Here is a 56,768-nt window from a genome sequence, read left to right as displayed (position 1 = left end):
GCGGGCTTCGATCCGCGTCGCGCACACCATTGGATCGCCTTCGGGTTCGGCTCGGGGCTGGCGCCGCGCGCACCCGGCACCTTCGGTACCCTGGCGGCGATCCCGCTCTATCTGCTGTTCGCCGGGCTGTCCTGGCCCTTCTATCTCGGCTTGCTGGTGCTCGCCACCGGCATCGGTATCTGGGCCTGTGGGCGCACCGCGCGCGAGTTGGGGCTGCATGATCCCTCGGCGATCGTGTGGGACGAGTTCGTCGGTTTCTGGCTGACGATGGCGGTCGCCCCCGCCGGCTGGGGCTGGATCCTCGCCGGGTTCCTGTTGTTCCGGCTGTTCGATATCTGGAAGCCCTGGCCGGTGCGCCTCGCCGATCGTCACGTCGAGGGCGGGCTCGGCATCATGCTCGACGACCTGATCGCCGGTGCCATGGCCGCGCTGGTGCTCCTCGGCGCGGTCTGGTTGCTCTGATCGGAAGGGGGGGGATGAGACTGGGCGCGCCGTCCTGCTGGCGCGTGCGGCGGACTCAGTGGGCGTGGGTCTCGGCGGTGGTGTGACGGTCGATGCGCGGCGGATAGGCCGGCGGCGCACAGAAGGCGATGCCGATCATCCAGCGCTGGGCATCGTGTCCGGCCTCGACCCAGACCACCGAGCCGGTCACCTGCAGCGGCTCGATCGTATCCTCGAGCGCCATCTCCAGCAGCAGTCGCGAGCGGATGGCGAAGCGCTCGCCGGCGCTGATGCACATCCCCCCCTCGCCGATGTCGTGGCCGTTGACGTGATAGATGTGCTGACGTCGCTCGATCCGTTCTCCGGAAAGCGGGATCAGCCGCGCCTCACCGGTCCATTCGCGGCGCTCGTAGCGGCGGCGTTCGGCATCATCGCGATTTGCGTACATGGTGTTTTCATCCTCCCGGGGCTGCCTGTTTAATTCGCTGTTTTTCTTGTTTTTATCCAGTATAGACGCTGCTGCGTCCGGTGCTGCCGGGTGAGTGGGCCGTAGATGGCGAAAACGGGAGGGATGCGGGGCGGGAGATGAGGGGCGTCCGGGCGTTGCGCCCGGACGATCGGAGCAGTGGTGGCGCGTCCCTGCGCCTCGACGCCCACCGCCCGCGTGCGCGGGCGGTGAGTGGGACCTCAGTGGCTCGCGGCCCCCTCGGCGCCGATCCCGGTCTCGCAGCGGATGCGCTGGGCACGATAGGCGCTGCGCTCGCGCTGGGCCTGCTCGGAGTTGTCGAGCAGCGAGACCAGCCAGATGAAGAAGAAGGCCATCGGGATGGAGACGATCGCCGGGTTGTCGAGCCCGATCAGGCCGACCGGCACCGGGGTGCCGTCGGGGCCGGGCGCGGTGTGACCGAGCACATCGCCCCACACCGCCTTCGACAGCACCGTCAGCACCACCGCGCTGAGCAGACCGGCGAGACCGCCGGCCAGTGCTCCGCGGGTGGTCATCCGCCCCCAGAAGATCGAGGCGGCCAGCACCGGGAAGTTGGCGCTGGCAGCGATCGCGAAGGCCAGGCCGACCATGAAGGCGACGTTCTGGCTCTCGAAGGCGATGCCGAGTGCGATGGCGACCAGTCCCAGCCCGAAGGTGGCGAAACGCGAGATGCGGATCTCGGTGGCTTCGTTGCCGCGACCGCGCGCGATCACGCTGGCATAGAGGTCGTGGGAGATGGCCGAGGCGCCGGCCAGGGTCAGCCCGGCGACCACGGCGAGGATGGTGGCGAAGGCCACCGCCGAGATGAAGCCGAGGAAGAGGTTGCCGCCGACGGCCTCGGCCAGCCGGATCGCGACCATGTTGGAGCCGCCCTCGACCCCGCTGACCAGGCGCTCGCTGAGTACCGCACCCTCGGCGCTCAGTGCCTCGGGCTTGAAGAACTCGGGGTGCTGGGCGAGCAGCACGATCGAGGCGAAGCCGATGATGAAGGTGAGGATGTAGAAGTAGCCGATGAAGCCGGTGGCGTAGAACACCGACTTGCGCGCCTCCTTGGCATCCGGGACGGTGAAGAAGCGCATCAGGATGTGCGGCAGGCCGGCGGTGCCGAACATCAGCGCCAGCCCCAGCGAGATGGCGTTGATCGGATCCTGCACCAGCGAGCCCGGTCCCATGATGTCGAGACCGTTGGGGTGGATCTCGGTGGCCTGGCGGAACATCTCCTCGGGGGAGAAGCCGAAGGCCGAGAGCGCGGCGAAGGCCATGAAGGTGGCGCCGGAGAGCAGCAGCACCGCCTTGATGATCTGCACCCAGGTGGTGGCGGTCATGCCGCCGAAGATGACGTAGACCATCATCAGCACGCCGACGGCGACCACCGCCATCCAGTACTCGAGACCGAACAGCAACTGGATCAGCTTGCCGGCGCCGACCATCTGCGCGATCAGATAGAAGGCGACCACGACCAACGAGGAGAGCGCGGCCATGGTGCGGATCTGGGTCTGGCCGAAGCGGTAGGAGGCGACGTCGGCGAAGGTGAACTTGCCGAGGTTACGGATCTGCTCGGCGAGCAGGAACATGATCACCGGCCAGCCGACGAGGAAGCCGATCGAGTAGATCAGGCCGTCGTAGCCGGAGGCGAAGACCAGCCCGGAGATGCCGAGGAAGGAGGCCGCCGACATGTAGTCGCCGGCGATCGCCAGACCGTTCTGGAAGCCGGTGATGCCGCCGCCGGCGGTATAGAAGTCCTTGGCGCTGCGGGTGCGGCGCGCCGCCCAGTAGGTGATGCCGAGGGTGCCGACGACGAAGGCGACGAACATGCTGATGGCGGTGACGTTGACCGCCTGTTTCTCCACCGCGCCGCTCATTGCCGGGGCGGCGGCGAGACCGAAGGGGATGAGCAGGGCGGCGAGTACGCCCCAGGGTGCGAAGCGTCTCATCGTGCCTCCTCCTGGATCTCTTTGGTCAGGCGGTCGAAGTGACCGTTGGCGCGCACCACGTAGATGCCGGTGAGCAGGAAGGCGCTGAGGATGATGACCACACCGAGCGGCATGCCGATGGTCATGATCGCGCCCTCGGCGACCGGGATCGCCAGGAGTTCAGGGGCGAAGGCGATGGTGAGGATGAAGCCGTAATAGATGCCCAGCATCAGCAGGGTCAGCACCCAGGCGAAGCGCTTGCGTGATCTGACCAGCTGTTGATAGCGCGGATTCGCCTCGATAGCGTCGATCGATTCTCGTTGCATGGGTTTATCCGAAACACGATGAGTGGGGTCTGTGCCTCGACTCGGCGCCGCGCGCCGCTGCCTGCGGCCCCAGACCAGTGCCGCTCGGCGCTCGATGTCTGTGTTTCGGGTCCAGCTCAGCGGGGACGCGGTGCGCTTGTCGCTTTCCGCACAAAACAAAAGGAAAGACCGATTCTCTTGGTCATTCCTCGCCGATGTCAACAAAAAGTTGATGCGTTATCTCAATCGGGTGGATTGTGAAACTGCACCGGCGCACACAGCATCAAAGGTGGACGAGACGTGTCTTCCGTGCCCGGTCGATGGCGAGCATGGCGGTTACCGATGGCGATGGCGCATGTGTCTTGGGGAACGTTCGGCGCATGGTGCAGTCTCTAGGCAACACCGCATGGACCCGGGGCCGGTCTCGGGGCGAGAATGGTAGGGTCGGGTTTGATGTCAGGGCGGGTTGCGCCCGACACGCCCGGTTGTCTGTCCGCAATCACTCGAGGTGGGCGCGGGCCTCTCGCTCGTCGGGTAGCGCATCGGCGTGGCCCGGGCCGCGGTACGACGAATTTCGGGACGCTGTCCCCCGTACCGCCATGGGGGCTGCGTCCTTGTCAGACTTTCAGTCAGTAAGGAGTCAAGTGATGGACCTGAATCTATCCGGCCTCAGGGCCGCGATCCGTCGACGAGCCAAGAATTTAATGGAACTCTACAACCCGCGCATCTGGCGCGAACGGGGCCTCTGGTGGACCAGCGGAGTATTTCTGGTCACCTATCTGTTGGTGGTACTGGTGCTCGGCATCGTCTGGTCGCGCTCGCCCGGCGAGTTCGATGTGCGCGAGAGCGCACTGGAGATGGTCGGGGGCGACGAGGCCCGACTGGTCCCGGGCACCCTGACCACGGCCACCGCCATCCGCATCGTCGAGACCCTGCTCGACAAGCCCGGTGGCTATCTCTCCAATGATGTGATGCCGCCCGGGGTCTATCTCGACAATATCCCCAGTTGGGAGTTCGGTGCCCTGACCGAGGTGCGCGACCTCGTCGACTCGCTGCGCAATCACCTCAGCCGTGCCCAGTCGCAGTCGATCGAGGACGTCGACCTGCAGATCGCCCAGCCGCAGTTCAACTACAACGCCAACTCCTGGATCCTGCCCTCGAGCGAGTCCGAGTACCGCAAGGGTGCCGATGCGCTCTATCGTTATCTTGAGCGACTCTCCGACGAGCGCGCTCAGGATGGTCAGTTCTTTGCCCGCGCCGACAACCTGACGATGTATCTGGGGCTGGTGGAGAAGCGTCTGGGGAGTCTGGCGCAGCGTCTGTCCTATGCCGTGGGGCAGCGTCAGCTCAACACCGACCTGGCTGGCGACCCAAGCGCGCGTCAGTCGACGGCGGTCCCCGAGGAGCGGGTGCAGAAGACGCCGTGGAACCAGATCGACGACGTCTTCTTCGAGGCGCGTGGTTACACCTGGGCGTTGCTCCACACCCTCCAGGCAATCGAGGGTGATTTCAAGTCGGTGCTCGAGAACAAGAACGCGCTGGTCTCGCTGCGCCAGATCATCCGCAAGCTCGAGGAGACGCAGAGCCCGATCTGGAGCCCGCTGATCCTCAACGGTACCGGCTTCGGCCCGATGGCCAATCACTCGCTGGTGATGGCCTCCTACATCTCACGGGCCAACGCGGCGATCATCGAGCTGCGCACGCTGCTCGAGATGGGCTGAACGGGGCGGGCGGCACGATCGCCGCCCGTTCGTCATCCTACCTGGCCGGGGGCGTTCAGCCCTCGGCCTGCTCTTCCTTCTCAGCGGACGCTGCCGCCTCGACGTCGCTCGGTGCGGTGGTGGCGCGGTGGCTCGCCGCGCAGGCGGCCACGCACTCTTCGCGCTGGATACGGCAGATGCGCAGGTCCGCGCCAAGACAGACGTCGGGCTTCAGGCAGCCGGCGCCGCGATTGGCGACACAGGTCTCGTAGTCTTCCCCGATCATGCGAATATGGGTCTGGCACTCGGTCTCGCGGATCTGCTGGCGCTGCTCGCAATGCGTGCTGGCGATCTCGCAGCGTGCCAGGCAGGTCTGTGACTGCGGGTCCTGGGCCTTGAAGTCACTGCTGGTCTCGGGGGTGGCGCAACCGCCCAGGCTCAGTGCGAGCAGGGCGGCGGCGAGGACGGGGGCGAATGCAAGCGGCATCGGCGGGACTCTCCTTCGAAAATGGGCGAAGACTAGCATAGAAGCCCCGGGCTGAACGCCGCTCGGCGATACCCGGGGCTGAGGGTGGCGATTCAGCCGCGCAGGTCGCGCAACTGCGCGAGGATACGCTGCTCGAGCCAATAGATCGGGCGCCAGGGATGGCTGCCGGAGACGAAGCCGACATGGCCGCCGTGGCGGCTGAGCTCCAGGGTGACGCCGGGGCCGAGTTCGTGTGCCATCGGGACCGTGGACGGATACATGAAGGGGTCGTCGGCGGCGTGGATGATCAGCGTCGGGGTGGTGATCCCGCGCAGATAGCCGCGACAGCTCGAGCGGCTGTAGTAGTCGAAGACACCGGCAAAGCCGTTGAGCGGTGCGGTGATCTGGTCGTCGAAGTCGTTGAAGTCGCCGATCCGCTCGAGGTCGACCGCCAGCGGCAGGGGGCGGTCGGCGAACTTGCGTCGCAGGTTGGCCTTGAGCCGGTCGAGCAGATAGCGACGATAGACCCTCGAGAGCCCACGATTGAAACGCAGCATGCCGTCGCGCAGCACGAAGGGGACGGAGACGGCGATCGCTGCGCCGACCCGCGCGGTGTCGCGCTCGCCGAGATACTTGAGCAACAGGTTGGCGCCGAGCGAGAAGCCGACCGCCGCAAGCGGCTCGCCCTCGGGGTCGGCGGCGAGCTGCTCGAGCACCTCGGCGAGGTCCTCCGAGGCCCCCGAGTGATAGGAGCGATCGAGCCGATTGGGTGCCTCCGAGCAGCCGCGCAGGTGCATGAACACCGGCTGGAAGCCGGCGCCCTCGAGGGCGTGGATCAGTGAGCCGGCGTAGTGCGACTCGAGGTTGCCCTCGAGCCCGTGGATCAATACCACCCGCGGACCGACGGGGCGACCGATGGCGAGATCGATGAAGTCGCCATCGCTGAGCTCGATGCGTCTCGGGGTCAGGTCGAGCGGCGGGCGTCGGCGCATCAGCGCCGGCCAGACGGTCTGCAGATGGGCGCCGGGCAACCACCAGGCGGGACGGAAGTCGCTAGCGACGAGACGTGCCATCGTTGGGGGAATCCTTGTGAGCGGGGAACGGCGGGCGGTCTGCGCGGTGCGGGGACGTCCGGTCGGGGCAGGGCGCCGACGCATTGAGGGCGGGCCCGCTTCTCCCCTATACTGCAATCCAAGCATGATGACGGAATCCCGTCTCGATTGGAACCATCGCCTCCGGATCCAAGCACGATCTCCAGCCGTCGTGCGCGGGTCTGCACCCAGGAAACCAAATCCGATGCGGAAAACCCTTCCGACCCTGATCACGGCTCTTCTGTGCGGGATCGCGCCGCTGAGCCAGGCCGAGGATCTGCTGCAGATCTATGACATGGCCGCGCAGAGCGCGCCCACCCTGCGCGAGGCCGAACAGCGTCTGTTCGCCTCCCGCGAAGCCCGCCCCCAGGCCCAGGCACTGCTGCTGCCGAACCTGAGCGTGCAGGGCGACATCGACTATCAGAGCGTCGACAGCAGCGGTACCAGCACCTTCGGCAGCTTCGACCGCTATGACAAGTACGGCACCCAGGGGCTGCAGGCGGTGGTCAACCAGACCGTCTACGACCGCGCCAGCTGGATGACCCTGAAGCAATCCGATCATGTCATCGCCCAGGCCGAGGCCGAGTTCCGCGACTCCCAGCTCGAACTCATGGTCCAGACCACCGAGGCCTATTTCAACGTGCTGCGCGCCGCCGACGCGGTGACCGTGCAGGAGGCGCTGCTGCGCGCCAACGAGCGCCAGCTCGAGCAGTCGCGCCAGCGCTTCGAGGTCGGTCTGGTGGCGATCACCGACGTCAACGAGAGTCAGGCCGCCTATGACCGCTCACGCGCCGACCTGATCACCGCGCGCAACGATCTCGACAACGCCTGGGAGGCGCTGCGCACCATCGTCGGCCCGATCCAGGTACCGCTGGCGCGCCTCGGCGACCGCCTGCCGCTCTCGCCGCCCGAACCCAACGAGATCGACGTCTGGGCCAAGACCGCGCTGCGCAGCAACTACGGCATCATCGCCGCGAGCGAGGCGGCCAACGCCGCGCGCAAGGGCATCGAGATCGAGCGCTCCGGCCACTACCCCTCGGTCAACCTCCAGGCCGGCTACGACATCTCGCGCTCCGATGCGACCTTCGACACCGACTCCGACACCGGCTTCGTCGGTCTGAGCGTCAACATCCCGGTGTTCCAGGGTGGGGCGGTGAGTTCGCGTACCCGTGAGGCCGGCTACAACTTCCGCGCCGCTCAGGATCGACTCGACCAGACCCGTCGTCAGGTCAGCCAGCAGGTCAAGGACGCCTATCGCGGCATCCTCTCGAGCATCGAGGACGTCAAGGCCCGTCAGGCCTCGATCGTCTCGGCGCGCTCGGCGCTGGAATCGACCCAGGCCGGGCTCGAGGTCGGCACCCGCACCCAGGTCGACGTGCTCAACGCCCAGCGCAACCTGTTCCAGGCCGAGTTCGAGTACCTGAGCGCGCGCTACAACTACATCGTCAATGGGGTCAAGCTCCACCAGGCCACCAGTACCCTGAGTCGCGAGGTGCTAGCCAAGGGCAATGCCTGGCTCGATCCCAACGACATGGTGGCGCCGCCGACCTATTGATCCGTCGGGCCGCGCCGGTGTGCTCGGCGTGGCTCGATCCGTTGTCCTGAATCCTTCTCGTTGCCTGGATCCCGATCATGTCTGGAAGCAGTCTCGGTAAACTGTTCGTCGTCTCCGGTTTCGGCGAGAGCCACGGGCCGGCCATCGGCGGCATGGTCGACGGCTGCCCGCCCGGGCTGGCGCTGTGCGCGGCCGATCTGCAGCGCGACCTCGATCGGCGCAAGCCGGGGCAGTCGCGCCACACCACCCAGCGGCGCGAGTCCGACACCGTCGAGATCCTCTCCGGGGTGTTCGAGGGGCGTACCACGGGGGCACCGATCGGGCTGCTGATCCGTAACGAGGACCAGCGCTCCAAGGACTACTCCGAGATCGCCACCCGCTATCGTCCCGGCCACGCCGACTACTGCTACGACCAGAAGTACGGTCATCGCGACTATCGCGGCGGCGGTCGTTCCTCGGCGCGCGAGACGGCGGTGCGGGTCGCCGCCGGGGCGATCGCCAAGAAGTATCTGGCCGAGCAGGTCGGGGTGCGGATCCGCGGTCATCTCTCCCAGCTCGGCCCGATCCGTCCGCGCGGCTTCGACTGGGCGGCGGTCGAGTCCAACCCCTTCTTCTGGCCGTGTCGCGAGAGCGTGCCCGAGCTCGAGCGCTTCATGGACGAGCTGCGCAAGTCCGGCGATTCGATCGGGGCGGCGCTCACCGTGGTCGCCGAGGGGATGCCCACCGGGCTCGGCGAGCCGATCTACGACCGGCTCGACGCCGACATCGCCCACGCGATGATGGGGATCAACGCGGTCAAGGGGGTCGAGATCGGTGACGGCTTCGCCTGTGTCGAGCAGCGCGGCAGTGAGCATCGCGACGAGATGACCCCGGAGGGCTTCCTCTCCAACCATGCCGGCGGGGTACTCGGCGGCATCTCCTCGGGCCAGGACCTGGTGGTCCGTATCGCGCTCAAGCCGACCTCGAGCATCCGCATCCCCGGGCGCTCGATCGATCGTGACGGCAACCCCGTCGAGGTGGTCACCAAGGGGCGTCACGACCCCTGCGTGGGGATCCGCGCCACGCCGATCGCCGAGGCGGTGTTGGCAATCGTGTTGATGGATCATCTGCTGCGCCACCGCGCCCAGAACGCCACCACCCAGGCGCCGATCCCACCGATCGCCGCGCGCGCCCCCGGCGCCTGAGTCCGCGTGCGCGCCCCCGTGGCGCCGCGCGCCCCCGTCATGCCCTACTGGCGTCTCTCCGGCTACTACTTCTTCTATTTCGCCTCGCTCGGGGCGTTGGTGCCCTATTGGGGGCTCTATCTGCAGGATCGCGGCTTCGATGCCCTGGCCATCGGCCAGTTGATGGCGATCCTCTACGCCACCAAGGTCGTCGCCCCGCTGGTCTGGGGTCAGCTTGCCGACCGCAGCGGCCGGCGGATGCCCTTGGTGCGGCTCGCCGCGCTGCTCTCGGTCGTGCTCTTCGGGCTGATCTTCTTCGGCGAGGGGTTCTGGGCCACGGCGCTGGCGATGGCGCTGTTCAGCTTTTTCTGGAACGCCTCGTTGCCGCAGCTCGAGGCGGTGACCTTCAATCATCTCCGCCGTCGGCCGACGCGCTATGCGCTGGTGCGGGTGTGGGGTTCGGTCGGCTTCGTGCTGGTGGTGGTGGCGCTGGGGATGGCGCTGCACGTGCAGTCGTTCGCGATCCTGCCCTGGTGGGTGCTGGCGCTGCTCCTTGGGATCTGGTTGACCAGTCTGGTGATCCCCGACAGTGCGCCAGTGCATGCCAAGGGCACCGAGCCCCGGATCGGGGCCTTGTTGCGCCGGCCCGCGGTGCTTGCCTTCTTCGCCGCCTGTCTGCTGATGCAGCTCGCCCATGGCATCTATTACGCCTTCTACTCGATCCATCTCGAGGCCAACGGCTACGGTACCGACGCCGTCGGCGGGCTGTGGGCGTTGGGGGTGGTGGCCGAGGTGGCGATCTTTCTGGTGATGCACCGCCTGCTCGAGCGCTTCGGGGCGCGTCGGGTGCTGCTCTGGAGTCTGGCCCTGGCGGTGGTGCGCTGGCTGGTGATCGGCGCCTGGGTCGAGCTGCTGTGGCTGCAGGTGCTCGCCCAGTTGCTCCATGCCGCGACCTTTGCCACCTTCCATGCCGCGGCGATCCATTGGGTCCACCATGCCTTTCCGGGGCGCACCCAGGGGCGCGGGCAGGCGCTCTACAGCGCGCTGAGCTTCGGCGCCGGCGGCGCCGCCGGCAGCCTGATCGGTGGGTTGTTGTGGGAGGACGCCGGTGCGCTGGTGACCTTCGGCGGCGCGGCGCTGGCCTCGGCGGTGGCCTGGGTGCTGGCCTGGGGCTGGGTCGATCGTCCTGCGCCGGCGGCGGTGCGGCACGCCTGAGGCGGTCGGGGCGAGCGCCCGTGCTATGCTCGCGGTGCCTGTGACGCCGCGGCTGCGTCACCTCTTCAGCTGTCCCTTCCGGCAGCATTCGCAACCGGGGCTGCGTATTCCGTCATGGTCGTTCTCAATGCTCCGTATCACACCCTGCCCGGGCACCGTCACCCGCCGGGGGCGACCGTGGAGGACGCCGGGGTCAACTTCTCGGTGTTCAGTCGTCATGCCACCGGTGCCGAGCTGCTGCTCTATACCGGTGCCGACAGCGCCGAGCCCTTCCAGGTCATCCGTCTCGACCCCGAGGTCAACCACACCTTCTTCTCCTGGCACGTGCTGGTGGTCGATCTGCCGCCGGGGACCCACTACACCTGGCGCATGGACGGTCCCTTCGATCCGCAGGGCAACGGCTGGCGCTTCGACACGGAGGTCGAGCTGGTCGACCCCTGGGCGCGCGCGGTCAACGTCTGTGACTGGGACCGCTGGCGCCGTCAGGACGAGGGCGTGCGCCCCCACGACTCGCCGCGCGGTGTGGTGCTGGCCGAGGAGTACGACTGGGAGGGCGACACCCCGCTGCGCCGAGCCTGGGAGGAGACCATCATCTACGAGCTGCACGTCGGCGGCTTCACCCGACATCCCAGTGCCGGGGTCGCGCACCCGGGGACCTTCCTCGGGCTGATCGAGAAGATCCCCTATCTGCGCGCGCTCGGCATCAGCCATGTCGAGTTGATGCCGGTGATGGCCTTCGACGAGCAGGACGTGCCGCCGGCGGTGTGGCGAGCGGGGCTGCGCAATTACTGGGGCTACAGCAGCTACGGCTTCTTCTCGCCACACCCGGGCTATTGCGTCGACCCCGAGGCCGGCTGCCACCGGCGCGAGTTCCGTGATCTGGTCAAGGCGCTGCACCGCGCCGGCATCGGCGTCATCCTCGATGTGGTCTTCAACCACACCAGCGAGGGCGGGGCGGGGGGGCCGACCCTGACCTTCAAGGGCTTCGGCAACGAGACCTTCTACTGTCTCGACGTGCTCGATCGGCGCATCTATCTCGATTTCACCGGTTGTGGCAATACCGTCAACGCCAATCACCCGCTGGTGGCGCGCTATATCATCGACGCGCTCGAGTACTGGGTGCGCGAGATGCACGTCGACGGCTTTCGCTTCGACCTGGCCAGCGCCATGGCGCGCGACGCCGACGGTCAGCCGTTGGCCAACCCGCCGGTGTTGTGGGGGATCGAGCTCTCCGACACCCTGGCCACCAGCCGGATCATCGCCGAGGCCTGGGACGCCGCCGGGCTCTATCAGGTCGGCAGCTTTCCGGGCTATCGCTGGATGGAGTGGAACGGTCGCTATCGTGACGTGATCCGTCGTTTCGTGCGCGGCGATCCCGGGCTGGTGGCCGAGGTCGCCACCCGGCTCGCCGGCAGCAGTGATCTCTACCAGGCCAACCTCCGCCATCCGCTCAACAGCGTCAACTTCGTCACCTGTCACGACGGTTTCACCCTCTGGGATCTGGTTTCCTATAACCGCAAGCGCAACCTCGCCAACGCCGAGGACAACCGCGACGGCACCGACGACGATCTGAGCTGGAACTGCGGCATCGAGGGCGAGACCGAAGATCCCGAGGTGCTGGCGCTGCGTCGGCGTCAGGCCAAGAACCTGCTTGCGCTGCTGCTGCTCAGTCAGGGGGTGCCGATGCTGCTCGCCGGCGACGAGGTGCTGCGTACCCAGGGCGGCAACAACAACGCCTGGTGTCAGGACAACGCCGAGAACTGGTTCGATTGGTCGCTGGTCGAGCGCAACGCCAGCATGTTGGGTTTCGTGCGCGGCCTGATCGCGCTGCGCCAGCGTCATCCGAGCCTGCGCCGGCGGCGCTTTCTCAGCGGTCGGGCGCGCGCTGGCGGGGGGCTGCCCGACATCCGCTGGCACGGACTCGAACCCGATCAACCCCCCTGGGATGACCCCGAGGCGCGGGTGCTCGCCTTTACCCTGGCGCCGTTGCACAAGACCGAGGCGGTGCTCCATGTCGCCATCAACATGGAGCCCTGTGCCCGCCGCTTCACCCTGCCGCAGCTCCCGGGCGTTGCCTGGTTCCGTGCGCTCGATACCGCCAGGGCCTCACCGACCGACCTGATCGAGCCCGACCTCCAGCCGCCGCACCCGGCCTCGGTGCTGCTGGTGCGCGGCCGTAGCCTGGTGGTGCTCGAGGGGCGGGCCGAGTAGGGCGCGTCGATCGTCAGCCTCCAGCGGCCAGCTTTCAGCCTCCAGGGGCGAGGGCTGGCTGGCGGCGGCTGACGGCTGGTGGCTCTTGCCTGTCTCGCGCTCTTTGCGCCATTGCGGTTCAATCCTCCTGGCCGCTGGCCGCTGGCCGCTGGCCGCTGGCCGCTGGCCGCTGGCCGCTGGCCGCTGGCCGCTGGCCGCTATCCCGCGCTTTACCCGTCCCGCCCCATTGTTTAATGTGGGATTGCTGTAGCCCGTGGATGTCACGGGACCCGTCGACCCGCTGTTCAGATCCGGATGACCGTCACCAATATCGCCCACGCGCTCGGGCTCCACATGCATCAGCCCCCGGGCAATCTGCGCCTGCTGATCGAGGTCAGCCCGTGGGAGGCTGAGCAGATCATCCGTTGTTACGAACGGGTCGTGCGCTATGCCGAGCACTTCCGCGATGTCGCGGTGTTGCATGTCGGTTTCTCCGGGGTGCTGCTCGAGCAGCTGCTCGATCCCGAGGTGGTCGCGCGCTATCGCGCCATCGTCGACATCCCGGCGATGCTCGAGCGATATCGCCGGGCGGCCAACATCGAGCTGGTGGGGACGGGGTATTCGCATCCGATCTTCCCGTTGATCGCGCGCGCCGACTGGTCCGAGCAATTGACGCGTGGGCGGGCACTGATTGAGCGTGCCTTCGGTCGTGCGCCGCGTGGGTTCTGGCCGCCGGAGCTGGCCTTCACCATGGAGATGACCCCGGCGCTGGTGAAGGCTGGTTACGACTATGTGGTGGTCGACGGTGGCCATGTGCGCCCGGCAGATGGCATGAGCGACGTGCTGCGCCCCTATCTGGCCTGTCATGATGGCGCCTGCATCCGTGTGGTGCCGCGCGATCGCGCCCTCTCCGGCGCGCAGCAATCGGGACTGGAGCCCGATGGTTTCGAGCGCGAGGTCTGTGTCCGCGCCGCCCGCTCGCCGCGTCCCCGCGAGCCGCGTTTGCTCACCACCTGGTGCGACGGTGAGAATGGTGCCTGGCTGCGTCAGACCCAGGAGCAGGCTGGCTTCTTCGGTCATTTCTTCGCGCCGCAGATGACGCGCTGGCGCGCCGGCGAGAGCATGATCCGTCCGGTCTCGCTCGGACGCTATCTCGATGCCTTTCATCCACGTGTCCACGCGCGGGTCCAGACCGGTTGCTGGAACACCGACGCCGATGTCGGCGCCGCGCTCTCGCGCTGGACCGGTAGTCGGGCGCAGCGTGCGGCGGTGACCGAGCTGGTGCGACTGAGCGAGCGGTATTGGAGTCTGTTGCGCGAATATCGCGAGGATGACGATGATGGCCACCTGACGCGCGCCCGGCAGTTGATCCTCGAGGCCGAGACCAGCTGCTATCTGTACTGGGGCGAGTCCTGGCTGCCGTATCTGCATCAGCGCCTGGAGGCTGCTGCATCGGCCTTGGCCGAGTTCGCGGGAGAGAGCGGCTCGGCGCCGCCTCCGATATGCTGCGCGGTCGACTTGACGTCGGCCGACGCCGAGGCCTGATGGGGCTGATTTGAAGAGGAGCGCAGAGCGATCGATATCCACCAAGACTTCAGCGCGGACGAGGTCAGTGCGCGTCCCGGCGATGCCGCCGATGCGGTGATGGTCGATCCATCGCTGATGTCGTATCCGGTGTCGCTGGATTTCCCTGCGCCCCGGCGTGGCAGTGAGGTGGCCCTGTTCGAGCGCGCCGCCGGTGGTATCGGGGCGAGCTGGTGTCTCGCCTCGACCGATGTGGCACGCGCCGCCGCGCTCTTTGGTCCTGGAGGGGCGAGTCCGGTGGTGCGGTTGCTGCGTGCGGATCCGGGTGCCGGCGATCGGCTGGTGGCGGAGCGGGTGGTGCGGGCACGGGTGAGCGGTGGCGCGCATGGGCTGATGGGACTCGTGGAGAGACCGCCGAGCGGTGATTATTGCGCCGAGCTCGGGCTCTCCGACGGCGCCGAGGGCTGGGTGATGATCGCCCGCTCCGAGCCCTTCGCGCATGGACTCGGGCTCGAGGTCGATGTCGAGCGGGTGCGCCGCGGTGTCGTGGCGCGAGGCGATGTCGCCGCCTCGGTGTCGATCGCCGCGCCTGCTCCTGCCGATGCGCCGCGGCCGGAGGAGGCGCGACTGGTCGGTCAGGCCCCGCCGAGATTGGAGTACGCACAGCCCTCGCCGCGCGCCGAGGATGTCGTGGTCGAGGCGCGGTTGTGCGTCTCGGGCTGGGCGCCGCCGGGGCGCGAGATCGATCTCTTCGGTCAGCCTTATCGGGTGGGGCCCGGTGGGCGCTTCCAGTTCGAGTGTCGGGTCGAGGACCCTGAGCTGCTGCGTGCGATCCTGGCGCAGCATCCGCCAGCGCTGGCGTCGCGCACCGAGGAGGACTGAGCGATGCGCGTGGTCATGGTCGGCGCCGAGTGTGCGCCCTTTGCCAAGGTCGGTGGGCTCGGTGACTTCATCCAGGGGCTGGCGCGCGCCCTGGCCGCGACCGGTGTCGAGGTCCAGGTGCTGCTGCCCTATTATCGCGGGCTGCTGCCGGAGCCTTTCGTCTCGCGGCTCGAGCCGCTCGACGTCGCAGTATCGATCCCGCTCGACGGCGCCGCGCTCGAGTGCACCTGCTGGCGTCTGCGCGCCGAGGGACTCGACTGTGTCCTGATCGATCCGGCGGGTGACTGGTTCCGCCGCCCGCACGTCTACGGTGAGCCCGACGACGGGCTGCGCTTCGCGCTGTTCGCGCGCGCGGCCGATGCGCTGCTGCGCCGCCCCGAATGGCGGCCCGACATCATCCATTGTCACGACTGGCAGAGTGCGCTGCTACCGGCGCTGCAATGGGCCGTGACGGATGCCGGCGAGCCCCCGGTCCGGGTCTGTCTCACCCTGCACAACCTCGCCCATCAGGGGCTGATCGAGCCGGCGGTGTTGGCCCGTCTCGGGGTCGATGTCGGGACGCTGCTCGGTCCGGGGCCGCTCGACGATCCCGCCGCGCTGGGGCGGGCCAATCTGTTGCGTGGCGCCATCCACTGTGCCGACTTCGTCAATACCGTCTCGCCGCGCTATGCCTGGGAGGTCCTGCACACCGGGCAGGGCATGGGGCTGCAGGGGGTGCTGCAGGCCCATGTCGACAAGTTCGGCGGCATCCTCAACGGCATCGACGACGCGCTCTGGGATCCGCGGACCGATCCGCTGATCCCCGTCCACTATGGCCCCGACAGCCTGTCGCTCAAGGCCCGCAACGGCGAGGCGTTACGCCGGCGTCTGGGGTTGCGCGCGCGCGCCGCGCCGATCCTCGCCGTGGTCAGTCGGCTCGACGCGCAGAAGGGTGTCGAGCTGATCCTCGGCGGGATCGACAGCGCGCTCGCGCTCGGCTGTCAGGTGGTGCTGCTCGGCGCCGCACCGGATGCGGCGGTGGCCGCGCGCTTCGCCGCCAAGCGCGAGGCGCTGGCCGACTGTCCAGATGCCCATCTCGAACTCGCCTTCGACGAGGGGCTGGCCCATCTCATCTATGCCGGTGCCGACATGATCCTGGTGCCGAGCCGCTATGAGCCCTGCGGGCTGACCCAGCTGATCGCGATGCGCTACGGCACCGTCCCCCTGGTGCGTCGGGTCGGCGGTCTGGCCGATACCGTGGTCGACGCCAACCACAGCGATCGCCCGGTGGGTGAGCGCAACGGTTATCTGTTCGAGGCGCAGACGACCGAGGCGGTGCATGCCGTCCTGGGTCGCGCCGCTTGGCTGTGGCGCCATCACCCGGATCACTTCGATCGTCTCCGGGACAACGGGATGCGTGCCGATCACGGTTGGCGGCGCCCGGCGGCGCGTTATCTCGACCTCTATCGCGGGCTGCTCGGCGCGTGATCCCGATGTCTGGCGCGGCGTGCGTGCCGCGCCAGGTTCGGGACGTGAGAGATGGTTCCGGGACCTTCCTGACGTCTGTGGCTTCAGCCTCCCCGGGGAGTGGGGTGCGTCGATTTCCGGGTGTCATGGTCGTCTCGGGAAACTAGCAATTATCGAACCATGAAATGTCTTGCGAATTGAAATGAAAGCCGATTCAGCGGCTTGTCTGTCCATTAAAAACATCTGTCCAATTTTATTGACATCACAAGGCGTCAAGCTAATATGACACCTGGGATCCCCAAGGGGTTCTGAGGAATTTCAAGGTCTGGCTGATTGCCAGGCCATTCGGTTCTCGATCACCGAACTCTCAATTCGCAATCCGCCGAGGAGGAGAATCATGCAGGTATTCGACTACAAGCCGATGGAACAGGATTACCGGATCTGGTTGGTCGTCAATCCCTCAACCTGGCTGATTCCGATCCTTGCCGCGGTGCTGGTCGTCGCGCTCGCGGTCCACGTTTATGCCTTCTCGCTCCCGGATCAGGGTTGGGCGGCGCCCGAGGCGGCTGCCGCGCCCGAAGAGGTCGTGGTCGTCGAGGAGGTGATCATCGTCGAGGAGCCGGCCGCAGTCGAAGAGGCTGCGCCTGCCGCCGAAGAGGCCGCGCCGGTCGAGGACGCTGCCCCTGCCGAGGAGGCCGCACCGGCTGAAGAGGCCGCTCCGGCCATGCCCGAGACCGCTTGATCCGTCTCCGTCGTGACGGCGAGCCGTTCGTCGTCGCGGCACACCCGCCGCGGCCCCGGTCGCGGTAACCCATGACCCATCTTGGAGGATGACCCCAATGAGTCTTTCCGGACTGACCGATCAGCAGGCGAAGGAATTCCACGAGCAGTTCAAGGTGACCTACACCGCGTTCGTCGGGCTTGCTGCGCTCGCCCATCTGTTCGTCATCGCGGCCAATCCCTGGTTCTGATCTCACGCCCACCGGCGTCCCTGACCATCACTCAAAGAGAGAGTTGTCATGAGCGATATCGCAAAGCCGAAAAACCCCGATGACGATTGGAAGATCTGGCTCGTCGTCAATCCTGCCACCTGGCTGATGCCGATCCTGTTCTCCGTGCTGGTCATCGCGCTTGCGGTGCACGCGGTGGTGTTCTCGATCGGTCTGGGCTGGTAACGGCCACCGATCCGGTGTCGCCGAGCGGTCTCTGACGGCCGTCGGTGAACCAGATCAACGGGGATGCGTTCGCGCATCCCCGTTTTTCATTGGCTCATGCCTCGCTCCCGGTCTCGGTCGGCGTCTGTTCGAGCAGGCGCTCGATGTGGACCCGCACCGCCGGGATCATCCGCGCGACCTCGGGCGAGAGCCGGTAGCTGGCGTAGTCGAGCGAGGCGGCGCCGACCGAGAGCAGCCAGGCCCTCGGGCGGTGGTCATAGAGGGCCTCGCACCAGGCGAGCAGTTCGCGCGGATCGAGGAAGTGGGCCATGCTCGATCCGCCGGTGCGGCTCGGGTCGAGACGTTGACAACGGATCTCGCCGGGCGCGGTATCGAGCGCGGCGTCGAGGAAGATCACCCGGTCGCAGTCGAGCAGCTCCGGGATCAGGTCGGCGGTGAGGATATGACGGGCATGGATCCGCAGGCGCGGGTCGCTCGTCTCCGCCCCGAGTTGTTCGGCGAGCAGCGGGCCGAAGGCGTCGTCGCCGTGGATCGGGCTGCCGTAGCCGAGGATCAGGACTGGCATGTGCGCTCCAGGCGGTCGAGCAGCCGCTCGCGCTGATCGCGCAGCTCGATGACCAGTGGCATCTGACCGACGGCGTGCGAGGCGCAGGACAGACAGGGATCGTAGCAGCGGATCACCGCCTCGACCCGGTTGAGCATGCCCTCGTTCAAGCTGTTGCCGTCGACATAGGCTGCGGCGACCTGACGGATGCTCTGGTTCATCGCCAGGTTGTTGTGACCGGTGGCGATCACCAGATCGACCCAGGTGATCAGCCCCGTCTCATCGATACGGTAGTGGTGCATCAGGGTGCCGCGCGGGGCCTCGGCGACACCGATCCCTTCGTCGCGATTGCTGCGCGCGCGGGCACGCACCCGGGTGTCGAGGATCTCGGGGTGTCTGAGCAGTCGCTCCATCATCTCCAGGGCATAGATGATCTCGACCAGCCGCGCGTAGTGATAGTGGAAGCTGCTGCTCACCGGTCCGGACTCCTGCAGCATGCGGAACTCGGCGAGGGCGACGTCGGCATAGGGGGTGCCGCAGGCGTCGGCGTTGTTGAGCCGCGCCAGCGGGCCGACGCGATAGATCCCCTGCGGATAGCCGTGCGGCTTGTAGTAGGGGAACTTCATGTAGCTGAAGTCCTCGACCGCCTCGCCGATCAGCCGGGGGTATTCGTGCGGCGGCACCTGATCCTCGAGGATCCGACCCTCGGCGTCCTTCACCCGCAACAGCCCGTCGTAGTGCTCGAGCCGTCCCTCGGGGCTGACCAGGCTGAGAAACAGGGTGGGGAAGTTGCCAAAGCGCGCCGCCTCGTCGCGAAAACGCGGCAGCAGCCCCTTGTAGAGGTCGTAGGTGCGCTTGGCAATCTCCAGCCCCTCGGGGAGCAGGCCGAGGATGGCGTCGCGTTGCTCGGCGCCGAGCGGCTCGCTCACCCCGCCGGGCACCACCCAGGTCGGGTGGATCTTCTTGCCGCCCAGGGTCTCGATGATCTGCTGACCGATCTGGCGCAGCCGGATGCCGTCGCGCGCGAGTTCGGGGTGCTGGCGCATCACCCCGAAGATGTTGCGGCTGGCCGGGTCGGCGTCCCAGCCGAGCAGCAGGTCGGGCGAGGAGAGATGGAAGAAGGAGAGCGCGTGCGATTGCGCCAGCTGGGCAAGGTTCATCACCCGGCGCAGCCGCTCGGCCGCCGGCGGGATGCTCACCGAGAGCAGATGATCGCAGGCCTTGTTGGAGGCGAGCAGGTGACTGACCGGGCAGATCCCGCAGGTGCGCGCGGTGAGCGCCGGCATCTCGCGATAGGGCCGACCCTCGCAGAACTTCTCGAAGCCGCGGAACTGGGTGAGATGGAAGCGGGCGTCGGCGACCTCGCCCTGGTCGTCGAGCTGGAGGCTGATCCGGGCGTGTCCCTCGATGCGGGTGACCGGCTCGATGGTGATGGTGCGGCTCATGGTGTCCTCTTGCTCGTGGCGTGCCGGCTCAGGTGCCCGTCTCGCGCCCCTGCTCGTTGGCGAGCGCCCGGGTGGTGATCTCGTGGTAGAGATGGATCATCGAGGCAATGATGCCGCCGAGCTCGGGGTGATCGCGCCAGCGTGGCTGCAGCGACCGGGCGTCGGCGAAGACCTCCTCGAGAAAGCTCAGGTCGAAGGTGTCGAGCGCCTCGCCACGCTCGACCTTGGCCTTGATGTCGAGCGCGCGCGGCAGGCGCTGGGTGCGCAGTCGCTCGAGCAGGGCGACGATCACGCCTTGTTCGGTCTCGGGGTCGGACATGGCCGGTGGTCTCCTGGGGTTGGTCAGGCGCCGAAGCGGGTGAAGGCGCTGGGGTCGGGGTCGCGCCCCTCGAGCAGGGCGACGAGCACCTGCCAGATCGCCTCGGCACTCGGGGGGCAGCCGGGGACGAAGACGTCGACGGCGACCTCGCCGTGGATCGGCACCACGCGCTGGCGCAGCGCCGGCACCCCGCGCTCGGGCAGCTGTGGCTGCAGGGTGACGTTCTCGCGATAGGCGCGGGCGAGCACCTGCTCGAGCGGGAAGTGGTTGCGCATCGCCGGCACGTTGCCGTTGACCGCGCAGTCGCCGAGGCTCACCAGCACCCGGCAGTGCGCACGGAAGCGGCGGGCGAGCGCGAGGTCGTCGGCGTTGCTGATCGAGCCCTCGAGGATGCCGACGTCGACCCGTTCGGGCAGCACCTTGGCATCGACCAGCGGGCTGTAGACGATATCGATGCGCTCGCTGAGCTCGATCAGCCGCTGGTCCATGTCGAGCAGCGACATGTGACAGCCCGAGCAGCCGTCGAGCCAGGCGGTGGCGACCTTGAGTTTGGGGGTGGCGCTCATCGTGGATGCCTCCGGCGCGCGAGGATCGGCAGGAAGTGCTGGTCCTTGACCATCTCGCCGACCGAGGTGCCCTGCTTGACCAGCGCTCCGGTGGGACAGACCTGGACGCACTTGCCGCAGCTGGTACAGGTCTCGCTCTCGGCCCAGGGCTGAGCCATGTCGGTGATCACCCGACAGTCGCTGCCCCGACCCATCACGTCCCAGGTGTGGGCGCCCTCGATCTCGTCGCACACCCGCACGCAGCGGGTGCAGAGGATGCAGCGGTCGTGATCGACCCGGAACATCTCGTGCGAGCTGTCGACCGGGTAGGAGACGGCGCGTCTGGGCATGCGCATGTGGTCGACCCCGCAGCGTTGCGCCAGAGTCTGCAGCTCGCAGTGACCGTTGGAGACGCACACCGAGCAGACATGGGCGCGCTCGGCGAACAGCAGCTCGACCAGGGTGCGGCGGTAGCGGCGCAGCCGCTCGGTGTCGGTGTGCACCTCCATGCCCTCGACCACCCGCGTCGAGCAGGCGGCGGCCAGGCGTGGTTGGCCGACGATCTCGACCATGCACAAGCGGCACCCGCCCCAGGCCGAGAGCCCCTCGAGGTAGCAGAGGCTGGGGATCGGGATGCGGTGCTCGCGACAGACCTCGATCAGGGTCTCGTCCTCGCGGGCGGAGAGGTCCTGGTCGTCGACCCTGAAGGTGACGACACGGACCTTGGGCTGGCTGGCTGGACCTGGCATGCTCCCTCCCGTGCCTTCAGTCGACGAGTCGCGACTCGTACTCGTCGCGGAAATAGCGTAGCGTGCTCAGCACCGGATTGGGCGCGGTCTGACCGAGCCCGCACAGGCTGGTGGCCTGCACCACCTCGCACAGCTCCTCGAGCAGCGCCAGCTCGGCGCGCCCGGCCTCGGCGGCGGCGATGCGTTCGAGCAGGGCGTGCATCTGCTGGGTGCCGGTGCGACAGGGCACGCACTTGCCGCACGACTCGGTCATGCAGAACTCCATGAAGTAGCGCGCGACATCGACCATGCTCGAGCGCTCGTCCATCACGATCATCCCCCCCGACCCCATGATGGTGCCCAGGCCCTTGAGGCTGTCGTAGTCGACCGGGGTGTCGAGATGGGCGCGGGGGATGCAGCCGCCCGAGGGGCCGCCGGTCTGTACCGCCTTGACCCGACCGCCGCCGGGGATGCCGCCGCCGATGACCTCGATGATGTGCGCCAGGCGGGTGCCCATGGGCACCTCGATCAGCCCGGTGTTGACGATGGTGCCGGCGAGCGCGAAGACCTTGGTGCCCTTGGAGCCCTCGGTGCCGAGGGCGGCGAACCAGTCGCCGCCCTCGCGCACGATGGGGGCGATGTTGGCGAAGGTCTCGACGTTGTTGATCAGCGTCGGACAGCCCCACAGCCCGGCCTCGGCGGGGTAGGGCGGGCGTGGCCGTGGCTGGCCGCGCAGCCCCTGGATCGAGGCCATCAGCGCGGTCTCCTCGCCGCAGACGAAGGCGCCGGCGCCGAGACGGAGCTCGATCTCGAAGCCGAACTGGGTGTCGGCGATCTGGCTGCCGAGGAAGCCGGCGCGCTTGGCCTTGCGGATGGCGTTGGTGAGCCGCTCGACGGCCAGCGGGTACTCGGCGCGGACATAGACATAGCCCTTGCTCGCGCCGACGGCATAGCCGGCGATGGCCATGCCCTCGATCACCCGATGGGGGTCTGACTCGAGCACCGCGCGATCCATGAAGGCGCCGGGGTCGCCCTCGTCGGCGTTGCACACGACATATTTCTGCCCGCCCGGCATCTTCGCCACCGTCGACCACTTCAGTCCGGTCGGGTAGCCGCCGCCGCCGCGACCGCGCAGGCCGCTGCTGGTGACCTCGCGGAGCACCTCGGCCGGGGTCAGCTCGGTGAGCGCGCGCACCAGGGCGCTGTAGCCGCCGACGGCGATGGCGTCGTCGAGGCTGTCGGGGTCGATCCGGCCCGAGTGTTCGAGCACGATGCGATGCTGGGCGGTGAAGAAGGGCTGGTCGGTGGGGCAGTGCAGCCGCTCGATGGGCTCAGGGTTGCCGAGGTTGTCGAGGATCGCCGGGGCGTCGGTGGGGGCGACGTCGCGATAGAGGCGCGAGGCGTTCAGCGTGTCGCCGGGTGCGGCCACCGCGACCAGCGGACCGGCCGAGCACAGCCCCATGCACCCGACCCCCTTGACCCGACAGCTCTGGGTCTGCGGCTCGACCCCGGCACGCAGCGCATCGAGCACCTGGCCGGAGCCCGAGGACTGACAGCTCGCGGCCATGCACACCCGGATCTCGTGTTCGGTCTCCGCGTCGCGGGCGCGGATGGTGGCGGCCTGTTCGGCGAGGTCGTCCAGATGCATCGCTCTGTCGCGGGGAGCCCGGCTGTGGCCGGGTGGGATAGCACGGCTCGTTGGCAAGCCCCGGTCCCGCTCTCCTCTTGAGGTTGGCTATCTCGGTGGCTGACTGGTCGGTGGCGCCTGACGGTGCCCGCCGCCCCCTGTGCTGAGGCCGCCGCCTCAGGCCGGCGCGCGGGCGCGTGGTGGCGGCGCTGGTGCGGTCTTCGCGTGTTCGAGCTGATCGAGCCGTTCGAGCAGTGCTTCCGGGGCGAGCTTGCCGACGACCTCGCCGTCGACCACCGCCGCCGGGGCCAGTCCGCAGGCGCCGACACAGCGCGCGGTGAGCACCGAGAGCGCGCCGTCGGCGGTGGTCTCGCCGGGCTCGACCTGGTGGTGCGCGCGCAGCGCATCGACCAGCACGCCCGCCCCCTTGATATAGCAGGCGGTGCCGGTGCACACCACACAGGTGTGACGTCCCTTGGGCTTGAGTCGGAACAGATGATAGAAGGTGGCGACACCGAAGACCTTGCTCAACGGGACGTCGAGCGAGGCGGCGACGAACCTGAGCGCGGTCTCGTCGAGAAAGCCGAAGGCGTCCTGGACGCTGTGCAGGGTCTCGATCAGGGCGTGATCGGCATAGCCGTTGCGGCGCATGGTGGCGTTGACCAGCTTCCAGCGGGTGTCGTCACTGGGCAGCGGCGGTTTGGGTCGATGCAGGCTCATGTCCCCTCCGTCCGTCTGGCGACGGTGCGTGGATTCGAGCGCGTTCGGTGTCTGTCCCCGGATGATCGCACCCGGATGCGCGTGCCGCTCCTCGCTTTCGGACGGGGTCGGCTCCCGGCTATACTCGCGCCAGTGCAAGTCCTGCTGCGCATCCAGACAAAGGAGACTATGGACGAAACGCTCGCATCCCGCAAACGGGCCCGCGGCATCTATCTGCTGCCCAACCTGTTCACCACTGCCGCGCTGTTCGCGGGCTTCTATGCCGTGCTCTCGGCCACCCATGGGCGTTTCGAAGCCGCTGCGCTGGCGGTGCTCGCGGCCATGGTGCTCGATGGTTTCGACGGGCGCATCGCGCGACTGACCCATACCCAGACCGATTTCGGCGCCGAGTACGACAGCCTCTCGGACATGGTCGCCTTCGGCGTCGCCCCGGCGCTGGTCGCCTATCACTGGGCGCTCTCCGGGCTGGGCAAGGTCGGCTGGCTCGCCGCCTTCGTCTATACCGCCGCCGCCGCGCTGCGGCTGGCGCGTTTCAATACCCAGGTCGGGATCGCCGACAAGCGCTACTTCCAGGGGCTGGCGAGTCCGGCGGCGGCCTCGATCATCGCCACTGGTGTGTGGCTGGGCACCGACCTGGGGGTCGATGGGGCGAGTCTGTCATGGCTCGCCGCGCTGCTCACCGCCGGGGCCGGCCTGTTGATGGTGAGCAATTTCCGCTATCAGAGCTTCAAGCAGGTCAATCTGCAGGGGCGCGTGCCCTTCCTGCTCGCCGTGGTCATCATGCTCAGCTTCGCGGTGGTCTACATCAACCCGCCGCTGGTGCTGTTTGTGATGTCGGTCAGCTATGCGCTCTCGGGTCCGGCATGGACCCAGATCCGTCTGCGTCAGCGTCGCGCGCGGCGGCGCCAGTGAGCGCCCGGGGGTAACCGCGGTGTCGGGACAACTCGTCTCCCTGGTGCTCGGCAGCGGTGGCGCGCGCGGGCTGGTCCACATCGGCGTGATCGAGTGGCTGAATGCCCATGGTTATCGGATCGCCTCGATCAGCGGCGCCTCGATGGGTGCGCTGGTCGGAGGCATCCACGCCGCCGGCGAGCTCGACGCCTACAAGCATTGGGTGTGTGCGCTGCGCCGTCCCGACGTGCTGCGCTTCCTCGACTTCGCCTTCAGCGGCGACGGGCTGATCAAGGGCAACCGCATCATGGACACCCTGCGGGCGATGGTCGGTGACTTCGCCATTGAGGATCTGCCGATCGTCTTCACCGCGGTGGCCACCGACCTCGACCGCCAGCGCGAGGTGTGGATCTCGCGCGGCGCGCTGTTCGACGCCATCCGCGCCTCGATCTCGATCCCCGGTGTGTTCCGCCCGCACTGCTATCTGGGCAAGACCCTGGTCGATGGCGGATTGCTCAATCCGGTGCCGATCGCCCCGACCTTTCGCGACCTCACCGACCTGACCATCGCGGTCAACCTCAATGCCCAGCCCATCCCCGAGGCGCCACGCCCCCGGGTCGAGCGCCGGAATGATGCCGCGGCCTCGGCCACGCCCCCTGCCGAGATCGGTTACGAGCAACGGATTCGCCAGTTTCTCGACGCCATCGGACTCGATCTCGCCCGCGAGGACGAGGACAAGCTGGGGATGTTCGAGCTGATGAACCGCTCCTTCGAGACCATGCAGAACAGTATCGCCGCGGTGCAGCTGGCCGCCTATCGCCCCGACGTGGTGATCGATGTGCCGCGCGATACCTGTGCCGCGCACGAGTTCCACCGCGCCAGCGAGTTGATCGAGCTCGGCTACGCCCTCACCGAGCAGGCCGTCCGCGAGGCGCGTCGCTGAGTTCGGGGTGCTGCTCTCAGCACAGCGCCAGCATGGCCTCCTCGCGGGTGTAGAAGAGCCCGTCGCGAACGAACCCCGAGACGATCCCGGGACGGGTCTGTACCACGTTGCCGGCGGCATCGCGGCGCGCCACCCAGGTCGGCGGCAGGCCGTCGAGCACATGCACCGGCGCCGGGGAGCCGTCACGGAACCGCGACAGCACCCACTCGCCGCTGGTGCTGTCGAGATAGCCGGGGACGAAGTTGGCGGTGCGGTTGTGTTCGCTCACCCCGCGGGTTGTGGCGAAACGGACATTCTCGTCATGCAATGACAGGGCTGTCAGGCCGGCGCTGCGTCGCGAAAGCGGCTCGAGCGGCCAGGAATGGGTGCCTCTGCTCGATGTTTCGTTACACATGATATCTGCTCGTTGCGTGGATGCTGACTGGGTGGTCAGCCCGCTCGGCGCGGCTGAGCCCGGATCCGGCGCGGGGCCGCCGCTGTGATCGCGACGGCGCGCGCGCTGCCTTGCCGTTGATGCAGCACGGACCATGCCTTGTTATCGGCCTTGGCGTCCATTCGAACAGTGGAAAATGTAGGGATTTTGCGCGCGCTCAATCCACCGGCAGTTGGGTACGTTCGAACACCCGCCGCAGCACGAAGCTCGAGTGCACCCCGGAGACCCCCTCGATACGGGTGATACGCTCGATCAACAGTGCCTGATAAGCCTCCATGTCGGGGACGATCACCTTGAGCTGGTAATCGGCGTCGCGCCCGGTGATCAGCAGACACTCCAGGACCTCGGGCATCGCCGCCACCGCCCGCTCGAAGCGCTCGAAGCGCTCCGGGGTGTGGCGATCCATCGAGATGCTGATGATCACCAGCAGGTTGAGCCCGAGCGCCTGGGGCGAGACCAGGGTGCGATGGCCGGTGATGATGCCCGCGGCCTCGAGCGCGCGTACCCGACGCAGACAGGGCGAGGGTGAGAGCCCGACCCGCTCGGCGAGGTCCTGGTTGCTGATGCGTCCGTTGTCCTGTAGTTCGGCGAGGATCCGGCGGTCATAGCGATCGAGTTTCATCAAGGCTCCGCGGTTGCGTCTTCAGTTGTCTGGATGTTTTCAGAGTTGGCATTTTATTGCGCGAAACGCGCTTTTGCGGCGCGAATTCGCAATCCTCTGCCTGAGCCTCCGGCGTAGACTTACAACCGTCGGCCAACCAGCCGCCAACCACCGGCAGACGCCCACCAGGCGCGCGCCGAAACAGGCTCGATGTCCCAACCAGGACGAGAGCGGCCGAGGGTCCTTACCGGGACCAGGCACAGGAGACGACGCTCGCCATGTCTCTGCGCGACGACAGCGCGAGGTCGTCACTTCACAGGCCCTCAGGGTTGACTGCCGGGAAAGACCGGCCCCGATTCATTCGCGGGTCGTCGTCGCACGGCCCGCGTCCCGCCCCGCCGCGTGTCAGCGGCGGGGCATCCCCGCCAAGGAGTAGAGCGCATGACCCGCTTTGATCATCGCCGCTACCGGCCGTCCCCGGCGATGGCCATGCCCGACCGCCAGTGGCCGAACCGCACCGTCGAACAGGCCCCGCGCTGGGCCAGCGTCGATCTGCGCGACGGCAACCAGGCACTGCTCGAGCCGATGGATGTCGCGCACAAGCAGCGGTTGTGGCGATTGCTGGTCAAGCTCGGCTTCAAGGAGATCGAGGTCGGTTTCCCGGCCGCCAGCCAGCCCGATTACGACTTCGTGCGCTGGTTGATCGAACACGACGAGATCCCCGAGGACGTCACCGTCCAGGTGTTGGTGCAGGCGCGCGAGGCGCTGGTCGAGCGCACCTTCGCGGCGCTCGCCGGCGCACCGCGGGCGATCGTCCATGTCTACAACTCGACCTCGCCGGTACAGCGCGAGCGCGTCTTCGGTCGCGACCGCGCCGGGGTGATCGAGATCGCCCGCAACGGCGCGCGGCTGTTGCGCGAGGCCGCGGCACGTCATCCCGAGACGCGCTGGACCTTCGAGTACTCGCCGGAGAGCTTCACCGCCACCGAGCCCGACTACGCCCTGGAGGTGTGCGAGGCGGTGCTCGCCGAGTGGGCGCCGACGGTCGATCGCCCCTGCATCATCAACCTGCCGGCCACCGTCGAGGTCGCCAGCCCCAACGTCTTCGCCGATCAGGTCGAGTACATCTCCACCCGGCTCTCGCGACGCGAGGCGGTGGTGCTCTCGGTGCACCCGCACAACGACCGCGGTGGTGGCGTGGCCGCCGCCGAGTTGGCGCTGCTCGCCGGCGCCGATCGCGTCGAGGGCACCTTGTTCGGCAACGGCGAGCGCACCGGCAACGCCGATCTGCTGACCCTGGCGATGAACCTCTACAGCCAGGGCATCGATCCCGAACTCGATCTCTCCGACCCGGCCGAGATCGTCGCCGTCTGCACCGAGTGCACCGGGTTGTCGGTCCATCCGCGTCATCCCTGGTTCGGCGAGCTGGTCTATACCGCCTTCTCCGGCAGCCATCAGGACGCGATCCGCAAGTGTCTCGCCCGGCAGCGCCCCGACGCGCCCTGGGACGTCGCCTATCTGCCGATCGACCCGCAGGATCTGGGCCGTGACTACCGCGCGGTGATCCGCGTCAACAGCCAGTCGGGCAAGGGCGGGGTGGCCTTCGTGCTCGAACAGGACTACGGCTTGCGCCTGCCGCGCTGGTTGCAGGTCGAGTTCGCCCAGGTGGTGCAGCGCGAGAGCGAGCGCCACGGCGGGGCGCTCGCCGCCGCCACCCTCTACGCGCTGTTTCGCGAGCACTATCTGCGCGAACAGGGACCGGCGCGGTTGATCGGCTATCAGCTCGATCATCCCGGCCACGACCGCGTCGAGGCACGGATCGACGCCGGCGAGGGCGAGCAGCGCTGGTGCGGTGAGGGCGAGGGCACCATCGCCGCCTTCGTCGATGCCTGCGCGCGACGCTTCGACCGCAGCCTGCGGGTGCGGGATTATCAGGAGCACGCGCTCGACGGCGGCACCGAGGCCGAGGCGGTGGCCTATGTCCAACTCGAGGTCGACGGCGCCCCGGTCAGCGGCGTGGCGACCGATCGCGATACCGTGACCGCCTCGCTGCGCGCCGTGCTCCAGGCGCTCAACCGCGCCGCGCTGGCCCGGGCCGAGGCCGCCTGATCGGCGCGCCATGCCCGTCAAGGATATGACGGGCATGGCGCGCACGGGTTATGATCCGCTCCCGGTGGCGGGATCGGAGACGCTCCGCCGAGGCGGTGCATGGGGCACCCCCTGTATGGATCTCGCCGCGCAACCGACGTAGAGTAGCCGGTTGGACTACGGAGCGGCAGTCTGAGCCCATGGATCTCCGACATCACCCAAGCGAATCCCCGGCCGATCACACCCCGGACGCCGCTGCGCGCTGGGACGTCCCGGACCTGATCGACCTCGAATACTATCTCGACGCCGACGAGCGCGCGCTGCGCGACGAGCCCGCCGCCCGTCAGCGTCTCACCGAGCGCGATCGCGCGCTCTATCTCGAACACATCCAGGCGCCTCTCGACGGCGCCGAGCCCCACACCCAGGAACACCGTCGCGCCAGCCTGCGTCGCTGGCTCGCCGAGCGTCGCGCGCGCGAGCCCGCCGGCATGGGCGCGCTGCTGCCCGGCGCGGCCTTCGCCTCGGCGCAGCGACTGGGCAACCTGTTGCTCGGCGGCGCCGGCTTCCTGCTCGGCGTGGCGGTGGCCTCGGCGCTGCTCAACTACGACGGGCTGCAGCCGGTCAGCGTCACCTGGTACCTGTTCCTGCTGGTGTTCGTACAGTTCGCCCTGGTCGTCGCCCTGGTCTCGACCTGGGTGACGCGCCGGGTGCGCACCGGCGCGGCGATCGGCCAGGACCTCTCGCTGCTGACCCGTCTCATCCAGCCCCTGCTCAGCAAGGGCGCGGGCTGGTTGCAGCACCAGCGCCTGGCGCACAGCACCGAGGAGGTGCGCGAGCGCGCCCAGTCCACCCAGGGGCTGCTGCGCGCGCAGTATGCGCTCTACGGTCCGATCGCCTACCTGCCGCTGCTGATCCCGGCCCAGCTCTTCGGGGTGGCCTTCAACCTCGGGGTGATCCTCACCACGGTGATGCTCGAGTGGTTCACCGACATCGCCTTCGGCTGGGGCTCGGCGCTCGCCGTACACCCGCAGACCATCCACGACCTCGCACGGCTGATCGCCACCCCCTGGGGCTGGCTGTTCGGCGAGGGCGTCGGCTATCCGACCCTGGAGCAGATCGAGGGCTCGCGGATCTATCTCGAACAATGGGCGATGTCCTCAGTGGCCCGGCCCGACCCCGAGCACCTGCGCTCCTGGCGCTGGTTCCTGGTGCTGGCGGTGATCTCCTACGGGCTGCTGCCGCGGCTGCTGCTCTACTGGGCCTCGCGCCTGGTCCTGCGGCTGTCGCTGGAGCGGCTGCCCTTTACCCATGGCCGTACCCAGGCGCTCTATGCGCGAATGCTCAACCCCCGGCTCGACTTCACCGGGGTCGGCGGCGAGGGCGGAGCCGAGATGCACATCCCGGCGCCGGTCGCCCCCGGCGAGCGCAAGCCCAAGGATGCGGGTGAGCCGCGCGCCAAGGTGCCGCTGCACGTCGCCCGGCCCTGGCGCGATCAGGTGCAGCGGCGCGCTCCGGTGCCGCCGCAATCGACCCCGGTGGACGAGACCTCGACCTCGCCAGCCGCCATTCGGTCGGCGCCAGAGACCGCCGCTCGACCGGCGGTCCCTGCGGTCCCGACCATGCCGGTGACGCCGCCCGTCCCGAGCGCGTCACCGTCCGTGGGCGAGGTCGCGGCGGCGGATTCGACCGCCGAGACTGCGGCGGGGACGCCTGGGCCCCGAGCGACCCCGCCGGTGTCCGAGCAGGTCGCCGAGCCTCCGGTCGAGGACCGGACCTCGGCGTCCGAGCCCGTCACCGAGCCCGAGGCCGAGCCGAAGGCGGCGCCGGCGGCCGCCGAACCCGAGGGAGTGCCCGAGACCCCGCGGCCGGCGGTCGAGCCGTTCGTGGAGCCTGCGTCAGAACCGGAACCCGAGCCCGAGCCGACACCCCGACCCGAGCCAGAGCCAGAGCCAGAGCCAGAGCCGCACGCGGCATCTGAGTCGGGAGAGGGGCAGGAGAGGGTTGGCGATACCGGGGCCGAGCGTCTCATCGAGCCCGATCCGGAGGCCGCGTCGAGGACCGAGCCCGCCGAGCCGTCGGTCGCGGCGGCGTCGCAATCGTCGATCGTGTCCGACGCCGTCTCGTCGGTGGATCAGGCGCGCTCGACCGCGGCGCCCGAGGCGGATGAGCGCGAGCTCGAGGACAAGGCGCCCGAGTCCGTCGCCGAGCCGGAATCCGAGCAAGGGGTCGAGGTGACCGAGGGCGAGACCGAGCCGGAGGCGGAGAAGACGACCGCCGAGCCCGAAGGAGCGCCCGAGCCCCCGCAGACGCAGGCCGCGACGCTCGTCGAGTCGGCCGCAGAGCCCACGTCAGAAGCGGAACGCGTGTCGGAACCCGAGCCCGAGTCGACACCCCAACCTGAGCCCGAGCCCGAGCCCGAGCCCGAGCCCGAGCCCGAGCCCGAACCCGAACCCGAACCTGTGGTGCCGGTGGCCTCAGGCGCTGGGCCGCGTTTCGCCCCCGACGGCTGTCTGCTGCTGATCCATGTCGACATCGACGACGTGCTCGAGCCCGAGGATCAGCCGCGACTGGCCGCGCTGCTCGCGCAGCACACCGGGTGGCGGATCGGCGCCCGGGCGCCCTTCGGCGCCGGCAGCCAGATGACCGAGGAGGCGCTCGCCCTGGTGACCGACGGGGCCTGGGAGGCGCCGCCGGCGCGCATCGCCATCATCCAGGACGGCTCGCAGCCGCCGATCACCGAGAACCTGGTGTTCCTGCGCGAGCTGCGCGCCGCCGCCGGCACCCAGGCACAGATGCTGCTCGCGCTGGTCGGCGACCCCGAGGACGAGGACCGCCTGCCGCCGCTCAGCACCTTCGATTACACCGACTGGCAGCGCAAGATCGAGCAGATGGCCGACCCCTATCTGCGTCTCGAGATGCTGGCGCCGCAGCCGCAGGATGGAGAAGATTGATGGCGGTGAAGATCCCACGCCTGGCGATCATGGGACACCCCAACGCGGGCAAGTCCTCGGTGGTCGCCACCCTCACCGAGAACGACCGGATCGCGATCGACAAGCGCGCCGGCACCACCACCGAGTCGACCAGCTACCCGGTGATCATCGATGGCCGCACGGTGGTCGAGTTCATCGACACCCCGGGCTTCCAGAACCCCAACGCCATCCTCGAGTGGTTCCAGGCCAACGAGTCGGTGGGCGATCTGGCGCGCGCCTTCGTCGACACCCATCAGCGCGACCCGCTGTTCGCCCACGACTGCGCCCTGCTGCAGCCGGTGGCCGAGGGCGCGGGCATCATCCTGGTGGTCGACGGCTCCAAGCGCATCAAGGAGAAGGACCGGGTCGAGATCGAGCTGCTGCGTCTCACCGGCCGTCCGCGCATGGCGATCCTCAACAACCTCACCAACCAGGATCGCCACATGGCGCAGTGGCAGGACGCGCTGAGCAAGGCGTTCAACTCGGTGCGCGAGTTCAATGCCCACCGCGCCACCTACAGCGAGCGCATCAAGCTGCTCGAGGCGCTCAAGAGCATCGATCAGCGCTGGGAGGAACGCGTCGAGGAGGCGATCGACGCCTTCGCCTGCGACTGGGAGCGGCGCACCGACCAGGCGGTCAACACCATCCTGCAGTTGCTCAAGGATGCGCTCTCCTATCGCGTGACCCGTACCGTGAAGAACGGCAAGCTGGTGTTCAAGACCGGGCGCGAGCGTATCCGCGACGAGGTCGCCGCCGAGTTCGAGCAGGGGCTGCGCCAGCTCGAACTCGACGCCCAGGAGCATGTCCGCGCCAACTTCCGCCATCATGTCTGGAACCTGCCGCCGGACTCCATCCTCAACCAGGATCTGTTCTCCGACGAGGTCGGTCAGGCACTGGGGCTGTCGCGGCGTCAACTGGCGATGGTCGGGGTCGCCGCCGGCGCCGCCTCCGGGGCCACCGTCGATCTCGCCGCCGCCGGTCACTCGCTCGGCGCCGGGGCGCTGATCGGCGCCTTCACCGGCGGCGTGCTCGGACTGGTCGGCGGCAAGGCGCTGGCCAAGCTCGATATCGAGCGCGCCCCCGGCACCCAGCGCTTCACCATGGGGCCGGTCTCCGACCCGCGCTTCCCCTTCGTGCTGCTCGATCGCATCGTGCTCTACAGCGCGCGGGCGATGAACTGGGCGCATGGTCGTCAGGCCGCCGACGAGGAGGCGGCGAACAAGGTCCCCGAGCGCGTCGCGGTGCGCCGTGGCTTCTCCGAGGAGCTCACCCAGTCGCAGCAGCGTGAGCTCGCGCGCTTCTTCCAGGCCGCGCGCCGCGGTCGCGACTGCGACCGCGAGGCGGCCTGTCGCGAGATCATCAAGGAGATCCTCTCCGGCGTCGCCACCAGTCGGATCGACAGCCGCGCCGACATGTAGCCGACATGTCATGGCTTCATCCCGTCCGCGAGCAGGGCCGCGCGCGGGCGGTGTGTCCTTCATCCCATCCAAGGCGGCCCGTGCGATCGACCAACCATGCAAGCCAACGACATCCTCGCCATCGATCAGGCCCATGCCTGGCACCCCTATACCTCCACCCGCGATCGCGACCCGGTCTATCCGGTGCGCGCCGCGCGCGGCTGCCGCATCGAGCTGAGCGACGGGCGCGAGCTGATCGACGGCATGTCCTCCTGGTGGTGCGCGATCCACGGCTACAACCACCCGGTGCTCAACCAAGCCGCGCGCGATCAGCTCGAGCGCATGGCGCACGTGATGTTCGGCGGACTCACCCACGAGCCGGCGGCGCAGCTCGTCGAGCGGCTGGTGGCGATCACCCCGGAGCCGCTGCAACACGTCTTCCTCTGCGATTCGGGCTCGGTCTCGGTGGAGGTGGCGATCAAGATGGCGCTGCAGTTCTGGCAGGCCGCCGGTCGCCCCGAGCGCCATCGCCTGATGACCATCCGTCGCGGTTATCACGGCGATACCTTCAACGCCATGTCGGTGTGCGATCCGGTCACCGGGATGCACCACCTGTTCAGCGCCACCCTGCCGCAGCAGGTCTTCGCCCCGGCGCCCGAGTGTCGCTACGGCGAGCCCTGCGCGCCGGCGGCGATCGCCGAGTTCGCCACGCTGATCGAGCGCCACCAGCACGAGCTGGCCGCGGTGATCCTCGAACCCATCGTCCAGGGCGCCGGCGGCATGCGCTTCTACAGCGCCGACTACCTGGCGCAGGTGCGAGCGCTGTGCGATCGCTTCGAGGTGCTGCTGATCGCCGACGAGATCGCCACCGGCTTCGGGCGCACCGGGCGGCTGTTTGCCTGCGAGCACGCCGGCATCGCCCCGGACATCATGACCGTCGGCAAGGCACTGACCGGCGGCTACATGACGCTCGCCGCCACCCTCGCCAGCACACGCGTGGCCGATACCATCTCCGGGGCCGAGCCCGGCGCCTTCATGCACGGACCGACCTTCATGGGCAATCCGCTTGCCTGCGCGGTGGCCAACGCCAGCCTCGGGCTGCTGCTCGAGGACGACTGGCAGGGCCGGGTGGCGGCCATCGCCGCCGGGCTCGAGCGTGGTCTGGCGCCGGCGCGCGCGCTGCCCGGGGTGGCCGAGGTGCGGGTGCTGGGCGCGATCGGTGTGGTCGAGATGACCGAACCGGTGGCGATGCGCGAGATCCAGCGTCGCTTCGTCGAGCGTGGCGTCTGGGTCCGTCCGTTCGGTCGGCTGATCTATCTGATGCCCCCCTTCGTGATCACGCCCGAGGAGCTCGAGGCGCTCTGCGCCGCGGTGGTTGCCGTGGTCGCCGACTCGGCCGCGGACTGATCTCGCTGCCGTCCTGGCGTTGTTTCCGCCCACCGCTGCCCTGATCTGGTGGCGGTGGCGGTAATCGTGGAAACAAATGGCATCCACCACATTTGCCGTAGCAGGGTGGCCTGCGCCTCGGCACAATGCCCCTCCCGGGGGTGAGACCGCCCGCCGGCCTGGTCATCGTCGCCCCGGGCGCCGATGACGGCGCATCCAACCCCAGCTCAATCGACCAAGGGACACCGTGAATCGTCTGCTCAAGTTGTTGCTGCCCGTCCTGATCCTCGCCGTCGGTTTCGGTGTCTTCCAGTATCTCAAGCAAACCCGCCCCGATCGCCCGGTCACCGAGACCCGCGAGCGGGTCTGGCGGGTGGCGCTGGAGCCGCTCGAACCGCGTGCGCTGGCGCCGATGCTCGAACTCTACGGCCAGGTCGAGAACCCCGACCTGCTGCGCGCGGCGGCCTCGGCCTCGGCGCGGGTGGCGCGGGTGCTGGTGCGCGAGGGTGAGCGGGTGGTGCCCGGCCAGCTGCTGCTCGAACTCGATCCGCGCGATCTGGTGCCGGCGCTCGCCCGCACCGGCGCCCAGGTCGCCGAGCTCGAGGCCCAGCTCGAGAGCGAACGCAACGGTCAGGAGAGCGATCAGGCGGCGCTCGAACAGGAGCGCCGCCTGCTCGAACTCTCCGAGGACGCGGTGGCGCGCGCCAAGAGCCTCACCCGCCGTCAGGTCGGCTCGCAGAACGACCTCGACATCGCCGAACAGGACCTGGCCCGTCAGCGTCTGGCGGTGAGCGAACGCAGCATGCGCATCGCCGACTACCCGGCGCGCCGGCGCGCCCTCGAGGCGCGGTTGCAACAGGCCCGTGCCGAGTACGAGGAGGCGCGACTGGCGTTCGCCCGCTCGCGCGTGGTCGCGCCTTACGCCGGGGTGGTCAGCGCGGTGGAGGTCGCTGTGGGCGATCAGGTCAAGACCGACGAGGTGCTGCTCTCGCTCTATCCGCTCGCCGGGCTCGAGGTGCGCGCCCGCATCCCCGCGCCCTATCAGGCCGAGCTTGCCGCCGCGCTGCGCAACGCCGGCTCCTTGCCGGCCTCGGCGCTGGTCGATGGCGGTCGTGTCGGGCTGGTGCTCGAGCGGCTCGCCGGCGAGGCCGATCCGAGCGGCATCGACGGGCTCTTCACCCTCACCGAAGGGGCCGAGTGGTTACGTATTGGTCAGATGCTCACGCTGCGCCTGGAGCGTCCGTTGCGCGAGTCGGTGGTGGCGGTGCCCTTCGCCGCGGTCTACGGCGGCAACCGGGTCTATACCTTCGTCGACGGGCGGATGCGCGCGGTCGCGGTGCGCACCCTGGGGAGCTGGTTCGCGCCCGATGGCGAGGAACGGCTGCTGGTCGCGGCGCCCGAACTCGTCTCCGGTGACCAGCTGGTGGTCACCCACATGCCCAACGCCGTCGACGGGCTGCGGGTGGAGGCGCATCAGTGAGCCGGGCGCGTCGGGCAACGGGACATCGCAGCGACCTGATCGGGCTGTTTGCACACCACAAGGTCGCGGCCAACCTGCTGATGGTGATGATGATCCTCAGCGGCATCTTCGCCCTCGATCGGCTCAACATCCAGTTCTTCCCCAACTTCGATCTCGACATCGTCAGCGTCCGGGTGGTGTGGACCGGGGCCAGTGCCGAGGACGTCGAGGATGGCATCACCAACCCGCTCGAGCAGCGTCTGCGTAGCGTCGACGGACTCAGTGACCTGACCTCGACCTCCTCGCAGGGGATCTCGGCGATCACCCTGGAGTTCGACGAGGACACCGACCCGCTGCTCGCGCTCGATCAGGTCAGGCGGCTGGTCGACAACTTCCGCAACCTGCCGCAGGACGCCGAGAAGCCCGAGGTGGCGCTCGCCACCCGCTACGAGACCGTGGCGCGGCTGCTGGTGAGTGGCCCGGATCGCCCCGAGGAGCTGCGTCATCTGGTGCGCCGCTTCGAGTCCGAGCTGCTCGATCGCGGGATCGACAAGGTCGACATCCGCGGGTTGCCGGAGGAGGAGATCAGCATCTCGGTCGACCACCAGCGTCTCGAGCAGCTCGGCCTGAGCCTGGGGCAGATCGGCGATCGGGTGGCCGCCTTCAGCCGCGATCTGCCGGCCGGTCAGGTCGGTCGCGCCGAGGCCGCGCGCGAGCTGCGCAGCCTCGACAAGCGGCGCGATCCGCTGGAGTTCGCCGACCTGCCGGTGGTGACCGAGGAGGTGCTGCAGATCGATCTCGGCGATGTCTCCGAGATCGAGCGGGTGCCGCGCGACGGTCAGCTGCTGCTCACCGTCGATGGCCGTCCGGCGGTGGAGATGGTGCTGCAGCGCGCCGAGCTCGGCAATTCGCTGGAGGCGGCGCGGGTGCTCGACCAGTGGCTCGCCGACACCCGCCCGACGCTCTCGCCCGGGGTCGAGCTGGTGGTCTACGACGCCGCCTGGCAGTTGATCCGCGACCGCATCATGCTGTTGGTGAGCAACGGCGCCGGGGGCTTGATCCTGGTGGTGGCCATCCTCTTCCTGTTTCTCAGCGGACGGGTGGCCTTCTGGGTCGCCTGGGGCATCCCGGTCTCCTTCATGGCGACCCTGTTCATCCTCTATCTCGCCGGCGGCAGCATCAACATGATGAGCCTGTTCGCGCTGATCATGGCGCTCGGCATCATCGTCGACGATGCCATCGTCGTCGGCGAGGACGCCCAGGCCCATCACCAGATGGGCGAGGATCCGCTGCTCGCCGCCGAGGGCGGGGTGCGGCGGATGCTCGCCCCGGTGCTCGCCTCGTCGTTGACCACCATCGCCGCCTTCCTGCCGCTGATGCTCGTTGGCGGGATCATCGGCAACATCCTCGGTGCCATCCCGCTGGTGGTGGTGGCGGTGATCCTCTCCTCGCTGCTCGAGAGCATGCTGGTGCTGCCCGGGCACCTGCGCGGGGCCTTCGTCCACGCCCATCGCACCCAGCCGGGGTCGTTGCGCGCGCGTCTCGACCGCGGCTTCGAGCGGCTGCGCGACGAGTTCTTCCGCCCGCTGGTGACGCACGCCGTGGAGCACCGCTTCGCCACCATCAGCGCGGCGGTGGCGCTGTTGATGATCGCCGTCGGCCTGCTCGCCGGGGGGCGCATGACCTTCGTCTTCTTCCCCACGCCCGAGAGTCAGATCATCAATGCCAATGTGACCTTCGTCGCCGGCACGCCGCGCGCGCGCGTCGATGACTTCCTCGAACATCTCGACCACACCCTGCGCGAGACCGAGGCGAGCTTCGATCAGGGGCGGCTGGTCAACCTGGCCATCGCGCTGCACGGCAGCAAGCCCGAGAGCGCCGGCTCGACCGCCGATCAGCTCGGCGGGCTGCGCGTCGAGCTCACCCCGACCGATGCGCGCACGGTGCGCAACGCCGAGTTCATCCGCGCCTGGCGCGCGCGCATCGAGCAGCCGCCGGGGCTGGAGTCCTTCACCATCACCTCGCGCCGGGCCGGACCGCCGGGGCGTGATCTCACGGTGCGGCTCAACGGTGCCGAGGCCGAGACCCTCAAGGAGGCCGCGCTGGCGCTCTCCGAGGCGCTCAAGGGCATGCCCGGGGTCGGTGAGGTGGAGGACGACATGGCCTATGGGCGCGAGCAGATCATCTATCGGCTCTCGCCGGCGGGCGAGGCGCTGGGGCTGACCGTCGAGGACCTGGGGCGCCAGCTGCGCAACGCCTTCGACGGCCAGCTGGTACAGATCTTCCAGGACGGCGCCGACGAGGTCGAGGTGCGGGTGCGGTTGCCGCGCGCCGAGCGCGACCAGCTCGGCGCGCTCTATCGCTTCAACGTGCGTCTGCCCGACGGTTCGGCGGTGCCGCTGAGCGCGGTGGCCGAGTGGGATTCGCGCCGTGGCTTCGAGATCCTGCGTCATGCCGGCGGCAAGCTCGCCGTCGAGGTCTCGGCCGATGTCGACTCCGAGGTCAGCGAGGTCGGCGCGGTGCTCGAGTCGCTCGCTGCCGGGCCCTTGCCCGAGCTGCAGCGTCTCCACGGTATCAGCTACTCGTTCGAGGGACGCTCGGCCGATCAGCGCGAGACCCTGGGGGACATGCGCAAGGGCCTGCTGCTCGGGCTGATCCTGATCTATATCATCCTCGCCTGGGTGTTCGCCTCCTACGGCTGGCCGCTGGTGGTGATGGCCGCCATCCCCTTCGGTCTGACCGGGGCGCTGTTCGGGCACTGGTTGATCGACATCGACGTCACCATCCTGTCGCTGTTCGGCATGTTCGGCCTCTCCGGGATCGTGATCAACGATTCGATCATCCTGGTGAAGTTCTATCAGCAGTTGATCGACCAGGGGCTGGGGCGCCAGGACGCCCTGGTCGAGGCTGCCTGTCAGCGTCTGCGCGCGGTGTTGCTGACCAGTCTGACCACGGTCGCCGGGCTGATGCCACTGCTCTTCGAGACCTCGGTTCAGGCCCAGTTCCTGATCCCGATGGCGACCTCGATCGCCTTCGGTCTGGCCTTCGCGACCCTGTTGGTGTTGCTGGTGATCCCGGCGCTGCTGTCGGTGCACGAGAGCATCCATGCCCGGTTGCAGGCGCTGCGCGTGCGGCCCGCCTGAGCACGCTGCGTTTGCCAAGGACGAGGCCAGGGCAGTAGGCTTCGGCCATCATCCCCGTGACGCCGGTTGCGGCGTGACTGGGGATTCGGGGTGAAGCGGTCTGGTGATGCGAAGGGATCGAACCATGCAGCAGTGTTGCGGTTGGATGCCGGCCGAGCAACGGCCGGTGGCGGAGATTCAGGGATGTCTTGCGACCATGCTCGAGGGCAGTGCCGCCGAGGTGGCGCAGCGCTGTGTTGCCGAGGGTGGGTTTGCGGGTCGCTCCGGGGCCGATCTGGCCGAGTCGGACGGCCTGCTTGTGCTGATCGTCGGTCGTCCACGCAGTGCGCATGATTCCGCTCCGGTCACCGCGCGCGCGCTGCTCGCGCGCTGGCAGGAGCGGGGCAGGGCGCTGCTCGGTGAGCTGCACGGACCCTTCGCGCTGGCCGTGCTCGATCGCCGCCGCCGCACCCTGACCCTGGCGATCGATCGGCTCGGTATCCATTCCCTGGCCTTCGCCGTCGGGCCTCAGGGCGCCGTCTTCGCCACCCGCGCCGACCGGGTCGCCGCCCACCCCGAGGTGGCCGCCGCGCTCTCGCCCCAGGGGCTGTTTCACTATCTCTACTTCTACCAGGTGCCGGCGCCGGGGACGGTGTTCCACGGCGTCGAGAAGCTGCTGCCGGCCGAGTGGGTCGAGATCGACGCCTGCGGCGGGGGGGCGCGCGGTTTCTACTGGCGTCTGGCCTATCGCGACGCGCCCCGCCACGACTTCGCCGCGCAGCGCGCGCGTTTCCACGGGCTGCTGCGCGAGTCGATGACGCGCGCCCGGGGCGAGGACGCGGTCGCCGCCTTCCTCTCCGGCGGCACCGACAGCTCCACCGTCGCCGGGGTGCTCACCGAGCTACAGGGCACGCCGGCGCGCACCTATTCGATCGGTTTCGCCGCCGAGGGTTTCGACGAGATGGAATACGCGCGGCTCGCCGCCCGCCACTTCGGGCTCGACGCGCGCGAGTACTACCTGACCCCCGACGACGTCCTCGCCACCATCCCGCTGATCGCCACCACCTACGACGAGCCTTTTGCCAACGAATCGGCGGTCTCGGCCTATCACTGCGCGCGTCTGGCCGCGGCGGACGGCTACCGGGTGATGCTCGGCGGCGATGGCGGCGACGAGATCTTCGGCGGCAACGAGCGCTACGCCAAGCAGGGCGTCTTCGAGCTCTACGCCGCGCTGCCGGCGCCGCTGCGCCGCGGGCTGATCGACCCGCTCGCCGCGCTGCCGGGGATGGGAGCCTGGTGGGGCGGGCGCAAGCTGCAGAGCTATGTGCGCCAGGCGCGCATCCCGCTGCCCGAGCGCATGGAGTCCTACAACTTCGTCCACCGCCAGCCGCTCGCCGAGATGTTCACCGCCGATTTCCTCGCCGCGATCGACCCCGAGGCGCCGGCTGCGCTGCTGCGCGATCCCTACAATCGCGCGGCCAGTGACAGCTACATCAATCGCATGCTCCATCTCGACCTCAAGTTCACCCTCGCCGACAACGATCTGCGCAAGGTCTCGGCGATGGCCGCCGCCGCCGGGGTCGAGGTGCGCTATCCGCTGATCGACGACGCCATGGTCGAGTTCTCCGGCGAGGTGCCGCCGGACTGGAAGGTGCGCCGGGGTTATCTGCGCTGGTTCTTCAAGCGCGCGCTCAAGGGCTATCTGCCCGATGCCATCATCGACAAGAGCAAGCACGGCTTCGGCCTGCCGTTCGGGGTCTGGGTGCGCGAGCACGGACCGCTGCGCGAGCGCGTCTCCGATCGTCTCGCCGACAGCCAGCGTCGCGGCTGGCTGCAGCCGGGCTATGTCGAGCGGCTGCGCCGCGCTCACGAGGCCGAGCACGCGACCTATTTCGGCAAGATGCTGTGGGTGCTGGTGACGCTCGAGGAGTGGCTCGATGCCCAGCCCGACCGGGTCGTGCGGCTCCATGACTGAGCCGTCCGGGGCCGACTGTCCCGCGCGCATCGTCCTGATCGGGCCGCTGCCGCCGCCGGCCGGCGGCATGGCCAACCAGACCCGCCAGCTCGCCGAGCTGCTGCGCGCCGAGGGGCTGGCGGTCGAGCTGGTGCAGGTCAACGCCCCCTACCGCCCGGCCTGGGCCGGACGGCTGCCGGTGGTGCGCGCACTGTTCCGCCTGTTGCCCTATCTGTGGCGACTGTGGCGCGCCATGGGCGGTGGCGGGGTGGTGCACCTGATGGCCAACTCCGGCTGGTCCTGGCACCTCTTCGCCGCCCCGGCGCTGCTGATCGCCCGTGTCCGCGGGCTACCGGCGGTGATCAACTATCGCGGCGGCGAGGCACAGACCTTCCTGCGCGCCCAGGCGCGCTGGGTGGTGCCGCTGATGCGTCGCGCCGCGGCCATCGCCGTGCCCTCGGGCTATCTGCGCGCGGTGTTCGCGCCCTACGGCCTGGAGGCCGAGGTGGTGCCCAACATCGTCGATCTCGAACGCTTCGCCGCGCGCGCCGCCGCCGCGCGCCACCCCGAGGCCCCACACCTGGTGGTCACCCGCAACCTCGAGGCGATCTACGACAACACCACCGCGCTGCGCGCCTTCGCGCGCATCCGCGCGCGCTGGCCGGCGGCACGTCTGACCATCGCCGGGACCGGGCCCGAGGCCGCGGCGCTGGCCGCCGAGGCGCGCGCGCTGGGGATCGCCGAGTCGGTGACCTTCAGCGGTCGGCTCGAGCGCGCGGCGATGGCCGCGCTCTATGCCGAGGCCGACCTGATGCTCAACCCCAGCCGGGTCGACAACACCCCCAACTCGGTACTCGAGGCCTGGGCGAGCGGGGTGGCGGTGGTCAGCACCCGCGTCGGCGGGCTGCCCTATCTGGTCGAGGACGGGGTCGATGCCGTGCTGGTCGCCCCGGGTGATCCCGAGGCGCTGGCCGAGGCGGCCTGCGCCCTGCTCGACGATCCGCCGCGCCGCGCCGCGCTGGTCGCCGCCGGGCGGCGCGCGGCCGAGCGCTTCTCCTGGCCGGCGGTGCGACCGCTGTGGCTCGCGCTCTATCGGCGGATCGTCGGCGGGGAGGGGGGCGGCGGGTGAGAGACATCGCCATCACCCTGATCATCTTCGGCCTGTTGCCGGTGATCCTCTCGCGCCCCTATGTCGGCATCCTGGTGTGGTCCTGGCTCGGCTACATGAACCCGCACCGGCTCGCCTGGGGGTTCTCGACCACCATGCCCTTCGCGATGATGGTGGCGCTGGCGACCTTCGCCGCGATGATCGCCTCCAAGGAGCGCCACCCGCTGCCCTGGTCGCGCGAGACCGTGGTGCTGCTGATCCTGGTGCTGTGGATGTTCATGACCACGGCGCTCTCGCTCTATCCCTGGCTGGCCTGGCCGCAGTGGGACAAGGTCTGGCGGATCATGCTGATGACCTATGTCACCCTGATGTTGATCAACGATCCGCAGCGGGTGCGGTTGCTGATCTACGTGATCGCACTCTCGATCGGTTTCTACGGCTTCAAGGGCGGGGTCTTCGTGCTCACCGGCGGTAGCGCCAACTCGGTGCTCGGTCCCCAGGGCAGCTTCATCGAGGATCGCAACTCGCTCGGTCTGGCGATGATCATGACGGTGCCGCTGCTCTATTACATGCGTGCGCAGATGACGCATGTGTGGGCGCGGATCGGGCTGCTGGTCGGTATCGTGCTCACCCTGATCGCCATCGTCGGCACCCATTCGCGCGGCGCGCTGCTCGGGTTGGCGGCGATGATGCTGTTCTTCCTGCTCAAGTCGCGACAGAAGTTCGCCGCCATCCTGGCGATGATCCCGCTGGCGCTGGTGCTGCTCTACGTGATGCCCGAGGAGTGGTTCCAGCGCATGGAGACCATCGAGCACTGGGAGGAGGACGAGTCGGCCTCGGAGCGGGTGCGCGCCTGGCACAACGCCATCGATCTCGCCCAGCACCGCTTCATCGGTGGCGGCATGCGCGCGCTGGTGGTCTGGGGCGGGCGCGACTCGCACAGCATCTATTTCGGCATGCTCGGCGAGCACGGCTGGGTGGGGCTCGGGCTGTTCCTGCTGCTGCTGTTGCTCACCTGGCGCTCGGCGAGCTGGATCATCCGCAACGCCAAGCGCCAGCCCGAACTCCGTTGGGCGCGTGATCTCGCGGCGATGATCCAGGTCAGCCTGGTCGGCTACATGGTCGCCGGCGCCTTCCTCGGGCTGCAGTACTTCGACATGTACTACCACCTGGTGGTGATCGTGGTGATGACCAAGATCCTGGTGCGCCGCGCGCTCGAGCCCGATGGGCCGGCGCGTGCGCCACCGCACGTCCGGCGCGCGCCGGCACCGGCACGGGGGCTGGACCGATGAGCCTGGTGTCGACGCTGGTCGTGCTGCTGCTCTGCGCCTGGTGCGCCATCCTCCTCGTCTATCGTCGGCGTCTGCTGCGGCTGTGGCGCGAGCCGGTGCTCGCCGCCCCGGTGCTGATCATCGAGAGCGACGACTGGGGGCCGGGGCCGGCGTCCCATGTCGCCGCGCTCGAGCGCCTGATCGCGCTGCTCGCGCGTCATCGCGACGCCAGCGGGCAGGCGGCGGTGATGACCATCGGCGCAGTGCTCGCGATCGCCGACACCGCCGCGATCCGCGCCGGCGAGATCAGCTGCTACCGACGTCAGCGGCTGTGCGACAGCGACGGCGCGGCGATGCGCGAAGCGCTGCTCGCCGGGCGCGCGCGCGGGGTGCTCGCGCTCCAGCTCCACGGCATGGAGCACTACTGGCCGCCGAGCCTGCTGACGGTCGCGCGCCGCGACGCCGAGGTCCGCGACTGGCTGGAGACTGCCGCCGGCAGCGATACCGAGCGTCTGCCCTCGGCGCTGCAGAGTCGCTGGACGGATGTCACCACGCTGCCCTCACGCCCGCTGCCCGAGTCCGAGATCCGCGCGGCGGTGGCCGAGGAGGTCGCCTGTTTCGAGACCAGCTTCGGCGCGCGTCCGTTGGTCGCGGTGCCGCCGACCTTCGTCTGGACCGAGCAGGTCGAGCGCGCCTGGGCCGAGGCCGGGGTGCGGGTGATCATCACCCCGGGGCGGCGTCTCACCGGGCGCGACCGCGCCGGGCGTCCGGGCGGCTGCGATCGCGACATCCTCAATGGTGAGCGCGGCGCCGGCGGGGTGCGCTATCTGGTGCGCGATCTCTATTTCGAGCCCGCTCTCGGTCACCGCCCCGAGCGGCTGTGCGACGAACTCGCGCGCCACTTCGCGCTGGGGCGCCCGGCGCTGATCGAGACCCACAGGTTCAACTTCACCGGCGAGCACGCCGAGAGCGCCTATGCCGCGCTCGAGACGCTGCTCGAACAGGCGCGCGCGCGCTGGCCGGGACTGCGCTTCATGTCCGCCGAGGCGCTCGCCACGGGCCAGGTGAGGGGCGCGGAGTGGCTGGTGCGCGATCGCGCGCGCCGGCTCGAGGTCTGGCTGCGTCGCGCCGCGCGCGTCGACCGGCTGCGCAAGCTCGCCTGGTCGAGCGGGCTGGCGCTGCCGGCCTGGGCGCTACTGGCGGTCTTGGGCGCGTGGCGCCGAGGAGAGGAACACGGATGACGGATGCACGCTATCTGGTACTGAGCGAGCTGTTCATGCCCACCAAGGGGGGCACGGCGGTGTGGTTCGCCGAGGTCTATCGCCGACTCGGTGGCGCCGGGACCCATATCGTCACCGCGCGGGTGCCGGGCGACGCGGACTACGACCGCACCCAGCCCAACAGCGTCCATCGGGTGACGATGCGCGAGTCGCGCTGGCTGCGCCCGGCCTCGCTGCCGCGCTATCTGGGGCTGTTGCGCGGCGGTCTGGCGGCGATCGCGCGCGCGCGTTTCAGCGCCGTGCACGCCGGTCGGGTGCTGCCCGAGGGGCTGGTCGCCTGGCTGCTGGCGCGACTGATCCGCCGCCCGCTGGTGGTCTACGCCCACGGCGAGGAGATCACCACCTGGTCGCGCTATCCGCGTCGGCTGTGGGCGATGCGCTGGGTCTATCGTCGCGCCGAGCGGGTGGTGGCCAACAGCGACTTCACCCGCGAGCGCCTGCTCGAGCTGGGGGTGCGCCCGGCGCGCATCCGGCTGATCCACCCCGGGGTCGACCTGGCGCGCTTCCACACCGCGATCGACGCCAGCCCGGAGCGCGCCGAGCTGGGGCTCGGCGAGGGCGCGCGGCTGATCCTCTCGGTCGGGCGGCTGAGTCGGCGCAAGGGCTTCGATCGGGTGATCGAGGCGCTGCCCGCGCTGCGCGCGCAGGGGCTCGACGTCCATTACGCGGTGATCGGCATCGGCGAGGACCAGCACTATCTGGAGACGCTCGCCGCGCGTCACGGCTGCGCCGAGCGCGTCCATCTGCTCGGTCACGTCGCCCCCGAGGCGCTGCCGTGCTGGTACGCCGCGGCCGATCTGTTCGCCATGCCCAACCGCGAGATCGACGGCGACACCGAGGGCTTCGGCATGGTCTTCCTCGAGGCCGCCGCCTGCGGTACGCCAGCGCTTGCCGGGCGCGCCGGTGGCACCGGTGCGGCGGTGCTCGACGGCGAGACCGGCCTCAGGGTCGAGGGCGCCGACGCCGAGGCGGTGAGCGCCGCGTTGGCGCGGCTGCTCGGCGATCCGCTGTTGCTCGCGCGCATGGGCGAGGCGGCCGCCGCCCGCGCCCATGCCGCGTTCTCCTGGGAGCGGGTCGCCGAGCTGACCCGGACACTGTGATGATCAAGACACCCGCAGCACTCTCGCGCCGACTGGTCTATCCGCTCCAGGAACGGCTGCTGGGACGCCCGACCTTCGCCATGCTCGACGAGCTGGAGCAGAGCCAGTGGTTGTCGCGCGAGGCCATCGAGACCTTGCAGCGGCGCCGGCTCGCGCGGCTGCTCGGCATCGCCAATGGCCACTGTCCCTGGCATGCCGAGCGGCTGGCGGCGGTCGGTCTCGGCGCGGTCGATGCCGCCACCGAGCTCACCCCCGAGGACCTCGCGCGCATCCCGACGATGGACAAGCGTGACGCCCAGCTCGCCGGCGAGCGGATGCGCTGGAGCGGGGTGCCGGGCGGGGCGCAGCCCTACAACACCGGCGGGTCGAGCGGTACGCCGCTGCGTTTCGTGTTCGGTCGCGCGCGTCAGGCCGCCGACGCGGCGGGGCGGATGCGGGCGCGACGCTGGTGGGGGGTGGAGGTCGGCGACCCCGAGGTCTATCTCTGGGGCGCGCCGGTCGAACTCTCGCGGACCGATCACGTCAAGCAGCTGCGCGATCGTCTGCTCAACCAGCTGGTGCTCGACGCCTTCGCCATGTCGACGGCCAACATGGACCGTTATCTCGTCGCGCTCGAGCGTTTCGACCCGGCCTGTATCTACGGCTATGCCAGCAGCCTGGCGCTGCTCGCCGAGCATGCCCGGGCGCGGCGTCGCATCCCCCGGTTGCGCGCTCTGCGGGTGGTCTGCGCCACCGGTGAGCCGCTCTATCCGCATCAGCGTGATATCATACGCGACGTGTTCGGCGTGCCCGTGGCCAACGAGTTCGGCAGTCGCGATATCGGCTTCACCGCGCACCAGACGCCCGCCGGTCAGCTGTTGCTGCTGAGCGAGGGGCTGATCCTCGAGGTGCTCGACGATGCCGGGCGCGCGGTGGCCCCGGGCGAGGCGGGCGAGGCGGTGATCACCGGGCTCTGCTCCGAGGCCCAGCCCTTCATCCGCTACCGCACCGGCGATCGGGTGCGGTTGAGCGCCGAACCCTGTCGCGCCGGGCGCGGACTGCACGTGATCGACGCGGTGCTGGGGCGCTCGACCGACTTCGTGGTCAAGCCCGACGGCACGGTGATGCACGCCCTGGCGGTGATCTACATCCTGCGCGCGGTCGAGGGGGTGGCCGAGTTCAAGGTCATCCAGCACGCGCTCGATGTCATCGAGGTCCAGCTGGTGACCAACGCGCGCTGGCGCGAGGCCTCGCGCCAGACCATCCTCGCCGCCTTCGCCGAGCGGCTCGGCGCGACGGTGCGGGTCGATATCGAGCAGGTCGCAGCGATCGCCCCGGAGGCCTCGGGCAAGCATCGCTATGTCGTCAGTCGGGTCTCGCCGCCGTTTGGTGGGGCCGTGGAGAATGAGGAGTCCAGTCGATGACATCCCCGCTCACCCTGCTGGGGCTGCCCAAGCGTTACCGGTTGTGGCGCCCGACCCATCTGCGCCTGATCGCCGCCGATCTGCTGCGCCCCGCCGCCCAGTCCCCGCGCGACCGGCGCGCGCACCTGAGCGCGGCGATCGACTGGCTGTGCCGCGCCCAGGACCGACGCGACGGGTGCGCCGACGCCGGCGGGGTCTCGGCCGGGTGGAGCTTCGAGGACGGCTGGCTGCCGAGCTATCCCGAGACCAGCGGCTATATCGTCGAGACCCTGCTCGCCGCCGCGCGGGTGCTCGATCGCCCCGAGCTGACCGCGCGCGCCGGGCGCATCCTCGACTGGGAGCTGGGGCTGCAGTTGCCCGACGGCGCCTTCCCCGGACACTTCGGCGAGCCCGGCAGCAACCCGGTGATCTTCAACACCGGCCAGATCATGCACGGCCTGCTCGCCGGTCATCAGCAGCTCGGTCGCGACGACTGTCTCGCCGCGGCGGTGCGCGCGGCGCACTGGATGGTCGAGCGTCAGGACCCCGATGGCTGCTGGCGGCGCAGCGTGCACAACGCCATCCCCCACGTCTACAACACCCGCGCCGCCTGGGCGTTGCTGCGCACCGGACTGGCCAGCGGCGAGCCGGGGCTGGTCGAGGCGGCGCTGGCCAACCTGCGCTGGGCGCGCTCGCAGGCGAGCCCCAGCGGCTGGTGGCGCGAGAACGCCTTCCGTCGCGGCGAGGCGCCCTTCACCCACAACATCGCCTATGCCATGCGCGGCCTGCTCGAGGGCGGGGTGCTCGCGGGCGACCCCGAACTGGTCGAGTCGGCGGCCTGCGCGGCACGGGCGCTGGTGCGCGCGCAGCGTGCCGACGGCTGGATCGCCGGCGCCTTCGCCGAGGACTGGCGACCGGCGGCGCGCTACAGCTGTCTGACCGGGGTCGCGCAGATCGTGCTCAACTGGCAGCGGCTCGAGCAGCTCGGGGTCGTCGGCGCGTGGCGCGAACCGATCGAGCGCGCGCTGGGGTTCCTCGTGCGCAACCAGCGTCTGCGCGGCGACGGCGCACCGGATGACGGCGCGCTGGCAGGCTCGCTGCCGATCTGGGGTCGCTATTCGCGCTTCGAGTACCCCAACTGGGCGACCAAGTTCCTCGCCGATGCGCTGATCATGGCCTGCTCCGACGAGGTCGTGCCGCCGCTGCCCGAGCGCGCGTCGGTGGAGGCCGGGGCATGAGCGGGCCGCGCGTCATGGTGCTCTGCGGGCGCTCGCCGCGCCACCTCCACCTGGCCAACCGGCTGTGCGCCTGCGCCGAGGTCTGCGCCGTGGTCCACGAGGCGCCGACCCAGTGGACGCGCGAGAAGCTGCTGCGCAACCTGCGCCCGGCGGTGGCCGGGCGCAAGGCGTGGCGCTGGCTGCGCGATCGTCGTCGTTACAGCGGCAACCCCGAGGCGCGCTTCTTCTTCGGCGAGGCCGCGCCGGCGCTCGCGCGGCCCGAGCTGGCGCACGAGGTGCCGAGCGTCAGCGACCCGGCGCTGCTCGCGCTCGCCGAGCGGCTGGCGCCCGAGCTGATCTGTGTCTTCGGCACCAGCCTGATTCGTGGTCCGCTGCTCGAGCGCTACCCGCTGATCAATCTGCACGGCGGGCTCTCGCCCGAGTATCGCGGCGCCGACTGTACCTTCTGGGCGCTGCACAACGGCGAGCCCGAGCAGGTCGGCTGCACCCTGCACTTCATCGACCAGGGGATCGACACCGGACGGCTGATCGCCCATGTCAGCCCCGAGATCCGTCCCGACGACGACGAGCTGACGCTGTTCTGGCGCGGGGTGCGCGACAGCGCCGAGGTCTATTGCGAGGCGCTCGCGCGCTGGTGCGCCGGTACCCTGTCGGGGACGGTGCAGCCGGGGCGAGGGCGGCTCTATCAGGTGCGCGACCGCAGCTGGAGGGCCGAGCGCGCGCTGGCGCGCCGCCTGGCGCGCGCGCCGCTGCCGGCGTTGCCGGCGCGGGTGCGCTGGTTCGAGGCCGCCGCGCCCAGTGAACAATGAGGATGTCATGAAGAGGATCGATCAGGTGAGCGAGACGAGTCGGGATCGGGCCGCGGCGCTGCTCGGCGCGGGGCTGCTGTTGCTCGGCGCCGTGCTGCTGGCGCCGTCCCCGGTGCGCGCTGCCGAGCCGACGGCGCTGGAGATCGTGATGTTGCCGCCCTATTGCCAGGCGCGACTGAGCGGTGATCGGGCGGCGATGGAGCAGTGGAGTGCGGCGCTCGGCAAGGAGGTCCATCTGCACATCCACCACTATTGTTACGGCTTGGTCTACGTCAATCGCGCCAACCAGACCTTTGAGCAGCGCAAGCGGCGCTATCTGCTCAATCAGGCGATCAGTGAGTTCGACTATGTGCTCAAGCGCTGGCCGCCGACCTCGACGCTCTATGCCGAGGCCCAGGGGCAGAAGGCGCTGGCGCAGATGCTGGAGCAGCCATGAGCGAAACGGCGGGGCAGCCTGGAGCGCAGGCACGGGTGTCGGTATGGCGCGAGCTCTACGCCTATCGCGAGCTGATGCTGACCCTCGCCTGGAAGAACGTCATCGTGCGCTACAAGCAGGCCTATCTCGGTCTGGTGTGGGCGGTGCTCAAGCCGTTGCTGCTGATGCTGATCTTCAGCGTGGTCAAGGGGTTCGTCGGCATCGAGACCGGCGGCATCCCCTATCCGGTACTCGCCTTCGCCGCACTGATGCCCTGGATCCTGTTCCAGGAGTCGGCCTCCGAGGGGGTCAACAGCGTGGTCGGCAACGCCGCGCTGATCCGCAAGATCTACTTCCCGCGCGAGATCTTCCCGATCACCGCGACCCTGACCAAGCTCATCGAGCTGTTGATCAGCTTCGCCATCCTCGCCGCGCTGATGGCCTACTACCAGATGGCCCCGACCTGGCAGGTGCTGTGGGTGCCGCTGATCATTGCCTATACCCTGCTCGCGGCACTGATCATCAGCCTGGTCGGCTCGGCGATCAACGTCTACTACCGTGACATCGGGGTGGCGCTGCCGGTGTTGCTGCAGATCGCGATGTATCTCTCGCCGGTGATCTATCCGCTGTCGCTGGTCAAGCAGCGTCTGCTCGAGGACCAGGCCGCCGGCGCCTGGTCGGACTGGCTTTACCTGATCTACACCCTCAATCCGCTGGCCGGGATCATCGACGCCTTCCAGCGCACCATGCTCCACGGCCAGGCCCCCGACCTCGCCAGCCTGTGGCCGGGCATGCTGCTGACGGCGCTGCTGCTGCCGCTCTCCTACCGGCTGTTCAAGCGCGCCGAGTCGCGTTTCGCCGACGTGATCTGAGCCATGCAGGCCCCTCAGGTCATCACCCGGCACCCATCCCGCGCGCGCGCCGAGCGGCGCGGCGCGGGGCACTCCCTTGCCACCCAGGCGCCGCGGCACGGCCGCGGCGCGGACGACCCCGTGGACCCACATGGCCATCTACTATCTCTGTCCTGAGCACCGCCACCCGGTCGGTGGCGTGCGGGTGATCTATCGCCATGTCGACATCCTCAACGCCCACGGCATCCCGGCCTACGTGGTGCATCGCACCCCGGGTTTCCGCACCGACTGGTTCGACAACGACACCGCCATCGTCTACTGGCGCGAGACCCGCGTCGAGCGCCTGCTGGCGCGGCTGCGCCGTCGGTTGCTCCCGGAGGCGGTGATCGAGCTGCCGATCCGTGGCGGGCGCGCCGCGAGGATCGGCGCCGGGGACATCCTGGTGGTGCCGGAGATCTACGGCCCGGACCTGGCCGCCGCCCAGGGGCGCGGTATCCCCAAGGTGGTGCTCAACCAGAACTGCTATCTCACCTTCAACGGTTATTCGCTCGATCCGGAGCGGCGCATCACCCCCTACCAGCACCCCGACGTGCTGGCGACCCTGGTCAACTCGAAGGACGGTGAGGACTATCTCCGCCATGCCTTCCCCGCGCTCGCGCTGCACCGCTTCCGCCTCTCGATCGACCCCGAGCGCTTCGCCTATCGCGGCGAGAAGCGACGCCAGCTCTGCTTCTCCTGCATCAAGAACCGCGCCGACGCGATGCAGGTGATCAACATCCTCAAGTTCCGCGACGCGCTGCGCGGTTTCGAGGTGGTGCCCTTCATCAACCGGCCGCAGTACGAGGTGGCGCGGATCTACCAGGACTCGGCGCTGTTCCTGAGCTTCGGCTATCCCGAGGGCTTCGGCCTGCCGGCGGCCGAGGCGATGGCCTGCGGCTGCGTGGTGGTCGGGTTCCACGGCGGCGGCGGGCGCGAGTTCTTCCGCCCCGAGTTCTCCTATCCGATCGAGCAGGGCGACGTCCTCGGCTTCGCCCGCACCGTCGAGCGGGTGATCGAGGGGCTCGACCGCGACCCCGAGACCTTCGCCGCCAAGGGGCGCGCGGCCTCCGAGTTCATCCATGCGCACTATGCCCCGGAGCGTGAGGGCGCCGAGGTGCTCGGCGCCTGGCGCGCGATCCTCGAGCGCGCCGGACAGGTGGGCGGGGCATGAGTCGTCGCGTCGGCGTGTGCCGCGCGACCCGCAATCCGCGTCCGTGGTGACGGGCGCCAAGGAGTCGATGACGATGAGGCCAGCAAGCAGCACCGAGCGATGCCGGGGGCGGGCGCGATGAAGGCGCGGATGATCGCCTTCCACCTGCCGCAGTTCCACCCGACCCCGGAGAACGACGCCTGGTGGGGCAAGGGGTTCACCGAGTGGACCAATGTCGCCCGCGCCGCGCGGCTCTACCCCGGCCACTACCAGCCGCACGTCCCCGCCGACCTCGGCTTCTACGACCTGCGCCTGCCCGAGGCGCGCCAGGCCCAGGCCGATCTCGCCCGTGCCCACGGTATCGAGGGCTTTTGCTACTACCACTACTGGTTCGGCGGACGGCGTATCCTCGAGCGCCCGGTCGAGGCCATCCTTGCCTCCGGCGAGCCCGACTTCCCCTTCTGTCTGTGCTGGGCGAACCACAGCTGGAACACCGCCTGGCAGGGCACCGACTCGACCCTGATCGAGCAGGTCTATCCCGGCTGGGACGACCATGGCGCGCACTTCGACTGGCTGTTGCGCGCCTTCACCGATCCGCGCTATCTCAAGGTCGACGGCAAGCCGATCTTCGTCATCTACAAGCCCGATCTGATCCCCGACGTCGCCGCGGTGATCGCCTTCTGGCGCCAGCGCGCCGAGCGCGCCGGGCTGCCCGGGCTGCATCTGATCGGGGTGTCGCACCGCAGCGAGCGCTGGGACCCGCGCGAGCGCGGGCTCGACGCCTCGACCATGCAGGTGCTGCCGCAGCGCGACGGGCGCATCCCGCGGCGCTATCTCGGGCTCAAGCTGCGCCTGGCGCTGCGCGGCAACCGTCACCAGCTGACCATCTGGGACTACGAGGAGATGCGCCCGAGCCTGCTGCGCAGCCGTCCCGCGCCCTGGCGCGACTATCCGCTGGTGTTGCCCAACTGGGACAACACGCCGCGCTCCGGGATGCGCGGTCTGGTGCTCCACGGGGCGACCCCGGAGCGCTTCCGCCCGCACCTGCGCGAGGCCATCGCGCGGGTCGCCGAGCATCCGCCAGAGGAGCGCATCGTCTTCCTCAAGGCCTGGAACGAATGGGCCGAGGGCAACCATGTGGAACCCGACCAGCGCTTCGGTACCGGCTGGCTGGAGGTGATCCGCGAGGAGCTTGCGGCGCCGTCCGCGACCTGAACCCCGACCATTGGAGCCCCGAACGATGCAGCCGAACGCGCCTGACGGCATCTCCGTCATCATGCCCTGCTACAACTGCGCGCGCTTCGTCGCCGAGGCGGTCGACAGCGTGCTCGCCCAGACCCATCCGGCGGTGGAGCTGATCGTGGTCGACGACGGCTCGAGCGATGACTCGCTGCGCATCCTCGAGGGCTATGGGGCGCGCATCCGGTTGCTGCGCCAGCCCAATCGCGGCCCCTATGTGGCGCGCAACCTCGCCCTGCGTCATGCCGAGGGGCGTTATCTGGCCTTCCTCGACGCCGATGACTGGTGGCTGCCGGAGACCCTGGAGCGTCTCCATCGCGCGCTGCGCGAGGCCGAGGCGGATATCGCCTACTGCGGCTGGCAGAACGTCGGCGAGGGGATACGCGCCGCGCCCCACGTGCCGCCCGAGCGTGATCGCCGCGCGCTGCTCGAGCACGCGGTGCGCAGCTGTCCCTGGCCGATCCATGGCGTGCTGGTGCGGAGCGCACTGGTGCAGGGAGTCGGCGGTTTCTCCGAGCGTCGTCGTACCGCGATGGACTACGATCTGTGGCTGCGCCTGCTGGGGCTCACCGACCGGGTGGTGCGGGTACCCGAGGTGCTCGCCTTCTATCGCTGGCACGACAGCGGCCAGATCTCCGCGGTGAAGTGGCGTCAGGTGCTCGATGCCTGGGAGGTGCAGCGACGCTTCGTCGCCGAGCACCCGGGGCTGCTCGACTGGATCCCGGCGCGCCGGTTGCGCGCGCTGATCGACGATCAGTTGCGCGACCAGGCCTATCGCGCACTGTGGCGGCGCGATCTGGTCTCGGCGCAGCGGCTGTTCCGCCATGCCTTGCGGGTCGGTGCGCTGGGGCGCGGCGATATTGTCCATGCCCTCGGCGCGCTGCTGCCCGGTTCGCTTTATCGTGCTCTGATCGGGGCGCGTGACCGGGGGCAGCCGGCGCCCGGGGGTGAGTCGTGAGCGCAGGGGCCGAGCGTTGTCCGGTATTGATGTATCACCGGGTCGATCTGCCCGGGTCGCGATTCTGCGTCCCCCCGGCGCGTTTCGCCGCGCAGCTGCGCGCGCTGGCCCGCGCCGGTTTCCGTGCCGTCACCCTGGAGCACTTCACCGCCTGGCTGGCGGGTGAGACGCGGCTCGAGCCGGGGGACTTCCTGCTGACCTTCGATGACGGCTATCGCGACCTCCATCACCATGTCCTGCCGGTGTTGCGCGAACTCGACTGGCCCGGCGTGGTGTTCCTGGTCAGCGACCGGATCGGCGGCGAGAGCCGCTGGGCGACGGATGATGAGGCGCGACCGGTCTATCCGCTGCTCGATGCCGCGATGATCGCCACGCTGCGTGCCCACGGGGTGAGCTTCCAGTCGCACTCGCGCACCCATCCGCGGCTCACCGCGCTCGACGCGACGGCGCTCGCCGATGAGTTGGCGGGCTCGCGCGTGCGGCTCGAGGCCCTGCTCGACGAGCCGGTCGAGGCGCTCGCCTATCCCTTCGGCGCGGTCGACGAGCGGGTGGCCGAGGCCGCGCGCGACGCCGGCTATCGTCTCGCCTTCTCCACCCGCAGCGGCTTCAACCGTCGCGGCGAGGATCGCTGGAGGCTGCGGCGCATCGATGTCCACGGCGACGACAGCCCGCGGATGCTGCTGCGCAAGATCCGCCTCGGCACCAACGACGGCGGGCTGATGCCCCTGGTTCGCTACTATCTGCGCCGTTTACTCGGCAAGGTCTGATCATGGACGCCTCGATCATCGTCTGTACCTACAACCGCGCCGACTCCCTGGCCGAGACCCTCGACGCCCTGGCGGCACTGCGTACGCCGCCGGGGTGCGACTGGGAGGTGGTGGTGGTCGACAACAACTCCAGCGATCACACCGCCGCGTTGCTGCGCGAGCGCGCGGCGGGCTGGTCGCGGCTGCGCGCGGTCAGCGAGCCGCGTCAGGGGCTCTCCCATGCGCGCAACCAGGGCATCGCCAGCGCCCGGGGCGAGGTGCTGCTGTTCACCGACGATGATGTGCTGCCCGAGCCCGACTGGCTCGAGCAGGTGCTCGACGGGCTCGAGCGCGAGCGGGCGGACGCCTGCGGCGGCTATATCGCGCCGATCTGGGAGCGACCGCCGCCGTCCTGGCTGAGCGCGCGTTTCCACGGCTTCCTCGCAGTCCGCATGGACGAGCGAGGCCCCTTCGTCTTCAACCCCGGCGACTCGCCCCCCTATGGCGCCAACATGGCCTTCCGCCGCGCGGTGTTCGAGCGCGTCGGCGGGTTCGACGTGAACCGCGGGCGCAAGGGCGCGGTGCTCGCCAGCGGTGAGGACGGCGAGCTGTTCGAGCGGGTGCTGGCCGCCGGGATGCGGGTGGTGTGGCTGCCGCGGGCGCGGGTCCATCACAAGGTCGAGGCCTTCCGTCTCGAACGGCGCTATTTCCGCCGCTGGCGCTACCAGAACAGTCGCAACCTCGCCCAGGCGCGGGGACTGCCCGGGGGGCGCCGGCTGCTCGGCGTGCCGCTCTATGTGCTGCCGCAACTCGCGCGCGCGGTCGGTCGCTGGCTGTTGGCGCTCGCCACCGCGCCGGCCGACGAGACCTTCAGGCGCGAGATCCTGATCCATCACTTCCTCGGTACCATCCACGGGCTCTACGACACCCGCGCGCGCGGCCACGAGTGAGCGCGACGCTCAGTGCAGCCAGGGCTGGAGCCTCGCCCTGAGCCGCGCGACCACCTCGGGGTGCGCGGCGGCCCGGTCGTGGCGACAGTCGGGGTCGCGCTCGAGGTCGAACAGCTGCCAGATCGCGCCCGCGACGAGTGGCTGATAGGTCAGCTTCCAGCGCCCCTCGCGCACCATCCGGTCCTTGGCGCGAACCACCAGATCGGCGTACTCGGGGCGGATGGCGAGGGTGCCGCTGCGGTGATCGGGCACGTCGAGCAGACCCAGCAGGTCGGGGTAGCGCAGATGGCCCTCGGGCATCCCCGGCAGGTCGGTCAGCCAGATCCCGCTCTCGGTGTAGGCGGTGAGTGCGGGGGCGGGTGCGCCGCCGAGACAGGCGACGAGCGAGACCCCGTCCATCGTCGGCGGCGGTCGCAGCCCGCAGCGCTCGAGCAGGGTGGGGGCGAGGTCGACGCTGCGCACGATCCCCTCGATGCGGTGTCCGCCGCGCTCGCCCGGGTCGCGCACGATCAGCGGGATGCGCGCGCTGTGATCGCTCAGCACGCTGTTGCCCTGGCCCCAGGTGTCGTGCTCGAAGAACTCCATGCCGTGGTCGCTGTAGATCACCACCAGGGTGCGCTCGGCCAGTCCGCAGCGCCCGAGATGATCGAGGATGGCGCCGACCTCGTCGTCGAAGCGCTTCACGCAGCCGTCGTAGAGCCTGAGGATCTGGTCGAGGTCGAACTCGCGTCTCGGCTCGCCCTGGCGGCGGATGATCTCGAAGGGGTCGGTGAGGCGCGCCATCGCGAACTTCGACGGCCCGCTGTAGCCGGGCTCGGCATAGCGGGCGTAGTAGGGATGCTCGCAGGCGAAGGGTGGGTGGGTGGTGGAGAAGAAGGCATTGAGCAGGAAGGGGCGCTCGTCCTCGGCCAGCCGGCTGAGCCGGGCACGCACCTCGGCGCCGAGCGCGCTGGTCGAGGGTACCCCGCCGAGATAATAGACCTCGGGCAACAGCCGCTTGCCGAGCCGGTTGTGGAGAAACAGCGAGAGGAAGAGTCGCAGGTCCTTGGGGCCCTGGCGCAGCAGATAGCGCAGGTTCCAGGAGTCGTCGGGCAGGTCGAGCCGGTCGAAGCCGAAGTCGAACTTGCCGAGATCGGCGCCGCACCAGTCGCTGATCGCCTCGCTGCGATAGCCCGCCGCGCCGAGCAGCCGGGGCAGGCTCGGCACCCGCAGCCGGGTGGCGGCGTCGGCGACGAAGTTGTCGCGGATCCCGTGGGTCTGTGGCCAGGTGCCGGTGAGCAGCGAGATCAGGCTCGGTGCGGTCCGCCCGCAGGGCACGTAGCAGTGCGCGAACTGGGTGCCGGCGGCGGCGAGCGCGTCGATGTTGGGGGTCAGACCCCGCGGGTGCCCGGCGCAGCCGAGCCAGTCGGCGCGCAGGGTGTCGCAGCCGATCAACAGCAGGTTGGGGCGCTCGCGGCTGCCGGCGCGCCCCTGGCGCGCCGGGGCGCGTGGCCGCTGGCTGGCGAGAT

General features: G+C 69.3%; 50 protein-coding genes (1 of these 50 running past the window's edge). 35 read left to right on the top strand and 15 right to left on the bottom strand.

The genetic code is table 11. The features are described from left to right. Window positions 1-462: the 3' portion of a phosphatidylglycerophosphatase A gene (locus EBL85_RS07760; protein ID WP_123140390.1), read on the top strand. It extends 36 nt beyond the left edge of the window; only the last 462 of its 498 coding nucleotides appear in the window; its start codon lies beyond the left edge, outside the window; the stop codon is at window positions 460-462. Window positions 463-517: 55 nt separating this feature from the next. Here EBL85_RS07760 and EBL85_RS07755 read toward each other — a convergent pair whose 3' ends face one another. The 3 genes from EBL85_RS07755 to EBL85_RS07745 all read right to left on the bottom strand — a co-directional run bounded on the left by EBL85_RS07755 (window position 518) and on the right by EBL85_RS07745 (window position 3,167). Then, window positions 518-889, bottom strand: a complete 372-nt coding sequence (locus EBL85_RS07755; protein ID WP_123140389.1) for a PilZ domain-containing protein — start codon at window positions 887-889, stop codon at window positions 518-520. Window positions 890-1,128: 239 nt separating this feature from the next. Further along, window positions 1,129-2,862, bottom strand: a complete 1,734-nt coding sequence (locus EBL85_RS07750; RefSeq protein ID WP_123140388.1) for a cation acetate symporter — start codon at window positions 2,860-2,862, stop codon at window positions 1,129-1,131. Then, window positions 2,859-3,167, bottom strand: coding sequence for a DUF485 domain-containing protein (locus EBL85_RS07745; protein WP_123140387.1), 309 nt, complete (start codon window positions 3,165-3,167; stop codon window positions 2,859-2,861). The genes EBL85_RS07750 and EBL85_RS07745 overlap by 4 nt, the downstream gene beginning before the upstream one ends. Before the next feature lie 683 nt (window positions 3,168-3,850). Here EBL85_RS07745 and EBL85_RS07740 point away from each other — a divergent pair. After that, window positions 3,851-4,867, top strand: a complete 1,017-nt coding sequence (locus tag EBL85_RS07740; RefSeq protein WP_223806094.1) for a DUF2333 family protein — start codon at window positions 3,851-3,853, stop codon at window positions 4,865-4,867. Window positions 4,868-4,922: 55 nt separating this feature from the next. Here the strand turns inward: EBL85_RS07740 and EBL85_RS07735 are convergent, their stop codons facing one another. Then, entirely contained in the window at window positions 4,923-5,333 is a 411-nt protein-coding gene (locus EBL85_RS07735) for a hypothetical protein (protein ID WP_123140385.1), read from the bottom strand. A gap of 92 nt (window positions 5,334-5,425) precedes the next feature. Beyond that, window positions 5,426-6,385, bottom strand: a complete 960-nt coding sequence (locus EBL85_RS07730) for a hydrolase (RefSeq protein WP_123140384.1) — start codon at window positions 6,383-6,385, stop codon at window positions 5,426-5,428. A gap of 223 nt (window positions 6,386-6,608) precedes the next feature. On the opposite strand from EBL85_RS07730, the gene EBL85_RS07725 reads away from it, so the two are divergent. The 10 genes from EBL85_RS07725 to pufA (EBL85_RS07680) all read left to right on the top strand — a co-directional run bounded on the left by EBL85_RS07725 (window position 6,609) and on the right by pufA (EBL85_RS07680) (window position 17,553). Next, window positions 6,609-7,958, top strand: a complete 1,350-nt coding sequence (locus EBL85_RS07725) for a TolC family outer membrane protein (RefSeq protein ID WP_123142587.1) — start codon at window positions 6,609-6,611, stop codon at window positions 7,956-7,958. Between the two features lie 77 nt (window positions 7,959-8,035). Continuing rightward, a complete protein-coding gene (aroC, locus tag EBL85_RS07720) occupies window positions 8,036-9,142 on the top strand; it encodes a chorismate synthase (protein WP_123142586.1) in 1,107 nt (368 codons plus the stop codon). A gap of 39 nt (window positions 9,143-9,181) precedes the next feature. Beyond that, the gene (locus tag EBL85_RS07715; RefSeq protein WP_123140430.1) at window positions 9,182-10,336 is read left to right on the top strand and encodes an MFS transporter; all 1,155 of its coding nucleotides are present in this window, start codon (window positions 9,182-9,184) and stop codon (window positions 10,334-10,336) included. A gap of 114 nt (window positions 10,337-10,450) precedes the next feature. Next, a complete protein-coding gene (gene glgX, locus EBL85_RS07710; RefSeq protein ID WP_123142585.1) occupies window positions 10,451-12,547 on the top strand; it encodes a glycogen debranching protein GlgX in 2,097 nt (698 codons plus the stop codon). A 294-nt stretch (window positions 12,548-12,841) separates the two neighbouring features. Further along, window positions 12,842-14,071, top strand: a complete 1,230-nt coding sequence (locus EBL85_RS07705) for a glycoside hydrolase family 57 (protein WP_123142584.1) — start codon at window positions 12,842-12,844, stop codon at window positions 14,069-14,071. 99 nt (window positions 14,072-14,170) lie between these two features. Beyond that, window positions 14,171-14,932 (top strand): hypothetical protein, encoded by a 762-nt coding sequence (locus EBL85_RS07700; RefSeq protein ID WP_123142583.1) that lies wholly within the window; start codon window positions 14,171-14,173, stop codon window positions 14,930-14,932. A 3-nt stretch (window positions 14,933-14,935) separates the two neighbouring features. Next, window positions 14,936-16,399 carry a glycogen synthase gene (locus EBL85_RS07695; protein ID WP_123142582.1) on the top strand — a complete coding sequence of 488 codons (1,464 nt, stop codon included), beginning with the start codon at window positions 14,936-14,938 and terminating at the stop codon, window positions 16,397-16,399. 376 nt (window positions 16,400-16,775) lie between these two features. Further along, the gene (pufA, locus tag EBL85_RS07690; RefSeq protein ID WP_123142581.1) at window positions 16,776-17,120 is read left to right on the top strand and encodes a light-harvesting antenna LH1, alpha subunit; all 345 of its coding nucleotides are present in this window, start codon (window positions 16,776-16,778) and stop codon (window positions 17,118-17,120) included. A gap of 88 nt (window positions 17,121-17,208) precedes the next feature. Continuing rightward, window positions 17,209-17,349, top strand: coding sequence for a light-harvesting antenna LH1, beta subunit (gene pufB, locus EBL85_RS07685; protein ID WP_062277812.1), 141 nt, complete (start codon window positions 17,209-17,211; stop codon window positions 17,347-17,349). A 48-nt stretch (window positions 17,350-17,397) separates the two neighbouring features. Beyond that, window positions 17,398-17,553 carry a light-harvesting antenna LH1, alpha subunit gene (pufA, locus tag EBL85_RS07680; RefSeq protein WP_123140376.1) on the top strand — a complete coding sequence of 52 codons (156 nt, stop codon included), beginning with the start codon at window positions 17,398-17,400 and terminating at the stop codon, window positions 17,551-17,553. Between the two features lie 94 nt (window positions 17,554-17,647). On the opposite strand, the gene EBL85_RS07675 is transcribed toward pufA (EBL85_RS07680), so the two are convergent. The 7 genes from EBL85_RS07675 to hoxE all read right to left on the bottom strand — a co-directional run bounded on the left by EBL85_RS07675 (window position 17,648) and on the right by hoxE (window position 23,481). Beyond that, a complete protein-coding gene (locus tag EBL85_RS07675) occupies window positions 17,648-18,118 on the bottom strand; it encodes a hydrogenase maturation protease (RefSeq protein WP_123142580.1) in 471 nt (156 codons plus the stop codon). Continuing rightward, window positions 18,106-19,542, bottom strand: a complete 1,437-nt coding sequence (locus EBL85_RS07670) for a Ni/Fe hydrogenase subunit alpha (RefSeq protein WP_123142579.1) — start codon at window positions 19,540-19,542, stop codon at window positions 18,106-18,108. Before EBL85_RS07670 ends, EBL85_RS07675 begins: the two co-directional genes overlap by 13 nt. 28 nt (window positions 19,543-19,570) lie before the next feature. Next, on the bottom strand, window positions 19,571-19,861 hold the full coding sequence (locus tag EBL85_RS07665; RefSeq protein ID WP_123140373.1) for a hypothetical protein: 291 nt from the start codon (window positions 19,859-19,861) through the stop codon (window positions 19,571-19,573). 23 nt (window positions 19,862-19,884) lie between these two features. Then, complete coding sequence (locus EBL85_RS07660; protein WP_123142578.1) at window positions 19,885-20,427, bottom strand: NADP oxidoreductase; 543 nt, start codon at window positions 20,425-20,427, stop codon at window positions 19,885-19,887. Continuing rightward, entirely contained in the window at window positions 20,424-21,155 is a 732-nt protein-coding gene (hoxU, locus tag EBL85_RS07655) for a bidirectional hydrogenase complex protein HoxU (protein WP_123140371.1), read from the bottom strand. Before hoxU ends, EBL85_RS07660 begins: the two co-directional genes overlap by 4 nt. Before the next feature lie 16 nt (window positions 21,156-21,171). Further along, entirely contained in the window at window positions 21,172-22,782 is a 1,611-nt protein-coding gene (locus EBL85_RS07650; protein WP_123142577.1) for an NADH-ubiquinone oxidoreductase-F iron-sulfur binding region domain-containing protein, read from the bottom strand. 156 nt (window positions 22,783-22,938) lie between these two features. After that, complete coding sequence (hoxE, locus tag EBL85_RS07645) at window positions 22,939-23,481, bottom strand: bidirectional hydrogenase complex protein HoxE (protein WP_123140369.1); 543 nt, start codon at window positions 23,479-23,481, stop codon at window positions 22,939-22,941. Between the two features lie 168 nt (window positions 23,482-23,649). Here hoxE and pssA point away from each other — a divergent pair, with 168 nt between their 5' ends. Both pssA and EBL85_RS07635 read left to right on the top strand, forming a co-directional pair. Further along, on the top strand, window positions 23,650-24,393 hold the full coding sequence (gene pssA / locus EBL85_RS07640; RefSeq protein WP_123140368.1) for a CDP-diacylglycerol--serine O-phosphatidyltransferase: 744 nt from the start codon (window positions 23,650-23,652) through the stop codon (window positions 24,391-24,393). Between the two features lie 19 nt (window positions 24,394-24,412). Further along, window positions 24,413-25,315, top strand: coding sequence for a patatin-like phospholipase family protein (locus EBL85_RS07635; protein WP_123142576.1), 903 nt, complete (start codon window positions 24,413-24,415; stop codon window positions 25,313-25,315). 16 nt (window positions 25,316-25,331) lie between these two features. Here the strand turns inward: EBL85_RS07635 and EBL85_RS07630 are convergent, their stop codons facing one another. Further along, entirely contained in the window at window positions 25,332-25,583 is a 252-nt protein-coding gene (locus EBL85_RS07630) for a hypothetical protein (RefSeq protein ID WP_223806093.1), read from the bottom strand. Between the two features lie 322 nt (window positions 25,584-25,905). Beyond that, window positions 25,906-26,370, bottom strand: coding sequence for an Lrp/AsnC family transcriptional regulator (locus EBL85_RS07625; protein WP_123140366.1), 465 nt, complete (start codon window positions 26,368-26,370; stop codon window positions 25,906-25,908). Window positions 26,371-26,790: 420 nt separating this feature from the next. Between EBL85_RS07625 and leuA the strand changes: the two genes are divergently transcribed. The 21 genes from leuA (at window position 26,791) to EBL85_RS07520 (ending at window position 55,260) form a co-directional block, all read left to right on the top strand. After that, window positions 26,791-28,458, top strand: coding sequence for a 2-isopropylmalate synthase (gene leuA, locus EBL85_RS07620; protein WP_123142575.1), 1,668 nt, complete (start codon window positions 26,791-26,793; stop codon window positions 28,456-28,458). Between the two features lie 179 nt (window positions 28,459-28,637). Continuing rightward, window positions 28,638-31,388 carry a DUF2868 domain-containing protein gene (locus EBL85_RS07615; RefSeq protein WP_123142574.1) on the top strand — a complete coding sequence of 917 codons (2,751 nt, stop codon included), beginning with the start codon at window positions 28,638-28,640 and terminating at the stop codon, window positions 31,386-31,388. Next, the gene (locus tag EBL85_RS07610; RefSeq protein WP_123142573.1) at window positions 31,388-32,824 is read left to right on the top strand and encodes a GTPase/DUF3482 domain-containing protein; all 1,437 of its coding nucleotides are present in this window, start codon (window positions 31,388-31,390) and stop codon (window positions 32,822-32,824) included. The genes EBL85_RS07615 and EBL85_RS07610 overlap by 1 nt, the downstream gene beginning before the upstream one ends. A gap of 96 nt (window positions 32,825-32,920) precedes the next feature. Further along, the gene (gene bioA / locus EBL85_RS07605) at window positions 32,921-34,210 is read left to right on the top strand and encodes an adenosylmethionine--8-amino-7-oxononanoate transaminase (protein ID WP_123142572.1); all 1,290 of its coding nucleotides are present in this window, start codon (window positions 32,921-32,923) and stop codon (window positions 34,208-34,210) included. A 226-nt stretch (window positions 34,211-34,436) separates the two neighbouring features. Further along, a complete protein-coding gene (locus tag EBL85_RS07600) occupies window positions 34,437-35,669 on the top strand; it encodes an HlyD family secretion protein (RefSeq protein ID WP_123140361.1) in 1,233 nt (410 codons plus the stop codon). Further along, a complete protein-coding gene (locus EBL85_RS07595) occupies window positions 35,666-38,791 on the top strand; it encodes an efflux RND transporter permease subunit (protein ID WP_123142571.1) in 3,126 nt (1,041 codons plus the stop codon). Before EBL85_RS07600 ends, EBL85_RS07595 begins: the two co-directional genes overlap by 4 nt. A 196-nt stretch (window positions 38,792-38,987) precedes the next feature. Next, complete coding sequence (locus EBL85_RS07590; RefSeq protein ID WP_223806092.1) at window positions 38,988-40,745, top strand: asparagine synthetase B; 1,758 nt, start codon at window positions 38,988-38,990, stop codon at window positions 40,743-40,745. Next, window positions 40,738-41,853 (top strand): glycosyltransferase family 4 protein, encoded by a 1,116-nt coding sequence (locus EBL85_RS07585; protein WP_223806091.1) that lies wholly within the window; start codon window positions 40,738-40,740, stop codon window positions 41,851-41,853. The genes EBL85_RS07590 and EBL85_RS07585 overlap by 8 nt, the downstream gene beginning before the upstream one ends. Next, a complete protein-coding gene (locus tag EBL85_RS07580) occupies window positions 41,850-43,124 on the top strand; it encodes a putative O-glycosylation ligase, exosortase A system-associated (protein ID WP_123140357.1) in 1,275 nt (424 codons plus the stop codon). Before EBL85_RS07585 ends, EBL85_RS07580 begins: the two co-directional genes overlap by 4 nt. Then, a complete protein-coding gene (locus EBL85_RS07575) occupies window positions 43,121-44,344 on the top strand; it encodes a glycosyl hydrolase (RefSeq protein ID WP_123140356.1) in 1,224 nt (407 codons plus the stop codon). The genes EBL85_RS07580 and EBL85_RS07575 overlap by 4 nt, the downstream gene beginning before the upstream one ends. Beyond that, complete coding sequence (locus tag EBL85_RS07570) at window positions 44,341-45,483, top strand: glycosyltransferase family 4 protein (RefSeq protein ID WP_123140355.1); 1,143 nt, start codon at window positions 44,341-44,343, stop codon at window positions 45,481-45,483. Before EBL85_RS07575 ends, EBL85_RS07570 begins: the two co-directional genes overlap by 4 nt. Beyond that, on the top strand, window positions 45,483-46,886 hold the full coding sequence (locus tag EBL85_RS07565; protein WP_123142568.1) for a phenylacetate--CoA ligase family protein: 1,404 nt from the start codon (window positions 45,483-45,485) through the stop codon (window positions 46,884-46,886). Before EBL85_RS07570 ends, EBL85_RS07565 begins: the two co-directional genes overlap by 1 nt. Continuing rightward, the gene (locus tag EBL85_RS07560) at window positions 46,883-48,103 is read left to right on the top strand and encodes a prenyltransferase/squalene oxidase repeat-containing protein (protein ID WP_123142567.1); all 1,221 of its coding nucleotides are present in this window, start codon (window positions 46,883-46,885) and stop codon (window positions 48,101-48,103) included. Before EBL85_RS07565 ends, EBL85_RS07560 begins: the two co-directional genes overlap by 4 nt. After that, window positions 48,100-48,912: a formyl transferase gene (locus EBL85_RS07555; protein ID WP_123142566.1), complete on the top strand. Its 813-nt coding sequence runs from the start codon at window positions 48,100-48,102 to the stop codon at window positions 48,910-48,912. The genes EBL85_RS07560 and EBL85_RS07555 overlap by 4 nt, the downstream gene beginning before the upstream one ends. A 7-nt stretch (window positions 48,913-48,919) precedes the next feature. Then, window positions 48,920-49,348, top strand: coding sequence for a hypothetical protein (locus tag EBL85_RS07550; protein ID WP_123140351.1), 429 nt, complete (start codon window positions 48,920-48,922; stop codon window positions 49,346-49,348). Then, window positions 49,345-50,199, top strand: coding sequence for an ABC transporter permease (locus EBL85_RS07545; RefSeq protein ID WP_062277898.1), 855 nt, complete (start codon window positions 49,345-49,347; stop codon window positions 50,197-50,199). Before EBL85_RS07550 ends, EBL85_RS07545 begins: the two co-directional genes overlap by 4 nt. A 130-nt stretch (window positions 50,200-50,329) precedes the next feature. Further along, the gene (locus tag EBL85_RS07540; RefSeq protein WP_123142565.1) at window positions 50,330-51,388 is read left to right on the top strand and encodes a glycosyltransferase; all 1,059 of its coding nucleotides are present in this window, start codon (window positions 50,330-50,332) and stop codon (window positions 51,386-51,388) included. A 99-nt stretch (window positions 51,389-51,487) separates the two neighbouring features. Further along, window positions 51,488-52,582, top strand: a complete 1,095-nt coding sequence (locus EBL85_RS07535; protein ID WP_223806090.1) for a glycoside hydrolase family 99-like domain-containing protein — start codon at window positions 51,488-51,490, stop codon at window positions 52,580-52,582. A 25-nt stretch (window positions 52,583-52,607) separates the two neighbouring features. Beyond that, the gene (locus tag EBL85_RS07530) at window positions 52,608-53,564 is read left to right on the top strand and encodes a glycosyltransferase (RefSeq protein ID WP_123142563.1); all 957 of its coding nucleotides are present in this window, start codon (window positions 52,608-52,610) and stop codon (window positions 53,562-53,564) included. Further along, entirely contained in the window at window positions 53,561-54,331 is a 771-nt protein-coding gene (locus EBL85_RS07525; RefSeq protein WP_223806089.1) for a polysaccharide deacetylase family protein, read from the top strand. The genes EBL85_RS07530 and EBL85_RS07525 overlap by 4 nt, the downstream gene beginning before the upstream one ends. A 2-nt stretch (window positions 54,332-54,333) precedes the next feature. Continuing rightward, a complete protein-coding gene (locus EBL85_RS07520; protein ID WP_123140347.1) occupies window positions 54,334-55,260 on the top strand; it encodes a glycosyltransferase family 2 protein in 927 nt (308 codons plus the stop codon). Between the two features lie 9 nt (window positions 55,261-55,269). Here EBL85_RS07520 and EBL85_RS07515 read toward each other — a convergent pair. Continuing rightward, window positions 55,270-56,768: sulfatase (locus EBL85_RS07515; protein ID WP_148040524.1), on the bottom strand; the 1,499-nt coding region annotated here is incomplete at its 5' end.

It is taken from the genome of Marichromatium sp. AB32, assembly GCF_003718675.1.
Classification (GTDB): Bacteria; Pseudomonadota; Gammaproteobacteria; order Chromatiales; family Chromatiaceae; genus Marichromatium; species Marichromatium gracile.
This window is presented reverse-complemented; position numbering and strand designations above follow the sequence as displayed.

Coding starts and splice junctions, on each gene's coding strand:
- EBL85_RS07695 (WP_123142582.1), top strand. CDS start 14,936: ATGCGCGTGGTCATGGTCGGCGCCGAGTGTGCGCCCTTTGCCAAGGTC.
- EBL85_RS07730 (WP_123140384.1), bottom strand. CDS start 6,385: ATGGCACGTCTCGTCGCTAGCGACTTCCGTCCCGCCTGGTGGTTGCCC.
- EBL85_RS07700 (WP_123142583.1), top strand. CDS start 14,171: ATGGTCGATCCATCGCTGATGTCGTATCCGGTGTCGCTGGATTTCCCT.
- glgX (WP_123142585.1), top strand. CDS start 10,451: ATGGTCGTTCTCAATGCTCCGTATCACACCCTGCCCGGGCACCGTCAC.
- EBL85_RS07550 (WP_123140351.1), top strand. CDS start 48,920: ATGAAGAGGATCGATCAGGTGAGCGAGACGAGTCGGGATCGGGCCGCG.
- bioA (WP_123142572.1), top strand. CDS start 32,921: ATGCAAGCCAACGACATCCTCGCCATCGATCAGGCCCATGCCTGGCAC.
- hoxU (WP_123140371.1), bottom strand. CDS start 21,155: ATGCCAGGTCCAGCCAGCCAGCCCAAGGTCCGTGTCGTCACCTTCAGG.
- pssA (WP_123140368.1), top strand. CDS start 23,650: ATGGACGAAACGCTCGCATCCCGCAAACGGGCCCGCGGCATCTATCTG.
- aroC (WP_123142586.1), top strand. CDS start 8,036: ATGTCTGGAAGCAGTCTCGGTAAACTGTTCGTCGTCTCCGGTTTCGGC.
- EBL85_RS07565 (WP_123142568.1), top strand. CDS start 45,483: ATGATCAAGACACCCGCAGCACTCTCGCGCCGACTGGTCTATCCGCTC.
- EBL85_RS07560 (WP_123142567.1), top strand. CDS start 46,883: ATGACATCCCCGCTCACCCTGCTGGGGCTGCCCAAGCGTTACCGGTTG.
- EBL85_RS07650 (WP_123142577.1), bottom strand. CDS start 22,782: ATGCATCTGGACGACCTCGCCGAACAGGCCGCCACCATCCGCGCCCGC.
- EBL85_RS07670 (WP_123142579.1), bottom strand. CDS start 19,542: ATGAGCCGCACCATCACCATCGAGCCGGTCACCCGCATCGAGGGACAC.
- EBL85_RS07535 (WP_223806090.1), top strand. CDS start 51,488: ATGCCGGGGGCGGGCGCGATGAAGGCGCGGATGATCGCCTTCCACCTG.
- pufB (WP_062277812.1), top strand. CDS start 17,209: ATGACCCCAATGAGTCTTTCCGGACTGACCGATCAGCAGGCGAAGGAA.
- EBL85_RS07530 (WP_123142563.1), top strand. CDS start 52,608: ATGCAGCCGAACGCGCCTGACGGCATCTCCGTCATCATGCCCTGCTAC.
- EBL85_RS07555 (WP_123142566.1), top strand. CDS start 48,100: ATGAGCGGGCCGCGCGTCATGGTGCTCTGCGGGCGCTCGCCGCGCCAC.
- EBL85_RS07660 (WP_123142578.1), bottom strand. CDS start 20,427: ATGAGCGCCACCCCCAAACTCAAGGTCGCCACCGCCTGGCTCGACGGC.
- pufA (WP_123142581.1), top strand. CDS start 16,776: ATGCAGGTATTCGACTACAAGCCGATGGAACAGGATTACCGGATCTGG.
- EBL85_RS07610 (WP_123142573.1), top strand. CDS start 31,388: ATGGCGGTGAAGATCCCACGCCTGGCGATCATGGGACACCCCAACGCG.
- EBL85_RS07725 (WP_123142587.1), top strand. CDS start 6,609: ATGCGGAAAACCCTTCCGACCCTGATCACGGCTCTTCTGTGCGGGATC.
- pufA (WP_123140376.1), top strand. CDS start 17,398: ATGAGCGATATCGCAAAGCCGAAAAACCCCGATGACGATTGGAAGATC.
- hoxE (WP_123140369.1), bottom strand. CDS start 23,481: ATGAGCCTGCATCGACCCAAACCGCCGCTGCCCAGTGACGACACCCGC.
- EBL85_RS07570 (WP_123140355.1), top strand. CDS start 44,341: ATGACGGATGCACGCTATCTGGTACTGAGCGAGCTGTTCATGCCCACC.
- EBL85_RS07520 (WP_123140347.1), top strand. CDS start 54,334: ATGGACGCCTCGATCATCGTCTGTACCTACAACCGCGCCGACTCCCTG.
- EBL85_RS07705 (WP_123142584.1), top strand. CDS start 12,842: ATGACCGTCACCAATATCGCCCACGCGCTCGGGCTCCACATGCATCAG.
- EBL85_RS07675 (WP_123142580.1), bottom strand. CDS start 18,118: ATGCCAGTCCTGATCCTCGGCTACGGCAGCCCGATCCACGGCGACGAC.
- EBL85_RS07575 (WP_123140356.1), top strand. CDS start 43,121: ATGAGCCTGGTGTCGACGCTGGTCGTGCTGCTGCTCTGCGCCTGGTGC.
- EBL85_RS07625 (WP_123140366.1), bottom strand. CDS start 26,370: ATGAAACTCGATCGCTATGACCGCCGGATCCTCGCCGAACTACAGGAC.
- leuA (WP_123142575.1), top strand. CDS start 26,791: ATGACCCGCTTTGATCATCGCCGCTACCGGCCGTCCCCGGCGATGGCC.
- EBL85_RS07545 (WP_062277898.1), top strand. CDS start 49,345: ATGAGCGAAACGGCGGGGCAGCCTGGAGCGCAGGCACGGGTGTCGGTA.
- EBL85_RS07745 (WP_123140387.1), bottom strand. CDS start 3,167: ATGCAACGAGAATCGATCGACGCTATCGAGGCGAATCCGCGCTATCAA.
- EBL85_RS07715 (WP_123140430.1), top strand. CDS start 9,182: ATGCCCTACTGGCGTCTCTCCGGCTACTACTTCTTCTATTTCGCCTCG.
- EBL85_RS07735 (WP_123140385.1), bottom strand. CDS start 5,333: ATGCCGCTTGCATTCGCCCCCGTCCTCGCCGCCGCCCTGCTCGCACTG.
- EBL85_RS07585 (WP_223806091.1), top strand. CDS start 40,738: ATGACTGAGCCGTCCGGGGCCGACTGTCCCGCGCGCATCGTCCTGATC.
- EBL85_RS07540 (WP_123142565.1), top strand. CDS start 50,330: ATGGCCATCTACTATCTCTGTCCTGAGCACCGCCACCCGGTCGGTGGC.
- EBL85_RS07615 (WP_123142574.1), top strand. CDS start 28,638: ATGGATCTCCGACATCACCCAAGCGAATCCCCGGCCGATCACACCCCG.
- EBL85_RS07665 (WP_123140373.1), bottom strand. CDS start 19,861: ATGTCCGACCCCGAGACCGAACAAGGCGTGATCGTCGCCCTGCTCGAG.
- EBL85_RS07740 (WP_223806094.1), top strand. CDS start 3,851: ATGGAACTCTACAACCCGCGCATCTGGCGCGAACGGGGCCTCTGGTGG.
- EBL85_RS07755 (WP_123140389.1), bottom strand. CDS start 889: ATGTACGCAAATCGCGATGATGCCGAACGCCGCCGCTACGAGCGCCGC.
- EBL85_RS07750 (WP_123140388.1), bottom strand. CDS start 2,862: ATGAGACGCTTCGCACCCTGGGGCGTACTCGCCGCCCTGCTCATCCCC.
- EBL85_RS07590 (WP_223806092.1), top strand. CDS start 38,988: ATGCTCGAGGGCAGTGCCGCCGAGGTGGCGCAGCGCTGTGTTGCCGAG.